Origin of the sequence: Phocaeicola abscessus CCUG 55929 (assembly GCF_000312445.1) — a bacterium.
Classification (GTDB): Bacteria; Bacteroidota; Bacteroidia; order Bacteroidales; family Bacteroidaceae; genus Phocaeicola; species Phocaeicola abscessus.
Genome location: NZ_HE997182.1, coordinates 486,031 through 532,711, shown reverse-complemented (window position 1 = coordinate 532,711; position 46,681 = coordinate 486,031). Strand labels below are relative to the sequence as shown.

At 47.7% G+C, this 46,681-nt stretch carries 31 protein-coding genes (1 of these 31 cut by a window edge); 4 read left to right on the top strand and 27 right to left on the bottom strand.

Annotated elements, in window-relative coordinates:
• Nucleotides 1–16: 16 nt before the first annotated feature.
• From BN102_RS10495 to dapB, 14 genes are all read right to left on the bottom strand, one after another.
• Nucleotides 17–2,464, bottom strand: a complete 2,448-nt coding sequence (locus BN102_RS10495; RefSeq protein ID WP_198006535.1) for a family 20 glycosylhydrolase — start codon at nt 2,462–2,464, stop codon at nt 17–19.
• 19 nt (nt 2,465–2,483) lie between these two features.
• Nucleotides 2,484–4,547 carry a glycoside hydrolase family 20 protein gene (locus tag BN102_RS02155; RefSeq protein ID WP_083867169.1) on the bottom strand — a complete coding sequence of 688 codons (2,064 nt, stop codon included), beginning with the start codon at nt 4,545–4,547 and terminating at the stop codon, nt 2,484–2,486.
• A gap of 284 nt (nt 4,548–4,831) precedes the next feature.
• A complete protein-coding gene (locus tag BN102_RS02150; RefSeq protein ID WP_019207421.1) occupies nt 4,832–6,619 on the bottom strand; it encodes a RagB/SusD family nutrient uptake outer membrane protein in 1,788 nt (595 codons plus the stop codon).
• A gap of 19 nt (nt 6,620–6,638) precedes the next feature.
• Complete coding sequence (locus BN102_RS02145; protein ID WP_019207420.1) at nt 6,639–10,127, bottom strand: TonB-dependent receptor; 3,489 nt, start codon at nt 10,125–10,127, stop codon at nt 6,639–6,641.
• Nucleotides 10,128–10,342: 215 nt separating this feature from the next.
• Nucleotides 10,343–11,320 carry a FecR family protein gene (locus tag BN102_RS02140; RefSeq protein ID WP_019207419.1) on the bottom strand — a complete coding sequence of 326 codons (978 nt, stop codon included), beginning with the start codon at nt 11,318–11,320 and terminating at the stop codon, nt 10,343–10,345.
• Nucleotides 11,321–11,387: 67 nt separating this feature from the next.
• Nucleotides 11,388–11,936: an RNA polymerase sigma-70 factor gene (locus tag BN102_RS02135; RefSeq protein WP_051007705.1), complete on the bottom strand. Its 549-nt coding sequence runs from the start codon at nt 11,934–11,936 to the stop codon at nt 11,388–11,390.
• A 303-nt stretch (nt 11,937–12,239) separates the two neighbouring features.
• The gene (locus tag BN102_RS02130) at nt 12,240–13,091 is read right to left on the bottom strand and encodes a sugar phosphate isomerase/epimerase family protein (protein WP_036786943.1); all 852 of its coding nucleotides are present in this window, start codon (nt 13,089–13,091) and stop codon (nt 12,240–12,242) included.
• A 107-nt stretch (nt 13,092–13,198) separates the two neighbouring features.
• Entirely contained in the window at nt 13,199–14,668 is a 1,470-nt protein-coding gene (locus tag BN102_RS02125) for a glycoside 3-dehydrogenase (protein WP_019207416.1), read from the bottom strand.
• Between the two features lie 141 nt (nt 14,669–14,809).
• Entirely contained in the window at nt 14,810–16,168 is a 1,359-nt protein-coding gene (murA, locus tag BN102_RS02120; protein WP_021311819.1) for a UDP-N-acetylglucosamine 1-carboxyvinyltransferase, read from the bottom strand.
• A gap of 12 nt (nt 16,169–16,180) precedes the next feature.
• Complete coding sequence (gene murB, locus BN102_RS02115) at nt 16,181–17,194, bottom strand: UDP-N-acetylmuramate dehydrogenase (protein WP_019207414.1); 1,014 nt, start codon at nt 17,192–17,194, stop codon at nt 16,181–16,183.
• A gap of 183 nt (nt 17,195–17,377) precedes the next feature.
• Complete coding sequence (locus BN102_RS02110; RefSeq protein ID WP_019207413.1) at nt 17,378–18,019, bottom strand: WbqC family protein; 642 nt, start codon at nt 18,017–18,019, stop codon at nt 17,378–17,380.
• Nucleotides 18,016–18,915 carry a signal peptidase I gene (gene lepB / locus BN102_RS02105; RefSeq protein ID WP_021311789.1) on the bottom strand — a complete coding sequence of 300 codons (900 nt, stop codon included), beginning with the start codon at nt 18,913–18,915 and terminating at the stop codon, nt 18,016–18,018. The genes BN102_RS02110 and lepB (BN102_RS02105) overlap by 4 nt, the downstream gene beginning before the upstream one ends.
• Nucleotide 18,916: 1 nt before the next feature.
• Nucleotides 18,917–20,344 (bottom strand): signal peptidase I, encoded by a 1,428-nt coding sequence (gene lepB / locus BN102_RS02100; protein WP_019207411.1) that lies wholly within the window; start codon nt 20,342–20,344, stop codon nt 18,917–18,919.
• A gap of 26 nt (nt 20,345–20,370) precedes the next feature.
• A complete protein-coding gene (gene dapB, locus BN102_RS02095; RefSeq protein ID WP_019207410.1) occupies nt 20,371–21,126 on the bottom strand; it encodes a 4-hydroxy-tetrahydrodipicolinate reductase in 756 nt (251 codons plus the stop codon).
• A gap of 89 nt (nt 21,127–21,215) precedes the next feature.
• Here dapB and BN102_RS02090 point away from each other — a divergent pair, with 89 nt between their 5' ends.
• From BN102_RS02090 to BN102_RS02075, 4 genes are all read left to right on the top strand, one after another.
• Nucleotides 21,216–22,505: a DUF2851 family protein gene (locus BN102_RS02090; RefSeq protein ID WP_019207409.1), complete on the top strand. Its 1,290-nt coding sequence runs from the start codon at nt 21,216–21,218 to the stop codon at nt 22,503–22,505.
• Nucleotides 22,506–22,516: 11 nt separating this feature from the next.
• Nucleotides 22,517–22,924 carry an acyl-CoA thioesterase gene (locus BN102_RS02085; RefSeq protein ID WP_019207408.1) on the top strand — a complete coding sequence of 136 codons (408 nt, stop codon included), beginning with the start codon at nt 22,517–22,519 and terminating at the stop codon, nt 22,922–22,924.
• The gene (gene dprA / locus BN102_RS02080) at nt 22,924–24,033 is read left to right on the top strand and encodes a DNA-processing protein DprA (protein WP_019207407.1); all 1,110 of its coding nucleotides are present in this window, start codon (nt 22,924–22,926) and stop codon (nt 24,031–24,033) included. Before BN102_RS02085 ends, dprA begins: the two co-directional genes overlap by 1 nt.
• 171 nt (nt 24,034–24,204) lie before the next feature.
• Entirely contained in the window at nt 24,205–25,407 is a 1,203-nt protein-coding gene (locus tag BN102_RS02075) for an ROK family transcriptional regulator (protein WP_019207406.1), read from the top strand.
• Nucleotides 25,408–25,493: 86 nt separating this feature from the next.
• Here BN102_RS02075 and BN102_RS02070 read toward each other — a convergent pair whose 3' ends face one another.
• The 13 genes from BN102_RS02070 to BN102_RS02015 form a co-directional block, all read right to left on the bottom strand.
• Nucleotides 25,494–28,598 carry a DUF5107 domain-containing protein gene (locus BN102_RS02070; protein ID WP_019207405.1) on the bottom strand — a complete coding sequence of 1,035 codons (3,105 nt, stop codon included), beginning with the start codon at nt 28,596–28,598 and terminating at the stop codon, nt 25,494–25,496.
• Between the two features lie 98 nt (nt 28,599–28,696).
• Nucleotides 28,697–31,927 carry a S41 family peptidase gene (locus BN102_RS02065; protein WP_019207404.1) on the bottom strand — a complete coding sequence of 1,077 codons (3,231 nt, stop codon included), beginning with the start codon at nt 31,925–31,927 and terminating at the stop codon, nt 28,697–28,699.
• 198 nt (nt 31,928–32,125) lie between these two features.
• Entirely contained in the window at nt 32,126–32,890 is a 765-nt protein-coding gene (locus BN102_RS10490) for a PIG-L deacetylase family protein (RefSeq protein ID WP_019207403.1), read from the bottom strand.
• Between the two features lie 7 nt (nt 32,891–32,897).
• Nucleotides 32,898–34,079, bottom strand: a complete 1,182-nt coding sequence (locus BN102_RS10665; protein WP_245545296.1) for an alpha/beta hydrolase family protein — start codon at nt 34,077–34,079, stop codon at nt 32,898–32,900.
• Nucleotides 34,080–34,099: 20 nt separating this feature from the next.
• Complete coding sequence (locus BN102_RS02050; protein ID WP_156810917.1) at nt 34,100–34,897, bottom strand: glycoside hydrolase family 16 protein; 798 nt, start codon at nt 34,895–34,897, stop codon at nt 34,100–34,102.
• Between the two features lie 11 nt (nt 34,898–34,908).
• Nucleotides 34,909–35,046 carry a hypothetical protein gene (locus BN102_RS10815; RefSeq protein ID WP_019207400.1) on the bottom strand — a complete coding sequence of 46 codons (138 nt, stop codon included), beginning with the start codon at nt 35,044–35,046 and terminating at the stop codon, nt 34,909–34,911.
• A gap of 8 nt (nt 35,047–35,054) precedes the next feature.
• Nucleotides 35,055–36,479 (bottom strand): Gfo/Idh/MocA family oxidoreductase, encoded by a 1,425-nt coding sequence (locus tag BN102_RS02045; RefSeq protein ID WP_019207399.1) that lies wholly within the window; start codon nt 36,477–36,479, stop codon nt 35,055–35,057.
• A 13-nt stretch (nt 36,480–36,492) separates the two neighbouring features.
• Nucleotides 36,493–39,585 carry a glycoside hydrolase domain-containing protein gene (locus BN102_RS02040; RefSeq protein ID WP_156810916.1) on the bottom strand — a complete coding sequence of 1,031 codons (3,093 nt, stop codon included), beginning with the start codon at nt 39,583–39,585 and terminating at the stop codon, nt 36,493–36,495.
• 11 nt (nt 39,586–39,596) lie between these two features.
• Nucleotides 39,597–41,297: an NPCBM/NEW2 domain-containing protein gene (locus BN102_RS10485; RefSeq protein WP_019207397.1), complete on the bottom strand. Its 1,701-nt coding sequence runs from the start codon at nt 41,295–41,297 to the stop codon at nt 39,597–39,599.
• Between the two features lie 232 nt (nt 41,298–41,529).
• A complete protein-coding gene (locus BN102_RS02030; protein WP_019207396.1) occupies nt 41,530–42,114 on the bottom strand; it encodes an RNA polymerase sigma-70 factor in 585 nt (194 codons plus the stop codon).
• Nucleotides 42,115–42,282: 168 nt separating this feature from the next.
• The gene (locus BN102_RS02025; RefSeq protein ID WP_019207395.1) at nt 42,283–43,194 is read right to left on the bottom strand and encodes an alkaline phosphatase family protein; all 912 of its coding nucleotides are present in this window, start codon (nt 43,192–43,194) and stop codon (nt 42,283–42,285) included.
• Nucleotides 43,195–43,323: 129 nt separating this feature from the next.
• Nucleotides 43,324–44,886: a SusD/RagB family nutrient-binding outer membrane lipoprotein gene (locus tag BN102_RS02020; RefSeq protein WP_218957797.1), complete on the bottom strand. Its 1,563-nt coding sequence runs from the start codon at nt 44,884–44,886 to the stop codon at nt 43,324–43,326.
• A gap of 132 nt (nt 44,887–45,018) precedes the next feature.
• Nucleotides 45,019–46,681, bottom strand: the 3' portion of a protein-coding gene (locus BN102_RS02015; RefSeq protein WP_198006533.1) for a SusC/RagA family TonB-linked outer membrane protein. Its footprint extends 1,541 nt past the window's final position; 1,663 of the gene's 3,204 nt are visible here — the last part of the coding sequence; the start codon falls outside the window, past its right edge; its stop codon occupies nt 45,019–45,021.

Genomic DNA, 46,681 nt, shown 5'->3' with positions numbered 1-46,681 from the left:
ACGAAGGAAGTGCGGATCACCGGAACAGTTGTTTCATCGGCCGCCCGATCCACGCTTGCGGTGTATCCAATCCGAAAATATAAGCGATGGTCGCCGCGATGTCGAATTGCATCATCGTTTCGTCGAATGCCCCCATCGGCCGGACATTCTTACCGAAAGCAATGAACGGAGACTCCATCTCCTCCAACGTGATGCCGCCGTGCCCCTTATCGATACCTCCATGATCGGACGAAAGGATGAAGACGGTATCCTCATAAATCCCCGCATCTTTCGTAGCCTGAACGATCCTGGCTATGCATTGATCCAACTTCGTTTCGAAAGCATAATATCGATCGGTATACCATCCGTGCAAGTGTCCGGTCTCGTCCAATCCTCCGAAATACGTAAAGAAGAACGTCGGTCTTTCTTTTTTAATATAATTCTCCGCGATCTTCACATAATCGAGGGGATCGCCGAATCCCTCTCCGTTTTCTTTTCCGTATCCGGCTTGATCTTTCCACATCACGTCGTCGATCGCCAAGGTATCTATCACGTATTTAATGCCGTCCCAATCGAAGAGGGCGGCTGTTTTGGCCGAGGGGAACTGTTCTCTCAACACGGAGAAAATCGTGGGAAATATATGATGCGTATTGACCACGAACGAGGGTATTTCCGGAATCCGGGTATTCCACTTCGTATAACCGGTCATTTCGGTGCCGGCTCCCATCATCATCGAAGCCCAATTGATCGCCGATGCCGAGGGCAATACGGAACGTTTCTTCAGGGTGTAGCTGCCGTTCCGCATCATGTTTTTGACGGTCGGCATGTCGGCTTTCGCCATGCTGGCGGCAGCCCAGCCGTCGATGCCTATCAGGATCACATGTTTCGCCTTCCATGTTTCGGTTTGCTTTTTTCGCAGGTCGTCATCTATATTATACGAATTATACCCTTTGTCTTTCATCGCTTGCTGAGCATGCAGCATACGTCGATAGAAATCGGAAAAGGATTTATGTTCCGGCTTCGTCCATCCCACTTCTGCAAGGGCCATCATCCTCGGATAAGTCATATATTCGGCATACGAGTCCGTCGCGATGTATTCCGTCCACAAATTGCCCTGCACGCCCCAGACCAACGCGGGGTTTTTCGTTCCGGCAGGAACCGGTTCGAATTCGTACGCTTCGCTCAGAGGCAGGTAGCCTTCGGCATACCTCGGTTGAGTGGAAGACTCCGTTTGCAAATAATCGATGTAGCAATGGCCCCGCGGCGTCATCACGACGTGATGTCCCTGCTCGGTCGCTTTCGTCATGCTGCCCGATTCCTCTCTCCAGGCCATGATCGTCGCGCTCTTCGACACGGGTCCGTCCAGGATTTCATCCCAGCCGATAATCTTTCGCCCGTGCCGGTTGACGAATTTCTCGATGCGACGGGTGAAATAGCTTTGCAATTCAGCCACATCGGCAATATGTTCGTCTGCCATCCGTTTCTTACAATCCGGGCAAGCGTTCCAGCGATCGCGGTTGGCCTCATCTCCGCCGATATGGATATACTCGGAAGGGAACAAATCCATGATTTCCTTCAACACGTTCTCGCAGAACCGAAAGGTTTCTTCTTTTCCTATACAAAGCTCAAAGCTGGTTCTATAGTCATGCCCCTCGCAGGCCAACTGCGGCAGTGCCAGCAAGACTTCGTTACTATGCCCGGGCAGGTCGATCTCGGGGATTACCGTAATATGCCGAACCGCCGCATAGCGAACGATATCTCTAATATCCTGCTGCGTGTAATAACCACCATAGGCATGGGGGGCGTTCTTCGAGCAGAACTCGCGTCCTCCGTTCCAAAACTCGCTCCAATTCTCGTTCGGGCGATAGGCCGTCATCTCCGTCAGTTGCGGATATTTCTTCATCTCGATGCGCCATCCTCCGCCGTCGACCAAGTGGAAATGAAAGGTATTGATCTTATAATGAGCCAGCAGATCCAGCTGCTTATAAACAAATTCCTTCGAAAAGAAATGCCGACTGACATCGAGCATAAATCCTCGATAATCGAAACGAGGCTCATCGACCACTTCCACACACGGCACATTCAGCGTAGAAGCGGAGCTCGACAGTTGCCACAAGGTTTGCATACCGTAAAACAAACCGGCGCCCGTATTGGCTTTGATCTCCACCGTTTCGGGGGTGACATTCAGCACGTAAGCCTCTTTGTGTTTCGACTGCAACGAAGCGACGACCAATCGCAACGCGTTCGATTTATCCGATGCCTTTCCCTCGACAAGCCGGAAAGGAAGCGTCGCCATGTACATCGTCATCAGCTTCTTTTCCTTACCGTTCAAATTGGTATACCATGTTGTCTGGGCATTCATCGTAAACGTTCCTTTATTCCGGCTCATGTTTTGCGGAGCCGGAATAACTTGCGCATCACAAACGGCGTTAAGCCCGAATAATACTATTACAAGCATTATCACTTTCTGATCAATGTTCTTCATAAGCATTTGTTTTTATCCGTTATTTTACAATAATTTCATCCGAAAGGATATTCCCCCAAGAGATGGCCCTCGTAGCATGGAATCGAATATACCTCGCCTTCGACTTTCCGACCCATCCGAAGAGATAGATCTCGTACAATCGCTTATTATCCGTTTCGTAAGTATGCTCATACAAGGATCGATAGTTCTTTCCGTCATCCGAGATGGAGATTTCAAGTTTTTCGGGGATATACTGTCCGCCCGTCAATATCTGTATAAAGGAAGCCTTTACGGCATGAAGTTCCGTGGGTTGTTCCAAATCTATCACGACGTCCATATCTCCTCCGAAACCTTGCCAGCGGGCGCCGTTCGAGTTCCAATTGCCAAGCCAGCCGTCGGTCAATGTCGTCTCTCCCGAAGCGGCAAATTCTCTGTTATACGGTTTCAGATAAGTGACCTTCTTTCCCTTGGCCAGACTGCAGACGGGTTTCTCCGCTTCAGGACGGGGGCCGATCTCCGTGCTCAGATTGAAAGGATGGATCTCTCTGGCCCGCAAATAATCGAGCGCTTTCAAGACGCGTTCGCGGAAATCGGGATAAGATTTCAATGCCGGATTCGTCCAGCCGACTTCCGCAACAGCCAACATGCGAGGAAACGTCATATACTCGGCACGGTCGGTATCCGACACATGTTCCGTCCACAAATTGCCTTGTACGCCCAAGACCAGCGATTTGTCGAAATCGCCTTCCGGAAGAGGTTCGAAACCGTAAGTTTGCTTTAAGGGTGTATACCCCAACAATCCTTGCGGCTCAAAGTAAGGATTGTCCTGAAAATAGTCGAGATAACAATGGCTCGTCGGCGATTGGATCACCCGATGCCCTCTGCGCAAAGCCTCTCCTCCGCCATCCACTTCTTCTCGCCAAGACATGACGACCGCTCTTGGGGATACGTCTCCGTCTAAGATTTCATCCCATCCGATCAGCGTCTTTCCGTGTGCAGCCAAAAACCGCTCTATGCTGTTGGTAAAGTAATTCTGCAAGCCGGGCACGCCGTCAATATGCTCTTCGGCCATCCGTTTCTTACACCGGTCGCATTCTTTCCAGATATTTCGGTTAGCCTCGTCGCCGCCGATATGGATGTATGCGGAAGGAAAGAGTTCCATCACTTCTTTCAGCACGTTTTTGCAGAACGTGAATGTCTCCTCCTGGCCTATGCACAATTCATTGCTGTTGCTCGCATTCTTCCCTTTGCAGGCATATTCCGGATAAGCCCACAGTACCTCTCGGCTATGGCCGGGCATATCTATTTCCGGGATGACAGTGATATGGCGGGCGGCAGCGTAAGCCACGATTTCACGGATATCGTCCTTCGTGTAATACCCGCCGTAAGCGCCTTCCACCTCCTTTGTACAAAAGACATTCTTCCGTCTCCGCCATTCGTCCAAATCGGCAGCAGGACGATAGGCCGTCATCTCCGTCAGCTTCGGATATCGGGATATTTCGATGCGCCAACCGCCGGTATCAACCAAATGGAAATGAAAGACATTGATCTTATAATAAGCCAGCACATCCAACATCTTCAGGATAAATTCTTTCGGGAAGAAATGACGAGATACATCCAACATATAACCGCGATGCACAAAACGCGGTTCATCGCTGATGGTCACGCACGGGATGTTCAACTCGGCAGAATCGATTCCTCCACCCAATTGAAACAAGGTTTGTAAACCGTAAAAGAGTCCGGCGCCGGTATTGGCCTTCACCTCTATCTCTTTGGGGGTTACCTGCAAGAGATATGCTTCCGGATTCGTCGTATTGGGCAACGATTCGAGTGTCAACCTCACGATGTTCGCATCGGCTTTTACTTTCCCCTTCGCCAAGCGATAGGGAAGCATTTGCAAATACCGGTCTAAAAGGATTTTTTCCTTTCCTTTCAGATTAGTATGCCATTCCGTCCGTGCATTCCACACAAACTCTCCGCCTCCCATCACTACATTTTGCGGCTTCGGAATGACACAGATCTTGCGATCGCCTTGCGCCCTTCCCATAGAAAAGGAAAGGAAGACGAACAATACCCACAGCCACGTTCTCATTATTCTATTCATATCTCGATTATCTGTCCAAGATTATTTCGTATGTTACCTCTTTCGATCCGAAAGATAGAAAATTTAAGGATAGGCTGAACTACCATTCCGGATATAATATAAAAAAAATAACGACACTATCTACCGGTAAAAAAACGAAAACACACCGTAAAAGACGATTCCTCCGCATCTTTCGCCGGCAGTAAAAGTTCTCCCGCATTATAAAAACGGAACGGCAATCCCTCATCATTTTACGGAGAGAAAGAATCCCGGCCCTTTTGAGATCGGGACTCTTAGTTCTGTCATCATTTCCAATTAGGATTCTGTTTCAAGTTAGGATTAACCGTTATATCCTGCGTGCTTACGGGCGTATAATAATAAGCGGTTTTGAAAGTATAGATACCCTTGGCGTCAGCCGGTTCTATAAACCCGTCTTCCGACACCTTGAAACCATCCGTACCGATCATATAAGCAGAAAGGCCTTTAGCCGTTTCAATCTCCTTATCAGCTTGATTGGAGACAACGGCCACGTCCGGTTCGCCGTCACCCGTCAGATCGATCTCCGCGGGGAATGTCGTTCCGACATAAATTCCCTTGCCCTGATTCTCCAAGATCGTTCCTACGGCCCATCTGAACAAATCATTCTTCCTGAAACCTTCTTGAGCCAATTCGATGCGACGTTCCCGACGAATCTCCAGAACAGCCCCTTTCTGCGCAGAATTCACATTCGGATATTTAGCTTCCAGAACAGGATCCACGTTTGTCGCCCAATCGGCAAGTTGTACGGCAGGCATCCCTACACGAGCCCGAAGCTTATTAACGGTATTGTCCAGATCCGTTTGAGTCAACAGTCCCAACTCGGCTTTCGCTTCCGCAAAGATTAACAGCGTTTCGGCAAAACGATACAGGGATATATCGCCAAAACAAGTACTCCCAGATCCATAACCGGATACATTTCCCAAATTGTACATCGGTTCCCATTTCAGGCAGTGATAACCTTGCGTAGTATTGATTGTCTGAACGAAAGGGGTAGTATCCGATGAGGGGCGTCTCCATCCGGGATAAATAAATGTCATTTTTAAACGAGGGTCGCGATGTTCAAAACCTTCCGAATACGATTTGGTCTTATAACCCGATACGGACGTATAAGGCATCGTCGTCCCGTTGTCCTTCAAATAAAGATAGGAGTCGAACAAATCTTTGGACAATCCATAATTACCTCCGGAAAAGCCTCCACTATACCACCACATGATACCCAAGCCGCGATCATAATCCCGATATAAAATCGTTTCCGAATTGGTTGCTAAAGAAACATTGCAGAAAATGCCAGCATAGTCAGGAGTTAACGAATAGCCCATGCTCATCAATTGTTCGCATACAGCGATCGCTTCCTGATAGAATTTATTTGCATCGCTTAAACCCAATTCCGGGTGATATTTACGCCATGCCGCTTCCTGCAAACAGATACGAGCTTTAATCGCCAAAGCTGCATCTTTAGAAACATGCACGTGATCGCCCAATTCTTTTGCCGTTTTCATGTTAGCTATAGCGTAGTCCAAATCGGCCATAATAGAATCCACTACCAATGCACGTGAATCCTGCGTTTTATACAGCAATTCCCTATCATCCGTTCGAAGATCCCGACTGTACCAAGGTATATCAGAATAAGCTATCGTCATACCATAATAAAGCAGAGCACGAGTCAAACGAGCGAATCCCCTGTAATGATTAGCTTTGATCCCAGTAGCACGGCCTTGACGAGCGATCATGAAGTTCACCTGACGAATGCTGCTCCAATCCCATTTGCCTACATTATTGGCATTGGTAGCTCCAGACATATAATTATATATCGCATCCGTCGTATTACCGCACACGACGTTATCCGACGGGCTATCACTCATCGCGGCATACGAATCCGTACCTGCATAATAAAAGGTGTAAAAATTATTAGAATATAATTCCAAATCCGCATCAGTTTTGAAAAAATTAGCCTCAGTAATTTGAGTTTCCGGTATCTGATCGAGGAAAGAATCATTGCAGCTTGTTAGCCACAAGCCTGTAAGCACAAATATTGTCAAATATATCTTTTTCATATTCCTGAATTTTATAAGGTTAGAAAGTGACGTTAACACCAAACGAATGATGCCTCTGCAAGGGATAGTTCTGCCAGCCTAAGTTCTCCGGATCGGCTTTATACCCATCGTACAAACCAGAAAGGCAGAACAGATTCTCGCCTGAATAATAGATTCTGATTCTTTGAAAAGACCGTTTTCCAAGAATCGATTGGGGCAATGTGTATCCAATCTGTAAATTCTTCAGACGGATGTAAGATGCATCCTGCAAATAACGAGTTTGCGGGCTACCTAATTCTTTCGTGTCAGAATGTGCGTTACCCTGACACAATTTGGGAAAGAATTTGCCGGTATCCCGATTCTCTTCTGTCCAACGGTCAGTATAGTTACTCATGGGTTCATTGTACCAGTTGATACTGTAAAGCCCCCAAAAGAAACGATCGTACCACTGCGGATAGTATTGATGTTTCAACACGCCCTGGAAGAATGCGCTCAAGTCGAAATTGTTCCAAGACGCTCCCAAGGTAATACCAAAACGATATCGGATAGACGTATTGCCAATCTTATAGAAATCGCCATGATCATCCAAGGTCCATTTGCCTCTTGAGATCTTGCCGTCTCCATCACGATCTTCCCATTTAATCGTACCGGCAGCTTGCGGATACTTACCCGGCTGATATAACAGCTCTGATTGGTCTGCCCAATTCTTAGCTTCCTCATCTGTGGCAAAGAGACCTAAAGTCTTCAATCCCCAGATTTCGCCGAGTTCCTGCCCTTTGTAATAAGAGTTTAAAGAACCGGTTGAATTAGCGACCTTCGTTATTTGAGCCCAACTATCCGACAGCGTCACATCCACATTATAATTGAACGGCTTACCGCTCAATTTAAATTGATCTCTCCATCCTACGGTAATATCCCAACCGATAGTCTTTAAATCGGCGGCATTCTCTTGAGGAACAGCGGTCCCTAAAACAGACGGAAGATCACGTCCCTGACTGGTCAACATATCCTTCGTATCCCGACGGTAGAGATCCCCTGTGAATGTCAAACGGTTATTCAACATGGTCAAATCGAGGCCAATATCGACCGTCGTAACTTTCTCCCATGTCAATCTACCGGAAACCAAGCCGGGAGTCGTTACATACATGGGATATGAACCGCCAAGATTGATATTCCTTTTTATATCCGCCCCCATGGAAGGAATATAAGGATAAACACTTTCTACGCGTTTCCCATATTCGTTCAAGTAACTGACGTCTTGATTGCCCAATCGGCCATAAGAAGCACGAATTTTAAAATGATCGAATACAGTCTTCAACGGTTTGAAGAATTTCTCTTGGGAAAGAACCCAAGCAATGGATCCCGAAGGGTTGAATACCGTACGGCTCGCATGCGGGAAACGGGAAGTCATATCACGGCGGAAATTGAACTCTGCAATGTATTTATCGTTATAAATATAACCTAAACGTCCATATAACCCGCGCAAAGCCCAGGTAATGGTCGACTCATCGACCGTCGAGGTCCCGTACGCCAGGTTGTAAGAAGGAACGGAATTCGTAATCAAGTGATCACGACCGCCAAACTGCGTATTATAACGATAAGACTCCTGATTGAATCCGACGATGGCAGTCAGATCATGCTTTTCAGCGAATCTCTTGTGGAAGGTTCCATAGACATCCCATGTAATATGTCTGACCCGAGCATTGGTCGAATTAGCCGACGAAACTTCTTGATTCACCCACGTTCCGGAATCCAAACCGCCCGAACCTACGAACGGGAGATAAGTTTTATCGGTGGTAACCTTCTGAAGAGAGAAGTTGTACTGACCATTTACAAAGAGTACATCCTTGATGAAGTCCACACGAGTAGTAAACTGCTGATTAATCGTAGTATCATGCTTTTTGGCATTACCGCCGCGGTCTAAATACCCTGCATCCGTTACCCAGTCGTAAACGTAACCGTTCTCATCCTCCAAAGGCGAGGGAACGAAAGGGACCAAAGAAAGTAACGATTCGATGATCGTTCCATATCCCCATTTGTTTTTACGGTTATCGTCGTGCTTATCCAAATAACGGCTGGTAGTCTTGTATTCGGCAGATATTAAACTGGTGTTGGATCCGATTTTCCAGGACGGAGTAATCTGAATATCCAATTTAGCACGGGTATTGTATTGGGCGTAGTCGTTTCTGCCGTACTTGATCATACCTTCTTGGTTCTGATAATTGCCGGAAAGGTAATAGTTCACTTTATCCGTTTTTCCGGAAAGGCTAATGTTATGATTCTGCGTAAAGGCATCGTTCTTAATATAAGACTTGACAGGATCCCAGAAGGTAAAATAGATATATTCGTCCCAGTCGGGATTATACCAATATCCCGGTTTGGTTTTATCCGCTTTCCAGGCTGCAAGCGCATCGAACATGGCTGGCGAATAACCGCCTTGATTAGGGCTACCGGTCTCGGCCTGATTCTTGTCATGGAAAAAAATCTCCGGGTCGCTCACCACTTCGGGCGTGACCGTCAATCCTCTGAAATCGATATTACCGTTATAATTGACCGTTACCTTTTCCGTCTTCCCGGTCTTTGTCGTAACCAAGATAACGCCATAAGCAGCGCGCGAGCCGTAAATAGCGGCCGAAGAAGCATCCTTCAAAACAGAGATATTTTCTATATCGGTCGGATTCAAGCGGTTCAATTCCAGCATATCCGAAATAACTCCGTCGATGACGACCATCGGAGAACCGCCATTGATGGAAGTGAAACCGCGAATATTGAACGAAGGCAAATCGTTAGGGTCGCCGGATATAGGGTCGATATTCAGGTTGGCAACGGCGCCCTGCAGTGCCGAACCGACGTTACTGATCGGTCTGTCGACCAATTTCTTGGTATCGGCGGTAGCCACAGAGCCGGAGAGATTGGCTTTCTTCTGTACGGCATAGCCGACCACGACGACCTCCTCCAGCGCTTCCGTATCTTCCTGCATTAGCACCTGTACAGAGTTTCGGTTGCCAACGGCAAGGGTTTGAGTCTTGTAACCGACGAAAGAGATTACCAACGTCGCATTGTCTTTCACTTCCAAGACGAAATTTCCCTCATAATCGGTAATCGTACCGTTGGATGTTCCCTTTTCGAGCACACTTGCTCCGATCACCGCATCGCCGTTATTATCGATCACTTTGCCAGTCACTCGCTTCCTCATTTGACGGACATCGGCAATACGGTCCTTTTCGGTTGATTTCGAAAACACGATGTAATTGTTGGTGAACTCATACTTCAAGTCCGTGCCCCTCAACAATTCATCGAGGAGTTCGCCGACTTTTCCTTTCTTGGACGAGAAGGTGACTTCCGCCTTTACATCGATTTCCGAGTTACTGTAAACCATCAGATAACCTGTCTGTTCTTCTATTTGCGAGAACAACGTTTCTACCGAGACCGATCGAGACGGCAGTTCTATGAGCGTATTTTGTGCCTTTCCCGTCGCGGCAAGGAGTTGAAAGACACAGACAAATGCCAACGATAACGTGACTTTCATAATTTTTAACGTCCTGTTTTTAGATTTTAGGCTAGACAAATAGCCTAATAAAGGTTTTAATTTCATAACTTCACACACGTTTAAGTAAATAATGTTGGATTTCTAAAAAGATTTAATGTTTACTTAACATTCCGATCGGTAGATGTGGGCAGCATCTGCCGATCTTCTTATCAAGCGGATCGTTCAATTATTTTTCATGGGCTTTTCACTGTCATTTAAGAGGAACGATACAATATGATTTTATTCGTATTTTCCACTTTTCGGATATTGAATTTATTGATCTTCTGGATAATCCTCAATACTTCTATCACGCCGTCGCTTTGACGGAACTTTCCGGTATATTGTTTTTTATAGATAGAAGGATCTTTCACCGTGATTTCCACATCGAAGTAGAGTTCCAATTTCCGGATGATATCCCTCATGCGCTCGTTATTGAACGCATAGATTCCGTCTTTCCACAAGACGGGGTTATTCTTCATCCGTTCTATCCGGTAATCGTTGGAGTCGGTCTGTACCAGCGTATAGTCGGGGTTCATCAATGTTCCTTGGGCTTCGTTGCCGGGTTTGTAGACCTTTACCTTGCCTTCCAAAAGAGCAATGGAGAGCTTCTCGTTTCGATAGTTGAAGACATTGAAGAGAGTTCCGACGGCCTTTATGTCTATCTTGCCCGTGTTTACGATAAAAGGAGCTTCGCCTTTTGCGACTTCGAAGAGCGCTTCGCCGTCTATCGACACGTTTCTTACTCCCTGAAAGACGGAAGGGTAAGTCAACGTCGACTTGGCATTGACCCATACGTTAGTACCGTCCGGCAATGTGATTCGAGCGCGCTGGCCTGCCGGCACGACAAGTGTTTGAACAGAGGCTTCGGCAACCACCGGCGCTTCATGCGTACGGGTATAGGTTAGCCACCACGTGAGGAGTGAACCGCATAAAGCGACGGCGGCATAGCGCAAGCCGATCGTCCCGACCTTCCGCAGTCGTTTTCGCCGACAGGTCACACGAAAACGGTTCCACTCTCTTTTACCTTCCGCCGTATCGCCTTCCCGCTTTAAGCAAGCCATCAACGAATGCACTTGTCGAACAGCTATCAGTTCGTCCTTCAGTTGCGGGTCAGCGTCGGCCTCTTTCAATAATGAATTCTTTTCCTCTTTGTCCAATTCGTCACTGCCATATTTCAATATCCGAAAATCCATAGATGCATTCACTTTCGAGAGATAAGACGAATGAAAGAGAAAAATCCGCCAAAAAAAACGATTTATTTCATAAAAGAAACAGAAACAGTAAGAAGAGCACCACATCTTTCAGTTCTTCACGCAACTTTTTGTAGGCGATTCCCATCTGCGTTTCTACGGTATTGACGGAAAGATTCAGTACTTGAGCGATCTCTTTTTGCTTTATTCCTTCTAATTTGTTCATCATAAAAATCTTTCGACATTGCTCCGGCAATTTATCCAAAGCTCTTTCCAAGCGGAGATGAAGAGACTTCTCCTCCGAGAAGTCGACCAGAAGCATTTCCAACGATTCGTACCGGATTCGAAGATCGGCTTCGTATTCGTTTGACAGCCTGTCGACGGCATGCTGGGCTGCTATCCTTAGCCGGAGAAAATCCAAACATTTGTTCTTCACCGATATGAACAGATAAGAGATCAGAGGGATGGAGGCATCGAAAAAGTCTCTTTGAAGATACAACTGAAGGAAGACATCCTGAACGATATCTTCCGCGTCTTCTTCCGTCATTACAAACGAACAAGCAAACCGCTTTACCCGTGAATACCATGTAATATAGAACGTTTCAAAATTTTTTTTCATCTCACGCATATTTCATGGTTGTGATTCGACGGACAAAATTAATCAATTTATTCCGTAACTAAATATCTTTTCGCCGTTTTTGTTTATCCGCAGAGATGTACAAAGTCACCCCCGACCTGCGATCAACTCTCCCGACGAAATATGACGAACTATATTAATCTGCAATAAAAATGCTCACAAAACCTCCTCCCTATTTTTTATATTAATGAGGCTATTTTCCGGAAGATGGCATCTTCTTCCCGAAATCAGGCTAAGACGTAAACCGGACAATCCTGTTTTCGGCTCGTAGAACGCGCAGCAGTTTTACAAAACCTCGTCGGTCACCCGCTTAAAGTACTCGATGCACTGCTTGATGTCGGGAACGGAATGATCCCAGTTGTACTCGTATTCGATCGCGAGATAACCTTTGAAACGCTGCTCTTTCAGGATTTCGAGCATACCTTTCACGTCGAGGACGCCCGTGCCCCAGATCACATCGTGTTGAGCCTTATCGACCTGCTTGGAGGCGATATCTTTAAAGTGCAAAGAGACGATACGGCCGTCAAGCTTTTTCAGACATTCTTTCTGATCGAGGCCGCACCGGTTCCAGTGTCCGACGTCAGCACAAGCTCCGATGCCTTTGTTCAGTTTCGAAATGGCGAAGAGCAGGTTCTGCGGATCCCAATATACCGATGGTTTGGGGTGATTGTGAACGGCTACTCTCATTTCGTACTTCTTGGAAAGCTTGTCCACCAATTCCCAATCGCGCAATTCCGGTTCACAGGTAATGTATTCCATCCCCATCGCTTTGGCGAACTGGAATTCTTTTTCCCATTCTTCGGAGTTTTCCGTAGTGAACACGCCGGAGCCGACGATCTTAATCCCTCTTGCTGCAGCGCTGTCCGTCAACTCCTTACGGGTCTGTTCGTCCATTTGGTAGCCGAAGACGGCATCGCCGTATTTCCCTCCGAGCTTGTGCCCAGGGAAGGCTTCGATATACTTTACTCCCAGTTCCTTCGTCTTATCGAGCGCTTCGATAAAAGAAAACTTATGGAAGGTATACGATTGCACGGCAAGTTTCCAACCTTGCTTCTCTGCCTTCGTCTCATGGCTACTGCATCCGGCAGCCAAGAGATATGGAAGGCTGATAACCAGTAATGAAAAAAATTTTCTCATATCAGTCTGTTTTTTTATGTTTTTCGGTATGATGGGCAATCGGTGCGGACATGTTCGATGCCCGCACCTCGCTCTTTTAAAAAAATATATTCTCTACTTCATCTATTTCATCTGGGCATATCGGGTAACTTCCAGCCTTGACGATAGTTGTGTTTAACCAGCTCGTTGGCAAATTCAAGTGCATTGAACGGTTCCGTGTAAGTTTTATTGAATGTCGGGTGTCCGTTACGCACCGAGAACCCATCGACTTTCATGATCTTCATGGTTTCGTTCGGGCTGATGTTCAAGAATTTCATGTCTTGCCCATTCCATTCCAATATCTTGTTCAAGGATTGCAGACGAACGGCCAATACGCCTATATCGACCATCTCTGTCAAATCGCACGCTTCCGAAAAGTCGGAATAAGTGGGAACGCGGTTCGCCGGAGATTCCTTGCAAGCGCGGACGAAGTCCATCTGATGTTCCGAATCTTTGATTTCATGATTATTCGGCGTATACTTCGGCTCTCTGCCTGACAACAAATAAGGCTTATGCCCATAACAACCGTAAACCAATGTGTCTTTCGAACCGTAAAGAATGGTGCAACCGCCATCTATGTTCATCTCCTTGCCGTTAGGCAGCATCGGCGGGCGTTCCGGCTTAATACCACCGTCGTACCAGTAGACTTCGCACTCGGGGAGCGCCACTTTGGACAAATTGTCACGTGAGGGGAAGGTATACTTAATGGATTGAGCGCTCGGCGCGCAATCGGTCAGTAACGCTGTCGAGCTGCCCTGCAGCTTGGAGGGATAGCCTAACTTCAACGCTACGAATGCCGCATGGAGGATATGACACGCCATATCGCCCAAGGCCCCGGTGCCGAAGTCCCACCATCCACGCCAGTTCCATGGATGATAAATCGCGTTATAGGGGCGGAAAGGAGCCGGCCCGATAAAGAGATCCCAGTCCAGAGTATTCGGTACTCTATCGACTTTCTCAGGTCTCTGCAAACCTTGCGGCCAGATAGGACGGTCGGTAAACGATTCCACCCGCCGCACTTCGCCGATTTCACCGTTTTGCACCCATTGAATAATTTTACGGGTGTCTTCGCCCGAAGCGCCCCAGTTTCCCATCTGGGTAACCACTCCGTACTGTTTAGCCAGGTGCTTCAGCAAGCGGGCTTCATAGATAGAATGAGTCAAGGGCTTCTCTACATAGACGTGTTTTCCCAAAGTGATGGCGTCGGCTGTAATAATGGCGTGCGTATGGTCGGCCGTAGCCACCACTACGGCGTCGGCCTCCTGTCCTAACTCATCGTACATCTTGCGATAGTCCTTGTACCGCTTGGCGTGGGGATACTTGTTGAAAACGGGTTTTGCATAACTCCAGTCGACATCCGCCAAACCAATCAGATTCTGACTATCCATTTTAGCAAGATCGCTCGCCCCCATTCCGCCAATACCCACACCCAAGATGTTGAGTTTGTCACTCGGAGACAGATGCCCGAAACTTTTACCCAAGATGTTACTCGGAGCAATGGTAAGCCCTGCCACAGCAGCAGCTCCCGTCTTTAAAAATGTTCTTCTCGATACAGACATAAAAGATTTGTTTAAAAAGTATGATAAAATTGACTTCTGCACATTCTGTGATGTGCATCAAAATAAATTTCTTTCAGCAACCAAATATACAAACTTTCTATTTTCGACAAAATAAAAAGGTTAAAAAATGTCATCAAACGGTTATAAATTTATCCTTTCACTCCCGACTGGCGCAATTTCGACAGGAGGTGAATCTATTCGGGTGATATGAGCTCCGATCGTGCGAAGCCGTTCTTCTATCTTCGTATATCCTCTGTCTATCTGTTCGATATGATCGATCCGGCTTATCCCCTCAGCGCTCATGGCGGCGATTAACATCGCTACTCCGGCGCGAATGTCGGGCGATACCATATGATTGGCCTTCAGACGGATACGGCGATCATGTCCGTTGACAACTGCCCGGTGCGGATCACAAAGGATGATTTGCGCCCCCATATCAATCAATTTATCGACAAAGAACAGTCGGCTCTCGAACATCTTCTGGTGAATGAGGACACTCCCTTTCGCCTGAGTAGAGACCACTAAAAGAACGCTCAACAGATCCGGCGTGAGCCCCGGCCAGACGGCATCGGAAAGCGTAAGAATCGACCCGTCGAGAAAACATTCTATTTCATAATGATCTTGACGGGGAATGTGCATATCGTCCCCCCGTCGTTCCAAGATTAAGCCTAACCGGCGAAAACTGTCCGGAATAATCCCTAAATTCTCCCACGATACGTTCTTTACAGTCAGTTCACTGCAAGTCATCGCTGCCATACCGATAAAGCTCCCTACTTCGATCATGTCGGGAAGAATGGTATGCGACGTCCCGTGTAACGACTCCACTCCTTCGATGGTGAGTAAATTCGAGGCAATGCCGGAAATGCGAGCTCCCATGTCGTTCAACATCCTACACAATTGCTGGATATACGGTTCGCAGGCGGCATTGTAAATAACGGTCGTCCCCCTTGCCAAGACGGCAGCCATGATGATATTGGCCGTACCGGTGACGGAAGCTTCGTCCAATAACATAGATGCTCCCTGCAGCCGTGCTTTCGCTTCAAATTTATAGGCGTGCTTCTCCACATCGTAGGAAAACGCTGCACCTAAATGACTGATTCCTCTGAAGTGCGTATCCAAACGGCGCCGACCGATCTTGTCTCCTCCTGCATTGGCATAACAGACCTTGCCCAATCTATTCAGCAGGGGACCGATCATCATCACCGAACCGCGAAGCCTCGCACACTGCTCAAGGAAAGTAGGGCTCTCGACGAAAGCCGTATCGATACGGTCTGCTTTAAAACGATACAAACAACTGCCCACGCGTTTCACCGTTACGCCCATATCGCGCAGCAATCGAATCAGATTGTTCACGTCTAAAATGTCCGGGACATTATCGACGATCACCTCGTCGCTCGTCAACAAGGTAGCGCAAATAACTTCCAAGGCTTCGTTCTTAGCTCCCTGCGGAACGATCTCGCCGGCTAAATGATGATTTCCCTCCACTAAAAATGACGACATATGTTTCTCGGATTAGATATAATTGACTTCAGGATACAGATGTATTTGGAACTTATCATACACGGTTCGCCCAATAGCAGCAGCCAATCGAATGATATCTTCCGGCTCGGCTCGATGTTGATTCACGATAATCAAGGGTTGCTGTCCATATACGGCCGCCCCGCCCCGCTTCTTTCCTTTCCAGCCGCACTGTTCTATTAACCAGGCAGCAGGAATCTTCACTTGCTCCTCATTGATCATATAATGCGGTACGGGCGCATAATGCGCCGCCAACTCGTTATATTTCCCCACCGGAACGATGGGGTTTTTAAAGAAACTACCAGCATTGCCCAACGTTGCCGGATCCGGCAGCTTGTTTTGCCGAATGCGGATGACCGCCTGCCGGATTGCTCCGGCCGACGGAACCGTATCCGAAGAACGCAAATCCCGAAGCTGTCCGTAATCCAAGTGCACCGCCGGCTTGGTAGATAAACGGAAAAGTACGGCTGTAACGATATACTTTCCTCGCAATTCATTTTTAAAGATGCTATCCCGATAACCGTACCGACACTCATCCTTGACAAAGATCCGTTCCCGTCCCGTCGCCCTCTCGACAGTCGCCACCTCTTTTATCGTCTCGCACGCTTCTACTCCGTAAGCCCCTATATTCTGCACGGCGGCAGCGCCTACTTCGCCGGGGATATACGAGAGGTTCTCAACGCCGTAATAATTATTTTTCGCCATTTCATCACAAAAATCATCCCAGATGACACCACTCCCCACCCGAACGAAAACCGTTTCGTCCTCTTCGGCTTCGATCTCCGTAAAGCGAATTTCCGAATGGAGGATTGTCCCTTCAAAATCTTTCGTAAACAAGAGATTGCTCCCTCGGCCGATGTGCAACATTGATCGCTCCTTGCAAAGCATATTCAAGACTTCTTTCAACTCGTTTACGGAACCATAGGAAATGAACCGGGCGGCTCGCACGTTCATTCCGAAAGTGTTATGCCCGAGAAGCGAGTAATTATATCGAATCGTCACCGCCATTTCAACCAAGAACTATTTGTCCTGCTAAATTACAAATAATTCTATAGTCATCGACCGATAAGACAAGATTTTTAATAAAGCACGTCGCATGTGCCCTACCATACAAGATCTGTTTTTAAAGCGGAATCTCTAAAAAGACAAAACATTCTCCTCTTTCAGAAGAAAACGGCCGATTAACCGTCGTTAGAGGCGTAGGGAATCCCGCAGAACCAAAAGGCTCTCCGCTCCCATGTTGAAGAGCAGATCCACAATGCTTAGGTTCGGGACAAATGCATATTTATCCCTGAAAACCTGATAATAGGGAAGTGGACGGAAGCGTTCGTCCGTTGCCCTATAATCCGTCTTCGGATGAATCGCATTGCGAAAATCGACCTCTCCCGGAGAAAATTTCGTCCGGTAATTCGTAGTTCCCGTTTTATCCGGATGAATGTCGAGGAGAGTGCAAACCATATCGCACAAGGCCTCGTTGTAGTCCCAAAGGAAGTCATATCTCTTTTCATAGAAAGGCCTGAAATCGTCGGCATAATATGCGAAGAAAGGGCTGTTTCCGTAGGCCGTTTCGAAGGCATTCCAATGCACACGACGCCAATTCCCATGTTCCGAGATACGAACATCTTTCATCAGGATCTTGTCCGATACGCCTTTTTCCGTCGGAACGCTCAACGAAAGAGGACCTTCAGGCGAGGCAATGATGCACCGGTTGCGATAAGTTTGTTTCACATAATGGTCATATCGTTCCACCCAAACCTTATCGGCATCGTACAGCTTCGTATAATATTCCACCGGTGCCAGATAGGCAGAGCTCAAATAAACCGTTTTCATCATCGAACGTTGCTAAACAGGCGGCCTTTACGGGTAGAGAACCACACGCTGCCCACCCTGCCGATCCAATGTGTATCGGGAACCAACCCGAACAAACGGGAATCGCACAGGTTGACGGGGTTATCCGATACTACCCAGCAATAATTTTTCGAAAAGATATAAGAAGTCACAGGAAAACCGTTTACATACAGGATGTCGTTCCTGACGGCCGCGAGTTTTCCCTCGTGTCGGGAGATAGTATTGCAAAGCAGTTTGACATTCCAGGGATGTATCTTTACCGTCAATCCTTTAGCGGGGATCATGAAAGGACGGCTCTCTCGCATATTATCTTCATATACAGGCGCAAGATTCCATTTTCCTTTCAATTCTTGCTGCAAGAGATCATATTCGCGACGGCTCAGACTCCGGATATAGTTGCCTTTCTGATAACCGACCAATGAACGTTCGTCAATGCCGAATTTTCTCAGAGCAGGCAACAGCGAGGATTCCGCCTCATGAGGATAAGAGAAAAGCAATTTGCTGTCAGGGCTCATTCCTCGATCGTTATCGATCGACAATTCGTCGTTCAACATCAGTGTATCGCCGGGCGCGCCCACGCAACGCCCCACAAAGATTTCGCGATTATAAATCTTGGTATTTATCTCCGTTGGATTGGGGTTATTAAACACGATGACATCGCCCTTTTTCATCGGACGTTCCATCCATCGTACTGTAGAAAAGGGCAATCGCAGACCATAGCTCCATTTGTTCACCAAGACTCTTTCACCTTGGTACAAACTATTCTCCATACCGGTGGAAGGGATAGTGCACGAAGTAACGACAAAAGCTTTGCTGAAGAGTACGACAACTATCACCGCAGTAACAGTCCGAAGCGCTATGACAAACCGACAAACTTTCACATTATTTAATATTACCGACGATGGAGAATAAACGGTTCCAACGGATCTTTCCTTCCAACCAACCACGGTCCTTATCCAAAGACAACCAAATAAAGATAGGCTTCCCAATGATATGATCCTCCGGAACGAAACCCCAGTAACGGGAATCCTGGGAATTATGCCGATTATCGCCCATCATCCAGTAATAATCCATCTTAAACGTATAAGTAGAGGCTTCTTTTCCGTTAATCAATATCTTGTCGTCCTTGACAATCAAGGCATTCCCTTCATAAACCCGAATAGGACGCTCGTAGAAAGGCAAGTTGTCTAAAGACAGCTGAACGGTCTCCCCTTTCTTCGGAATCCATAAAGGTCCGTAGTTGTCGCGCGTCCAACCCGTTTCCTTATTCATCGGATACAGCCAGTCGGAGCCAGTGTTCTCTTCGGGGTTATCGATACCGACAACGATGTCTTTTCGGACTAACAAGCCTTCTTTCGCACGCTTCGTCAAAGGCATATCGTAAACGGATTCTCTAGAGTAATAATAGGATAGATCCTCTTGCGAAATGCCTAATTCCCAAGCCAAATCTTCCGGTATTTGTTTCTTGGTCTTCACCAGATATTGATATTGCACATTGTCGGGTTCTTTATTGGGTTCCCCGTCCAAATAAACGATACGATCTTTTATCTCCAACGTCTGTCCCGGAAGTCCGACACACCGTTTTACGTAATTCTCGCGTATATCAACAGGGCGTGAAATAATGTCGCCGTACTTGTCCGGATTTTCTTCAATATATTTTTTACCGGTCTGGTAATAGTAATCGTACACGGTACGTTGTTGTTCCACACTCAAAGCAGACATATCAATGGGTTGAGACAATTTCTTTCCTATCGGATAGCAGAGCAAATACAATCCCTCCGCCGGGACTTTGGTTGCCAAGGAATCGCCTGCGGGAAAATTAAACACGACGATATCGTTTAATTTCACTTTTCCAAGCCCTTTCGAACGTTTATACTTCCATCGAGGCCAATCCAAATAAGATTTGCAATTCAGGACGGGAATCGTATGTGACGTCAACGGCATGTGTAACGGCGTTTGAGGAGTACGAGGTCCATAACTCATCTTGTTTACGAAAAGGTAATCGCCCACGAGAAGCGACTTTTCCAAGGACGAAGAGGGGATCACATAATTCTGAAAAAAATACAGGTTGACAAAATAAACGGCGACCAGCGCGAACACGATGGCATCCACCCAACTCATTATCGAGACGACCGTCGGGTTTTTCGATTTCCTCCACCATGCCCAAGGAATAAACTTCGTTATATACGCATCCACAATCAACGGAACGACGACCAAACCTAACCAACTGCGTATCCAACCAATAAATACAAACCAAATCAACAATGCGATGCCACATTTTACGATCTGTTTTCGTGCGGGTCTATTCATAAGCTCAAAGTAGTTTTATCTGCATCTTAAAATTGAAACAAGTCCTCCATCTTCAGAAAACCTTCGTGATCGGCCGTAAACTCGGCAGCAAGCACCGCTCCTAACGCCAGACCTTTCCGATTCTTCGCCTCGTGGGTAAAGGTAATGCGGTCGGCCTCTGAATCGTAACGGACGGAATGAATGCCAGGTACCTCGCCCGTACGGATAGAGTCGATCGACAATTCTTCAGGACCGCCACACGTGGCGGCCGATACGGTTCCGTCAGGTGCTTGCCGCGTTCCTTCCACCCATTTGGTTTTACGGGAGATACACTTCAGAATTTCTTCGGCTAACGTAATAGCCGTACCGCTTGGAGCATCCAGTTTATGGATATGGTGTGTCTCACTCATTGAAACATCATAGTTCGGAAAGTTATCCATGATATGAGCCAAGTATTTATTCACCGTAAAGAAAACATAGACACCCAAGCTGAAATTGGAAGACCAGAACAAGGTTCGATGTTCCTCCTTGCAACGTCTTTTCATTTCATCCCCATGCCGATCCATCCAACCAGTGCTTCCAGATACGACTTTCTTCCCTCTTTCAAAAGCTTTCATGCAATTGGCATAGGCCGTATCGGGCGAGGTGAATTCAATAACCACCTCCGCACGTCCAAATGCCTCTGAGTCGATGTCTTCCACATTATCCTTGTCGATGACGGAAACGATCTCATGACCGCGAGCTCTTGCGATTTTCTCGATTTCATGCCCCATTTTTCCGTACCCTATCAATGCCAATCTCATCGTTCTACTTTTTCTAAATATACTTGTCGCAAAGTTAGTGATTTCAAATGTAAATCGTTACATTTGTCCATTATTTACAACTCATTAACATGGAACGACTCCTACACTATTGCTGGAAACACAAGATCTTCCCTCTTACAACACTGTGGACTACCGACGGTCAGGCACTCGAAATCATCGATGTGGGATTGCAAAATACCGATGCGGGGCCCGACTTTTTCAACGCGAAGGTAAAAATCGACGACGTGCTTTGGATCGGCAACGTAGAAATACACGACCGAACTTCAGACTGGTTTCTCCACGGGCATGACAAAGATTTGTGCTACGATTCGGTCATCCTTCACATAGCGGAAACTGTAGACGTCAAGATAAGACGAAGCAACGGCGAACTTATACCGCAGCTCCAAATGACTTGTCCGGATTACGTTCGGAACAATTATCGCGAACTATTTGACTCCGACGCCTATCCTCCGTGTTATCGCATTATCCCGTCCCTATCCGATTTATTCATTCATTCTTGGATGGCGGCGTTGCAACTAGAACGTTTCGAAAAAAAGACCGAACAATTGAAAGAACGGATCGACCGCTGCAACGGAAATTGGGAAGATGCATTCTTCATCACCCTATCTCGAAATTTCGGCTTCGGAATCAACGGCGAAGCGTTCGAAACATGGGCGAACATCCTCCCTCTACGCGCATTGGATAAACATCGGGACAACCTCTTTCAAGTGGAAGCTTTATTCTTCGGTCAGGCAGGTATTTTGGAAGAGACAAAAGGAGACGCCTACTATTTACACCTGAAAAAGGAGTACGACTTTCTGGCCTACAAGTTTCAACTCACCCCCATGAACGGGAATCTATGGAAATTCCTCCGGTTGCGCCCAGCCAACTTCCCCCATGTTCGGATCGCTCAATTAGCTTGCCTGTACCACCGTTCTTATGGGTTGATCTCGCAAGTGACGGAAGCGGATACCTTGAAAAAACTGCGTGATCTCTTCAGAGGAGGAACTTCCGAATATTGGGTGACGCATTATACTTTCGGAGGCAGCTCGCCAAACTGTCCGAAAACCTTGAGCGACAATTCACTGAATCTCATCATCATCAATACAATCGTTACTTTTCTCTATGCGTACGGCCATCATAAATCGGATGAAAACCTTTGTCTGCGCGCCGGGAAACTCTTAGAAGAATTGCCTCCCGAATACAATCACATCACCCGGATGTGGGAAGCATGTGGAATAACCGCGACGCATGCAGGAGATTCGCAAGCCTTAATCCAATTGAAGAAAGCATACTGCGATAAGAAAAAATGTTTATTTTGCCGCATCGGATACGAATATTTGAAACGTAATTCCACGACTATTCCGAAAAAAGATTAGCTTTGCAAACAATGAAGGATTATATTTACGAATTAAAGATGAAGGTTCGCGATTACGAGTGCGATCTTCAAGGTATTGTCAACAATGCCAATTACCAACATTACATCGAACATACCCGTCATGAATTTCTCGCCGCTGTAGGCCTGAGTTTCGCCCGATTGCACGAAGAAGGAGTCGATCCCGTGGTGGCACGGTTAACCATCTCGTTCAAAACCCCCTTGCGTAGCGGTGAAGAATTCGTCTCCAAGTTGAATCTCTGCAAAGATGGTATCAAATATGTATTCTACCAAGATATTTATCGGCTGTCCGATATGAAAACAATCATTAAATCGGTAGTGGAATGCGTATGCATTATCGACGGCAAACTTCGTACAAGTGAGCTTTTCGACCGAACTTTCACTCCTTATTTCCAAACCTGATGGATGAGCGTTTCTACAGTATCGTCTTGAGCTGTATTCCCGGAATAGGCCCGGCCCACGCACGACATTTGATCACCGCCATGGGAAGCGCCCAAGCCGTTTTTGAGCAAAAGGCCGAATTGAAGGACAGGTTTCCGACGATGAATAAAAAGATGGCGGATTCGCTATCCTGTCCTAATGCTTTTCTGCGCGCAGAAGAAGAGATGAAGTTCATCGAAAAGAATCAAATACGTTGCCTAACGATGCAAGACGAAGATTATCCCTCGCGCCTGCGCGAATGCGACGATGCGCCGATCGTTTTATTCTATCGCGGTAAAGCCGACATGAATGCACCGAAGGTGATTACTATGGTAGGAACCCGTAGAGCGACCTCGTACGGGCAGGATATCTGTTCGCATTTCCTGTCAGATCTGTCAACCTTCCTTCCCGACCTGCTCGTGGTAAGCGGATTGGCCTACGGCATCGACGTTTGCTCCCATCGAGCAGCCTTGGAAAACGGATACGATACCATCGGAGTCTTAGCACACGGGCTCGATCGGCTGTACCCCTCACTACATCGCGGTACGGCCATAAAGATGATCGAGCAGGGAGGCCTCCTCACCGAATTCCTGACGAGGACCAATCCCGACAGACAGAATTTCGTCATGCGAAACCGCATTGTCGCAGGCATGAGCGATGCGACCATCATTGTGGAATCGGCGATAAAAGGAGGGGCTTTGATTACGGCAGAGCTCGCAGGGAGTTATCAGCGGGATTGTTTCGCTTTTCCCGGCAGAATCAACGACGAGTTTTCTGCGGGATGCAACAACTTGATAAAGAATAACAAAGCGGGATTGATCACCTCTGCAAAGGATTTTATCGAAACGATGGGATGGAACACGGGCAATGCCAAACCCCAAGTGATACAGCGGCAACTCTTTCCCAATTTAAACGAGGAAGAACAAGCCGTCGTGGATCGATTACAACGGGCAACCGAGGGATTGCAAATCAATACCCTGGTCGTCGAGACCAACATCCCCGTCCATCGAATAAGTGTTCTGCTCTTCGGGTTGGAAATGAAAGGTATCATTCGCGCACAAGCCGGAGGAATGTACAGGATGGTAAATTAACATAGAAACATTTCACACGAAAAGAACAGAAAGCCGACGGAAAATTACTGTTGCACGCCCTTCATATCGATATTAAGTGCTATTCCGCCAATATTTTTCGATCCCCAAAAGGATTATCAAAATTTTTAATTATTTTTGAACCTCAATTTAAAGAATTAAATTAACTGATTAATGAATGCATCTTTAGTCAAAGAAATCAGCGGAAACAGCAAAAGAAGTCTTCAGAAGAAAAGAATACTCCGCCACCTTATCTACAACGGAAGCGCCACGATCACGGAGATGGCCAAAGAATTCCGCGTGAGCATACCTACCGTTACGAAACTTGTCAATGACCTTACGGCGAAAGGAATCATCGTCGAATCGGGAAAGAAGGAGAACAACAGCGGCCGACAGCCCGCCCTTCATTCGCTCAATCCGGATTCGGGGTATTTCATCGGAGTTGACCCCGGCGATTCTTTCGTAAACATAGGGTTAATCGACTTTAAAGGCGACATGATCAAAGAGAGAACGAACATCCCCTACGAATTCGAAAATACGCCCGAAGCCTTGGATATCCTTTGCGAAATTGTAAAAAGTTTTATCGAAGAAACCAACATCGATAAGAGCCTCATACTGAACATTTGCATCAATATTCCCGGGCGCGTCAACCATATCAAAGGGTACAGTTACAGCATCTTCAACTTCTCCAACAGGCCGTTGGCCGATATATTCAGCGAAAAGATCGGACTGATGGTCTGCATCGACAATGACACCCGTTCCATGACCTACGGAGAATATGTGGCAGGAGTTTCCAGACGTCAGAAGAATGTCATTTTTATCAATGTCAGTTGGGGACTTGGCATGGGCATTATCATCGATGGGAAGATCTATGCCGGCAAATCCGGCTTCTCGGGGGAATTAGGGCACATGAAAGCATTCGACAATGAAATACTCTGCCACTGCGGAAAGAAAGGATGCTTGGAAACGGAGGTTTCCGGAAGAGCCCTCCATCGGATCCTTCTGAAAAGAATTTCGAACGGCGAGAAATCGATTTTATCCGACCGGGTTGCCAAAAGAGAGCAGATGACGCTAAACGATATGATCGAAGCTATCAATAAAGAAGATTTGGTTTGTATCGACACCATCGAAGAGATTGCTGACAAGTTGGGGAAAAACCTTGCCGGCATCATCAATCTCTTCAATCCGGACATGTTGGTCATCGGCGGTTCGCTTGCCAAAACAGGCGACTATCTGACGCAACCGATAAAGATGGCGATCAAAAAATACTCGCTGAACATCGTCAACGAAGATTCGCAGATCGTTTGTTCCACGTTGGTCGATAAAGCTGGCATCGTCGGCGCCTGTACAATTGCAAGAGCTCGTATTTTCGATTGAGCCTTTCGACAATCTTTCAGAGAAAGCGAAACGGCTGTGCCAAAACTTTCATTTTGCCCCAACCGTTTCGCTTACAAAGAGACGACTCACTTTTTCGTAAACAAATCCATCACGAGCTCAAAGTCGGAATCCCGATGTGAAGATTCCCAAGGAGCAACTTCCGAAGGAGATTTGTAGGCGTCCAACCATATCTTTGCCTTTGCCGCGTCGCCTTGATAAATAGCCGTACAGCATCGAGCCATGATATCGTCACCGTATTTTGCCCACGTCTTCACCAAGGCGTCAGCTTCCTGTTGTTTTCCTAAAGCCTTCAGAGAAAGCGCATTCAACAAATCGGCCGATTTGAAATAAGTGGCGTCGCTCTTATAGTCGGTCACTTTTCGATAAAATGCTATCGCCTTTTCTTTATCGCCCAATTTTTCTTGAGCCTCGGCAGCCAAATAATTCTCCAAACGAGTATCGTTATAACGATCGAAAGGTTTACCTACACCTAAGTTCTCCGGCCAGATCTCGGACGCTTCGATCTCTTTCTGAGCTGCTCGCCCCTTCCCTTTATTCAAACAGTCGACAGCTTTGTTCAGATGCGCCCTGCGATAAACGACGCGCCCTTCCCAAGCACCTTCATTAGGCAATACGGTCAACCCGCTCAACAGAGAAATACATTTGTCGTTTTGTCCTAACTGACATAACACGTTTGCATATTTCAAACCGATGATATAATTCCCCGGATAAAGTTTCATATATTTCCTACCGATTTTTTCAGCGTTCTTCCAATCCTTCTGTTCCATGTAGTAATGCTGCAAAGCGAAACCGACCCGCCACGATTTCTCCATCTGTTCCGCTTTTTTCAGGTCGGCCAACTTCGCTTCTCCGCTACGCAACGAGGCGCGGGTCAGATAAAACGGAGCAAAATCGACGTTCTCGCAGCCCTCCAAGAGCACTTTCGCTTTATCGGTTTGTCGATTCGCCCAGTAAATCAATGCGCGGTAATAATCGATCTTCCAATTCTTCGATCGGTCGGCCGCCCAATTCAGGGAGATTAAGGTAGAAGGGCGATGCGGGAATACCAGCAAGGGAGATTCGCTATCGCTCTCTTTCAACAGCGAAGAAGCTTCTTCCGTCTTCCCCGTCAGGGCAAGCAAATAAGCCCGTTTATACGTTGCAATCGGATAAGAGTCGATCATCGAAAGCAGTTCGATGGCATCCTCATAGCTCTCGATCTCTTCATATTCGTTGGCCAACTCCATATATACTTCCTGAACCAATTCGTTCCGGATAGCAGCAGTGAAATCAGTCTTGCTGATCACACCCGACTTGTAAGCTTCGTAACGTACCGGATGATACAGCGGTTCATCCTTCAACACCTTTTCGATCAAGTCTCTCGCTTTGGCACTCTGATTCGACTTCCGATAAATCGTCATAAGCAACCGTTCGGCGCTTAAGTTCTTTGCATTCGATTCCAAGGACAACGAGGCGAAATGCGCCGCTTTCACATAATCCTCGTCAGCCACAAACATTTCCGCCAGCTTTTCATAAGCCGCACTCCGAACCTCTGTCGAACGCGAGGCCACAGAGAAGCCGTCCTTCGCATCGATGACATTCCCTAAAATCCGATTACAAAGTCCGTACAAATAATTCGTCTTCCCGTCATAAGCATTGACGGACAAGGCTTTCCTACAAAGCTCCAACGCTTCTTTGTACTTTCCTTCACGATAATACAGGGAAGCCAAGCAATACTGAGCAGGCATATAGTGGGGATCTTTCTCCAGACAATTTTTTAAATTCATCTCCGCCTTCGAGAAATTTTTCTGATTCAACAACTGTTCTCCTTTCAAATACAAACCGTAAACCGAAGTCCAATCGAAATCCGTCGGTGTCTCTTTCGGCCGATGCAGGATATTATCAGAAGGTTTTTCCGAATATGTTAACAAATGGTTTCCTATCCGAATTTTCAGTGTTCCCTCATGCTGCAAAGAGCCCGTCAAAGGGATCTCATTTTCCCACACTTTCAACACCTCCGTCCGGAAAGGGAACGTTTTCACCAGTCGATCGTCGTCATATACTTTCATCTCCGTATTCAGTTCCTGCAAAGGAGAGAAAAGGATCTTCAGCCGACCGTCCTCACGCATCACATTCAAGGCGCCGTAGTTGTTTGCTTTCAAGACATTCCCGATATGCTCGACGGGAAACCAATACTCCGTCCAATCATCCGTACCTTGAGGAGCAAAAGCAGTGTGCTTATAAGGAGTATATCCGCTCTCTTCTGCCGGCTGATTGAACATTCTTCCCGATTGCAGCTCGATGTACTGACCGTGACCATCGGTCAACAAATCTTCCCAAATAGCGCCTCGACGAGCTATTCCCCACAAGAAGATCTTCATGCCTAACTTATCCACATAATCCGCATAATGAACGGAACCGAAACCGTTATCATGCCAATAGACGCCATAGAAATCATTATACTTGCCCAAGACATGAAAAGAGGAAGAAGAGCCGGAATTGTTTCCCTTATAAGTTCCGATATGACGCCCTTCCGGATCGTAAGGAAACGAATGCAAATCGCCCCCATGCCCGATATAATTCGTTCCCGGATAACAGAATTCGGCATCCCCGTCGGCCTGATAACCGGCATTCATCCATTGATAGTAGGGTTGATCGATATCCGAGCCGTTATGCCAAACGGTACGGGTGGTAAAATAAGCCTTATCGGCTGGGACATTCACCTCAACCGTCCACCAAGTATGAGTGACCCATTCATACGAAGAGATATAACAACTCGCACTGCCGTCACCCTTCTTTTCGGTCAGATAATCGACGGGAGTAGCCGTAGAAGGGACATGACCGATAATACCGAAATTGAATTCGATGCCGCCGGAAGTCCAAGGTCCGCGCATGGCAATATTTCGGAATTTCATTACATTGTTTTGATAAACGAATTCCCGATTTGTCGTCTTATCGACGGCTCCCCATATTTTCCCCCCTACTTCCGGTAAAAGGGTGACCTTTATATACGGATTCTCCAACTTCACTACTTTCCAATTTCGATCTGTCCCCTGAACGGTATATCCGTCGAAGCGAAAGTAAGGATAGATAGAACGGGACGGCTCTGCTACAGGATTCGGATCGGAAAAGGGATACGTCTTCACAGACTGACTGATTTCCTTCACCGTCGCCTGCGCCAACCCTTGCATAACACTTATTACTAAACACACTGTTAAAAAAACATGCTTCATGATCATACTATTTAGTTGTATTTATAATAATGAATAAACCTTTATTTTTTCGATACTTACTCTACACCCAAGTCCTTAAAAGTTCGCGGAGCCGGTACCTTAGGCAGCGGCTGACGGGTTTTCAATTCTTCCAACGCCACTTCGATAGCTTTGTTCAACTGCTGATCTTCACCCATCTGCTCCTTTATCGGGTCGTTGTCAATCAGAATATCCGGATCGACACCGTGGTTCTCTACGATCCACTCTCCCGTCTTCGCATCGTAATTGGTGAAGAAAGGAACACGTACATCCGTTCCGTCCATATAAGGCAAAGAACCGCTGATACCGATGATACCTCCCCACGTACGAGTGCCGATAACCTTTCCGATTTTATTCGCCTTGAAGCTCCACGGGAACAGATCCCCGTCGGAAGCGGAATACTTATTGATCAACAACACTTTAGGACCTACCTGCGTCGCGTCCGGTATCGTACCGGTCTTCGTCGAACCTCGCCTCATAGTCATTCGGTACGGTTGGCGAAGCAAGCGCTCGATGATCATTGGCGATACGTTGCCTCCTCCATTGGCGCGGTCGTCGATGATCAACGCTTCCTTATCCAATTGAGGGTAAAAATAACGGGCGAACTCGTTCAAACCTTCCACGCCCATATCCGGGATATAGATATAACCGACCCGACCGTGGGTCGCCTTTTCTACTTTCCTGATATTATCCTGCACCCAATTATAATGGTACAAAGGATATTCGTTTTCTATCGGATTCACCACCACCTTCCTCGTCTCTTTCTCGGAAGGCGAGCCGCTAACGCTCAATTCCGTCAAAACATCAGCTTTGCCCACGAGCAATTTATAGATATTATCGACAGATTTCGTCGATATGCCATCCACAGCCACGATGTAATCGCCTTCTTTCACATCCAGTCCTTGCTCTGTCAGCGGCGAACGAAGCTCTTTGCTGTAAACGGCTCCCGGAAGGATTTTATCGATGCGGTAATAGCCACTCTTGTCGCGGCTCAATTCCGCTCCGAGCAAGCCCATCGAGATTTTCTCCGGACGCGGCGTCTGTCCGGGATTGATATAAGCATGGCCGCAAGCCAATTCGGCAATCATTCCTGCAATGATATAATTCAAATCGATACGTGTCTTGGCATAAGGCACCAGCTGCCCATATTTTTCCTTCAATGCTTTCCAGTCTACCTCGTGCATGTTCTCCAAATAAAAGCCGTCACGGTAAGCCCGCCAAGTCTCATCGAAGATTTGCGGCCATTCTTTCGAATAATCCACCGGAGCGACCATATGCTTCAGGTTAACGGCTTTTTCCAACGAAGCCTTATTGCATGGAAAATCATTCACATAGATTTCTCCCTGCTTGTAGAACAATGCCTTTTTTCCGTCCGCCGATACATCCATCGAAGCGCCTTCGGCCACCGTTTCCTCTTTTTGTTCATTCAAATCATATACCTTCGTGTCCCGTCCGGCCGCATACCAGATCTTTTTTCCGTCGGAATAGAAATTACCGTAATAATTGGCTGACAACGGCAATTTAATCAATCGTCCGGGCAGCCCGTCGGTATCGATCTTCATCGGCTTGTCTGCTTTCGATTCGGATTTCTCATCCTTATCCGCCGGCGTACCTTCTTTTTTCACGTTCACCTTGTCGTCTTTCTCCAAGAACGGTGAAGGCGTATCCTTGGCCAATAACGCCATATACACGCCGCCCATCCGATTGTAGGCGTAGTTCCATTCCACGCTGCTGTAGGTCGGATTCAAGTCGCGTTCCGAAGAGAAAATCAAATACTTTCCATCCCGACTGAATGCGGGGGAAGAGGAATCATACCATTTTTCCGTCACCGGATATTCCTTACCGGAAGCGATATCATACACGTACACGACACTCATATTGTTAGTCCCCGATTTGGTATACGTGATCCATTTGCCGTCGGGCGAATATTCCACCTCGTAGAATTCTCCTTCCGGGTTCTGCAGCAAGGTTCGTTTCGATTTCGATGCAACATCCACTTCTACGATTCGGTTCCGTCGGTCGGTATACAACATTTTCTTGCTGTCCGGACTCCACTTCAACCGACGGATATAGGTATCGTTGTGCTCGGTTAGCTGTATCGGTTCGTTTTCATCGACCGCCTGCAGCCAGATTTCCGTCTCCCCCGTCTTATCACTGATATAAGCGATGTATTTCCCATCCGGACTCCAGTCCGCTCCACGTTCGTTGGCTCCGGGGGTACGGGTAATATCTCGGGTGACGCCTTCCTTAACCGGAACGTCGAACACTTCTCCACGGGCTGTAACAACCAACCGGTTTCCGTCAGGGGCAATACTTGCCGTCGTAAGGTTTTTGCTCACCTGTTTCAGTTCGCTGCGGGCGTAAAGATGATCGGCATTCAACGTGATTCTGATTTTCGTCGATTGCCGTGTCTTCGGGTCAAGTTTATACAGATAACCGCCGTTTTCAAAAACAATCAGCTGTCCGTTAGTACTCGGAAATTTCACGTCGTAGTCGCTGAAGTCCGTCACTTTCTCGGTTTGCTTGGTCTTCGTATGATAGACAAAGATATTCATCCGCCTGTCCCTGTCCGAAAGGAAGAAGATTTCGTCGCCAATCCACATGGGGATGATATCCTGTGCTGGATTTTCGGTGATGTTATCCACTTTCTCTGCCGAAGGATCATAAATCCAGATATCGTCCGCCATCCCTCCCCGATAGTATTTCCAATTACGGAATTCGCGCATGACTCGATTATAAGCCATTTTCTTTCCGTCCGGCGAATAGCTGCAAAAGCCCCCTTCGGGCAAGGGGATCTGTTCCGACATGCCGCCGTCTTTGGAGATTGTCCAGAGCTTTCCTTCAAAACCGTCACCAATGCGATTGCGGTAAACAATCCGCTTCCCATCGGCAGTCCACGTCATCACGATGTTATTCGGCCCCATCCGGTCGCCTAAATCATCGCGGCGATTGGTCGACGTATACGTCAACCGGATCGGTTCCCCTCCATTGGCCGAAATCAAATAGACTTCCGTATTCCCGTCGTACTGACCTGTAAAGGCGATCGCTTTTCCGTCCGGCGAAAAACGGGCGAACATTTCGTATCCCACATGCGAGGTAAGCCGCGTAGCGTCGCCGCCATTCAACGGGGCTTTATACAAATCGCCTCCGTAAGAAAATACCACATCTGTTCCGTTTGTCGTAGGAAAGCGGAGCAATCGCGCTTCTTGGGCGGAAGCAAACCCTATCCATCCCATCCACATCAAAGAGAAAAGAATTTTCTTTTTCATAATCGACCATTTTATTTTTATTGGGTCAAATTTACTGCTTTTTCTCGAGAACGGCTTTTTTTCGTCCGGTTTTCTGTTGAAAGTGGAGGATCCCCCTCTCTCCTTTTCATTCCGTTTACACTTGTTCGAAATAAAAAAGCATACGTCCGTTCGGAACGATACCCAACTGAAGTTTTGCCGACTTCGGCAACGGCCTTTTCACAAAAAAGAAGGAGGAACCTGATGGTGTTTTACAAAAGCCTCCGCATATTTACAACGGTTCTGCAACCCGCGGAATTGTTCCATCCGATCGTGGTACATGCCAAAGACCTCGTCCATGTGTTGACTGACATGACAACGGCAGGCGCGGTGTTTTTCCTCCACCACCGAATCGATATTCACAAAATCCGTAGGGGCGAACAGCTGAGTTTGCTGCCCCGACTCCACTTCGAAATAATACAATTCGAACGGGCGATTCATTTTCAACCAGGCATCGTAAACCAAGATCGAACAGATCCGATGATCCCGATGTCCGTCGATCGGCCAATGGGTCAGCACAACATCGGGACTCTCCTTGCGGATAAAATCGTACATTTCGACATAACGCGCAGAAGTAATCTCACAATTGCCGTCGGTCTGACTCAGAAATTCCGCCCTTGCCCCCATTATTTCGCACGCTTTCAAGGCCTCCGCCATGCGGATGCGCGCCGCTTCTTCCTGTGTTTTTCCCTCTATACCGGCTTCGCCATGTGTCAAATAACAAGAAACAATCTCGTAACCGGCACGCGAAAGCAAGACGACAGTGCCTCCGCATCCCGTTTCGGCATCGTCGGGATGTGCTCCGACAACTATTATTTTCGCTGTTTTTCTGATTTGCGTTCTATACTGTTCTCCCGCACTGAAAACAGGTAAACCAAAAATACTCATTCCAGCAGTCGCACCTGCTAATTGAAGCATTTTTCTTCTTGAAATCGATTTCATCATCGGTAAATTAATTGCAAAATCCGTGTCTTTTTAAAAAATCGTACGCTCCGTCCCGATAAACCCGATGCCCTCCTTCGCCGAAATAGAGTTCGCAGTTAGCGGGAACACCGGCGGCAGCATATATTTCCTGTAAATGAACGAAAGCTTTTTTCGTTTCGACAGCCGGAAAAATCTCGTCGTATCGACCGTTGGTTGCACCAAACAGGCGCGGAGCGGTCAGTCCGGCAATGTCAGACATCTCTCCGTAATCCAGTATTCCCGAAATATAATTACAATCGCAATGATGTATCGAGCCGATACTTCCGGTAAAAGTACAGAAATAGGAAGAAGGCATCGACGCGGCAATACGGGTATCGCAGGCACCGGCAAACAAACTGACCGTACCACCCCCGGAATTGCCGTACACCACGATTTTCGACGCATCCACCGGCAACTTTTCCAATGCCCAATCGATCAGTTTCATCACATCCCATACCCGGTCGCCGATAGGAGTGCGCCCGACCAACAGGTCGTGCATCAGCAACGTCCGACAGGAAGAGAGGGCGCCGTTTTCGATATCCTGCGCAGTACGCGTTTTCCCGAACCCTCGTGTGGTCGGCGCAATGGCGATGAACCCCCGTTTGACCGCCTGCACGGAGATATCGTACTCGCCTTCCAGTTCTTCTCGTCTTTCTTCTTCGGAATGATATATCCCGGCATATGCTTCGGTATTCTTCCCGTGTCCGTGAGGAGAGATCATCAACGGATACTTGTCCTTTCTCTCTTTGGGAAACAGGATGATGAAGGGTAACGGCACGGTCGGCTCCGTCCAGATCACCCAGCGTTCTCTGAGGGCAAAACCGATGTCTTCGGAATCGATTTTCTTCGCTTTGGGTTCAAAATCTTTCAGTTGAGAAGCAATCTTTGCAATTCCCAATTTTTCCATCAACCGGGGTCGAAATGTTTTCTGCCAGGCAATGAAATCCGCCTTGTCCTTTCCATGGAAAGCATATTTCATCTCCGCATTTTCGTACAATTCGCAGAAATAATCGAGGGCATTGAAACCCGGCACGCATTCCATACTCCTATCTTTTCGTTCCGGTGCGATACCGCTCTCTTGAAGCGCCCGTCCTTTACACTGCCCCAATAAAACGATCAGCAGAAAGGACGCTATTCCCTTTACTCGATTCATCGCGGTTAATCCTCTCATCTTGTTTAACAGCGTTATAATCATTCTTGCGAATCCAGCTCATAAAAACGCACCCAGTCGATATACATCTCCACAGGCAAATCGTCCGGCTCTACGGTACCGACCCATTTCCCCCCGAGTTGCATGTCCAAGAGCAGATAATGCCGGTAATTGGCGAAGGGGAACTGTCCTTTCTTGTCGGTCCGAATCCTCGGGTAGGTAAACGTATGCATATCATTCACAAAAAAGCAGAGGCTGTCGGCATGTTTTTCCAGCACGTAAATATTGTAACCGTTCCTATCGATAGGACCGGTGCTTCCCTGCGGCGGATCTTTCATTCCAAGGTCGAGCGTATAATGGCTGTGCACGGTCTGATACGCGATATCGTCGTCATTCAAGCGTTCCATTACATCGATTTCGCCGCCATGAGGATAGGGCGCTTCGTCCGTCAGCATCCAGAAAGCAGGCCATGCTCCTTTCGCACCGTTGAGTTTGGCCCGGATTTCCAACCTCCCCAATCCGAACGTTTTTCTGCCTTTACTGAATACGCCGCCGGTAATGAAAGGCGCCGTGTCGTTCGGGAGGACAGTATTTTTCATCCCGCGCAAAATAAGATTCCCCGCTTCCACCGCAAACAGGGAGTCATAACTGCTCATATAGTTGTTCCAATCGCTGCCTCCGCGCGGTATTTTCGTCCACGTGTCTTCATCGATGGCATTGCCGTCGAAATTCTCTTCCCATACCAATTTCCATTTTTTTTCGGATGTCTGTTGCTGCGTACAGGCCATCAAGGCCAATATCGCCATAAGAGTAAACATAATTCGATGCTTCATTTTCATTTTATTAAACATTATTGAGCGGATAAAACATATTTCTTAAAGTCATTCAGATGATCTCGGTATCCCGCGATGAGTTCGATCTCTTCTCTTTCCCGTACTTTCTCATTATCGGCGACGATCGCCGACCACTCTTTCCAAGCTTTCACCATCGATAGCGCTACAACACCCGCTTATACTGTTTTTCTTTCTGCGGGCGGATTGATGTCAAGCTTCCGATATACTCCGGCTTGCCGGAAGCAATGCTGTTACGGGCGGCGATCCCGACCAAGCAGGACAAGGCTCCGTCCCTACTTCCGGCACATTGTCTATACGGATCGGGAACGTCGGGCAAGAAGATCTGATCCTGCATCAGCACATCGCCTCCTCCGTGTCCGGTCTGAATCAAAGGTATCTGCACATAATGCCGCTTCTCAAAATTCCTGAACACGACAATCTCATCGTAATCGGCATCGGAGGTACGGCGCTTTTCCTGAATCCAAGCGTCGATACGTCCCTTTGTGCCATTGAATGCGATGCGATAGCCCTCATAAGGAGAATAAGTGGTCAAGGAATAGGCTACCTGTACGCCGTTGCAATATTTAATCGTCGCCACCATCTTATCGAAAATATCGATGTCGTTTTTGAAAACGCAACCGTCTCTCAGGTAACCGTCGTATTTTTCGTTATCCACATAGATGAGTTTCAGAAACTCGTCTCGCATGATGTCGAAATAATAGGGACACTCCTTCGTATGGAAGCAGCTTCTGCAATTTTCGGCGCGGAAAGAGCCGTTTTTTCCGTAGTGGTCGAGCCTTCCCAAGGCATACACGCTTTCCGGATCGCTGTCGAGCCACCAATTCAACAGATCGAAGTGGTGGCAGGCCTTGTGCACTAGCAACGAACCGCTGTTTTCCACTTTTCGGTGCCAGCGACGAAAATAATCGGCGCCGTGCTCGATGTCCAGATACCAGTGAAAATCTGCCGAGGTCACTTCCCCTATCTCTCCCGAGCGCAACAATTCCCATATTTTCACGCGATGGGGAGAATAGCGGTAGTTAAACGTAACGCGGCAGACTTTTCCGGTTCTCTTTTCGGCATCGAGGATGGCCTGTATCTTTTTCTCGTCAGTGGTCATCGGTTTTTCGGTGATGACGTCGGCGCCCAGTTCCATTCCCCGTACGATAAAATAATCGTGCGTCGCATCCACCGTACAGACGATCAGCATGTCGGGCTTGGTTTCCTGCATCATCTTTTCGAAATCGGAATACGTGGGACAGGTCAGGCCCACATAGTCCTGCCAGGTTTGCATCCTGCCGGCATTGATATCGCAGATGCCCACGAACTCCACATAATCCAAATACTTGTTCGCCACGTCGCGTCCCCAAGTACCTGCGCCGCGGTTTCCCAGCCCGACCATGGCGAGGCGTTTCTTCTTTACGGGGTCCACCGGTTTGGCTGGCGGTATTCCCCGAGAATCGGGGAGAAGGACGGTGCCGACATCGGCGCGCGCGATTTGTCCCCACAGGGCAGTACCTGTCAATGCTGCAGAAGAAGTCAAAAAACTTCTGCGCGACATTTTGTTGTATTCATTTTTCATCGTCATAGATATATCCGTATTATTTTACGATCAACAACCATCCTTTTTTCGCCTCGATAGGAATCGATTCACGAAGCCTAAAGGTGGCAGCGGGCTGAAAACCCTCTATTTCGGGTGCTATCAATACCGCCGTCTCGGGAGAAATGCCGAGTGTATCCCAATCGAACGTCAATTTCACCGATTGCTTCCGGCTATCGAAATTGCCTACGGAGATCAATCCCTCTCCCGGTTTGAGATAAGCCGTCGCCTTCACAAGGGGATGCGATGTTTTCACAGGACAATCCTTCACCCAATATCCTTTCATTTCGGCCTCTTCTATTCCGAAAGATTGCCACAGCGCCCATACCGGCGCAGGAGAATATTTCTCTTCATACCCGTAACGTCCGGTAGCTCCGTACACCATCCCCAGCCACGGATTCACGCGTTCGATCATTTCACTCATCAAGCCGAAAGGTATTCCAGAGAAAGTGATCAGCCACTCGTCCGGCCTTTTCTTTTCATAATCGAATCCCTCGCCGAACCAGAGGCGGTCGATATAGGGGAAAAAGCCCATATACTGATTGGCCGGCCCCATGGAATACTGTTCGTGCGAATGCAGATCGATCAGCGAACCGGGGCGGTATTGTTCCATGATTTTCCGCATCCGTTTCAATACGGGACGGTCGTAAGCTACATCGTCCAGATAAACGCCGTCGATTTCGTAGTTCTGAAACATCCACCGCAATCCTTCCAAATAATAGTTGATCCACCTCGAAAAGCCGTTTACCACGAGAGAAGCATCGTACTGATCGCCGTCGATCTCGGTGAACCAGGCCAACTTGTAATCGTCCGTCAAATGCTCGCAAAGCCAGGGAAGTCCGTGTCCCCATCCGGAAGGGAAAATCTCGTGATTCAAACTTTTCAGGGCGAATATTTCGGCGGCAAAGTTCGACAATTCACGAACGGTATAGTAGAGTTTCACTTTCCGGTCGTGTCGGTGTTGTTCGCGAATATAATCGATCAGCGGCTGCTGAACGATAAAGGGATAATTAATGACCGGATTCAGTCGAGTGGCATGATGCAGGTTCTGAACATTCGCTCCCTGTATGGCCGCTTCTTCCATCCCCGTGCTGCCGTGCGAATATCTTTTCGAAAAATGTTTCCACGTATTGACCGGTTTCACGGGCGTGATCATCAGGGCAAATTCGAACGTTTCGGGCTCGGGCGATAAAGTTGTACTTCCCGTTGCAGCAACCGCTTGCGCCGGTTTACCCCTTGCTCCGAAGATAGCTACCGATCCTTTGCCTCCGTTCGACCATGCTCTCGGAGGCGCCGGCTTATAGTCTTCCAACAAGGGGCCGTGATAACTCCCCCCGAGAAATTCGAGGTGCAAGCCCGCATCGGTTCCGCCTGTCCAGAAACTGTCCCAAGGCCCGTTCCAATTCCACTTGTAGCAGGCGGGACGGAAACCGCCCTTATATTTTTCATATCCGATCCCGATGAAATATTCCGAAGCCTGTGGGGTATAATCGCAAAGGAGCCGAATATCTTTAACGGCAATTGGTTCAAAAGAGGAAACATTCATCTTGTAGCGGATATAACCGTCGAACTCCATGCGCCCTTCGCACTCGAAACGGATTCTTTGCTGCCTGGAGGAAGTATGCCATATCGCCAATCCGTCGGCAATCTTTTCAGGCGCTGCTCCGCAAGCGTCGAAGGTCACGTCGCCCCCTTGCGTCTCTACCACAAAGCGGACCGGTTTCTCGAGAATTTCCTTGCCGTTGACGGCGATCGCCTGAGGAAGGCCGTTGCCTTGAAGAAGCAGCGTTTTCCCGGTCGCCCGTATCCTCTCCGAGTCCACCTCCATGGCTTGATAAGGAGCAACCGGTTCGTCATCGATGCCGATCGTGGAGTTCAGCCACGCCAACCGCGCATGGCGCCACAATTCTCCTTCTCCCCTGTCTTTCAGTCTTTCCTTCTGCACCCGAATCGTCACATCGAGAATTCGTTCCCGAATACCGTCCGCCGTAAGCGTAACCCGTCCCTTATATTTCCCGGGGTGCGCCATGTCAGGAATTTGCACGCCGCACCAGAGCGCCTGAACCTTGCCTTTCTGCACATCTATCCGAAACTCGAGCGGATTGCCGTCCCAATTGATACCTTCCTGGTTGAAACAGGTGATCTCACTTGCGGCAATTCTTCCGTTTTTGCCGATCAGGTCGGAGAATGTCAATCTCACATTTGTCGTTTTTTCCCGGGGAGACCACAGTCCTATTTGCCAGACATAATATTCATTCCGCATCGCCGAGCCTTCGAAAGTATCGGAGGGACCGTTTTCAATCCAACGGACGGGAATCCGATCCGTCAGACGGATGGGATAGGCACGGTCTTCGGTAAAAAGAATCGGATTTTCGGGGTGTTGCGCGAGAAGATCTTTCGTCTCCTCCCGGGTGGCAATCAATCCCATCGGCGTAGGAAAATCGAAGCGGAGCCGACTTTCAAAACGCAAAACCGACGCCTTCTCAAGTGCTTCGGGATCCGCCGGTAGGGAAGCCAGCCACTTAGTATCGGCCGTTTGCGCAGGAATATTCGCCCTGTCACTGGTAAGAGGCACTGGTGTATCACTATTTTTTTCGAAATAGTTGTTATTTCCCGAGGCAGGTACGTAATCTTCCCAAGGCCTGGAATCCCATCGTCCTGAACCGTATCCTCTCCTGAAAACGTACGGAAGATAATAGATATGATAGATTCCACCCTTTTCGGCCGGTTGGAAAACAACCACGCCCTTTTCGGCCGAAACCCGGTAAGTCTTGACATTCCGCACAGACAAACCCGTAGCCGCATCGTACACCACAATTCGCTTCCGCGCCGGGTTCAAATCCGAGCGCCGCCACGGAAGCACCGCAACCACCGCATTTCCATTATGAGACGAAACGGACACTACCGCCCGGTGATTCCCCAACTTATCTACCGCCCAGGCGCTGTCGGCAACAACAAACGGAATGCCGTCGGGAGCGCAGGAAAGATAAGCACTCTCTCCATTGGGAAAAACAGTGGAAGAACAGCAGGCGGAACAGCTAAGAAACGCGACTACGACAATCAGAGAGAGTTGTTTGATTGGGGACCTATTCATTGTGATCGAGATTAAAAACAGACATATTCCCACGTAATACGGTCATCGCGATCGACATACACCATCAGGTAACCGCTGAAAGTATCGCCAAAACCGCCCTCCAACCACCAATTGTCGCAGATAGCCCCACCGGTGACGAATTGCGTCTTTCGGGTATATATTTCCTCATACACATGCTGATGCCCCTGCAGGACGAGCTCTACCCGGTAGTCGCGAAGCATATCCCACACCTCCTTATAATTCGAAAACATGCCGTCGCTCGTCACATAACGTCCTTCGATGGCCGGATAATAGAGCGAAAGCATCGGGACATGCATGGCGAGGACGATGGGCACGTCGGTTCCGACAGCCTTCAGGTCTTTTCTCAGCCATGCGATCTGCCCTTCGCCCAAGCGATACTCTCCTTTCCCGTCCTGTTCATTGCTGTTGAGCACGATAAAATGCACACCTTTATGGGTAAACGAGTAATAGGCGGGACCGAAAACTTTCTCATACGTACGGAGGCTTTGCACATCCAGCGAGCCGTCCGTAAACACCAGATCGTGATTGCCAGCCATATAATAAGCTTTTTGCCCGTTTCCGTCGACCATGTCCTTGAACGTTTTCATCAACGCTTCCGCCCGTTCGTCGCCCGGCCGGTAATGATCTACGGGCGCATTATCGCCGCCGAACAGGAGGAAATCCACGTCCCTCAGCTTCACCTGTTCCAGCGCTCGTCTGAAACCGTCGGCGCTGCCCCGGGCATTATTCTCATACAAGTGCACATCGGTCAGGAAAGCAAACGAAAATTTCGACTCCCGCGTCCGTTGCATCAGATAGGCTTCGTGCAGCTGCTCGAACAAGGTAAGATAAACCACCAGTCGGTTTTTCAAACCGGTTTCGGCTTCCGCACTTTCTAATTGTGTCCGGTATTCCGCTATCTCTCCTTTCAGTTTTCCCAGCAACATCTTCACCAGGGCGCGCTCTATCGATGCATCCGGCATCAGCAACAATGTCTCCATATTTTTCCCCACAGCCATCGAAGCGGCATATAAAGCGCCGGCTTGTTCCGGATACTGTCGGTAAAACGCTTTTGCGAGAAGAGCGGCATCGACATTCGAGGCACTGAAAAAGACAGCGCCCTTTTTCTGAGCATGATCCTCCACGCCGATCTCCGCCTCGAAACGTTCATATTTCCCGCGTATCGGATACGCCAGCATCGAGTCGGCAAAACAGAAAACGCCGCGCTCATAAACCTTCCCGGCAATACGGATGGGTTCGCCGCTATCGTTTACTCGCATCCGAGGAACGCTGTCATGTCCCGTCCGTTCGTATTCAAACGGAACCTCGTCCAACCAGACGCTCTTCCCCCCGGGGGCGATCAGCCGGGCATTTCCCCAGACGGCATAATCCCATTGCCCACTCTGGTCGCCGCGCACAGCCGACAGGAAGAGCGTTTCCACACCGTGCAGGTCGATCGAAAAAGCAGATGCCTGCTCCCCGACTTTCTTCCGAACTGGTTGAATCGACATTCCTGCCGCTTGTCTGCGTTTTTCCATTACTTGCGTTTTAAGTTCCGCAAAGCGGGTGATCCATTCGGGCGTTTGCAAGCGGTCGCTGCCGCGCTTACCCCCCGGAACGAGCCGGACAGGTCGGGCCCATGCCGACAGTGAGGATGCCAATGCCGTTCCGGCAATCCATCCTGAAGATTTGATAAAATTTCTTCGTTGCATCGTATTAAAAATTCAATCGTGAAATTAATTCATCTCCTTTTTATTTCCGTCTTTCTCCGGTTTTTCCCACGTAGAATCCCTTTTTTAAAAAGATCTTTTGTCTTAAGACAACTTAAGATCGAGATACCCTAAAAAAGAAGATATTGCGAAGAAACGGACGAGAAAGAAGCTCTTGAGCGGCTTAGCAAACTCCAAAAAGTTATTTTGGACCCTTTGACTGGCTTAGCAAGCTTCAAAAAAATATTTTGAGATTTTCGACGGCTTCTGCAAGGGCAAAAACGAAGCCGAGCAGATAATCTTTCAAACTCATCCGCAGCAGTTTCAACACTTTTGTGATATGATATTCTACGCTTTTTATGGTCAGATTCATCATGGAGGCTATTTCCTGGTTCGTTTTTCCGTGGAATCGACTTTGCGTAAAAATCTCCTTGCTTTGCGAGGAGACCTGATCCAATGTCTGTCGCACTATTCTCTGGATTTCGCCGGTCAAGACCTGCTGCGGGAAACACGATTCAAGCGTATTGATCCTCAGTGACAGTTCTTCGACCTGCTCATCCTTTATTTTGCTAAAAAGCGTATATTTGATGCGTTCGTGTTTCAAATAATTCAACACTCTATTTTTCAGGAGCGTATGCAAGTAAGCGTCCAAATTGACGATGGTTATTTTCTGAGCATGCTGCCAAGTCGAGATAATGCAATCGGAGACAATATCTTCCGCTATCATATCGTCAAAGACGTACGATTTGATAAAAAGAAAAGATCTCTTAAAATAATGCGTATAGATCTCTTTAAAATCTCTTTTTCCTAAAGGCGGCATCTGTTTTCACGTATTAGCATTTCAAAGATATAGGAAAAACAAGGAACTTTCTTTAATCCGGTTTAGAAATAAGGTGAAAAAAGACTACTTGAACGTTATTATTCTTCCCGACCCGAATCTTTCTCCAGGTGCATTTCATTCATCCAGGCAGTCGAAAAAGAGATTGATCTACCATGAGAAAGCATCTTTCAGCGGTTTTCCGACCACCCACTCGTTCGGTTCTACTCCGAACAGCCATTCAATGGTCGGTGCCAGATCATAATTGAACACCGGATGCTCTATTTGGTATCCTTTCTTTACGCCCGGTCCGTAGATGAAGAAAGGCACTTCCATTTCTTCCCGACGGGCATTGCCGTGACCGGTTTTAAAACCTCCGTGATCGGCCACGATAAAAATAAAAGTCCGATCGAGAAGATCCGCTTTTCTCAACGACTCCATCAAAGCCCCGACCAGACTATCCGTCTTCAGCGTAGCTCGAACGTAGGTATTCGATTGATATCCTTCGCTATGCCCCGCATGATCTTGATGGTCTACATGCACCAATGTCAGATTCGGCTTTTTCTCTGCGATAAAATCACCTGTTTTCCGTATCGCCTCCTCTTCCGAACCAGCAGGGATACTCAGATCGCACACTCCCTTTTCAATCAATTCGCCAATCGTTCCCCAATGATAGATCGCTCCTAAAACCGCTTCCGGATATCGAGCCCGTATTTCCCCGAACATGGTAGGAAACATGTCGAATTCATTTTTGTAAATCGGTTCCATCGGGCGATTATGCACTCTCCAATCGTTGTCTCCCGCACTGTGACGTTCGGGCGTAGTTCCCGTAAAAAGCGTCGTCCACGCCGGAGCGCTGACGCTCGGCATAATGGTTCGAGCCGCTAACGAATAAGCTCCGTTCTGCATCAGAAAGTCGAAGTGGGGAAGGTTTTGCCCCATCGAGAAAGCATGTGCCCCCATTCCGTCGACACCTATTACCAATACATGCGGTAGCCCTTTCTGCCGCCCGTTTTCTCCCGAAGGAGAAACACAACTAACACACATACCCATAAACAATCCTGCATAAATAAGCTGTTTCATTTTCTCTTTTTATTTTTTATTATAAAAGACAATCATCCACGCGGTTTCCCTAAAAGATTTTGACGAAGAAGCCCTTTATAAAGATACCTCGAAGTCCGGCGAAACGGCATCGGGTCGTTTCGCCCACGTCTATTTCCCATTCGGATGTATATCCCACCATAAAGGGGTCGTTTCCAAATCAGGCCCTCCTAATAATTGAATTGCCTTTGCGATTTCTTCCCGATTGGAAGCGACCTCATCTTCAATAAAAGGTAAACGGGTCAAGACTTGCCCTTTAGCCGGATCCACATTCGGATTCACGGACGATTTCTTCGGATATAACTTCGGCAATCTGGTTCTCCTGTATTCAGCCCAGGCTTCCGTACTGTTCGGATACATGGCCAACCATTTTTGCGTGATAATCTGCTCGTACTGTTCCTGCTTATCGGAAGAGAATTTCACGCAAATCGTACTCAATGGCTGTTCGATCGTCGTGACAAATTTTGTTTGCTCTCCTTCTATTTCCGCACGGCAATATTCTGTGGCAGAAGGTTTGGATTCTCCGTCGAGATACGAATCGATTTCGGTTTGATCGGTAATCCCCCACTGTTTCATCGATTCCCGAATACCTGTTTCGTAATTCGTTTTCATGTCTCCGGCTCCGCTCCATTCTCTCCAGGCCGCTTCCGCCAACAGGAACCATGTTTCGGCCGCATTGAAAACAGGAGTCGGAGTTATATACATCCTGTCCGGATGAAAGCGCGGCCCCATCTTCGAATGAGAGAGATAGACCGGATCCTTTTTGGCATGCGGCGTACCGCTCGCCATGCCGCAATATTTCCCGATACGATAAGCAAATTCGGGGAAGTCGGCTACCGCCCATCCTTCTTCTGTGGTGGGAGAGAAAAATTCTTTCACCCGAGGGTCTTTAAAACCGATCAAGAAACTTTCCATGTTATTGCTCATAATAACCTCTCCATAGCCATTCATCCGGTTATATCCGTTATCGTTCTTCATATTGAATTTGGGATCGGTGGGCAGGCTCATATCATCCGTGCCGGCATATTTCAGCAACAGATTGGTGGCTATAGCCGCCTCTCCTTCCAGCTTTGCCTTTTCCGGTTCTACGTTCGAAATGCGCAATGCCATGCGCAACCGGATGACGTTGGCGAATTTCACCCATTGCGATACGCTTCCGCCGAAAATCACATCGCCCGCTCCAAAGACATTCAGCGCGGGATTTTTATTCAGTTCTTCCGTCAGGGCGGCGACCGCTGCGGTCAAATCTTCGAACAGCTGATAATAGACATCTCTTTGGCTCTCGTAGCGAACCGTCAACTTTCCGTTTCCCAATTCCTTATAGGGGATAGGCCCCCACACATCGGTCAGTAAAAGGAAGCTGAAACTCCGATATATCTTTATCATGTTATAGACATTCATATCTCCGCTTTCTTGAGCTTTATCCATGATCGCATTCGCATAAAAGATGGCATTGGATTGATCCAAGAAAGCCGATTGCGTCCAACCGGCGCGAAGCGCGAACCTGTCCAACAGCGGAAAACCAGTCACGGTATAACCCGAAGAATGCAGGGTGACCGCATTGGAAATATCATGCATCTCACAGTCATACCAATCCAGAGAGGTCTTCAATATTCGGCTGAAAGCTCCGGCATATTGAGATTGACCAAGTTCCATGATTTCGTTTTTATCCATATTATATTTCGTAAAATCGTCCGTACACGAAAACCATACGACCGAAAAAATCGTCATTCCCGCTACGAGAATCAAAAAGCATCTATTTTTTTCTACGTTCTTCATAATCGTGATTCCTTTCTTCTTACACCGTTATAATTTAAGTTTAATATTCAGCCCTACACTGCGACTCATCGGCAGGAAAGCGCTTTCAAAACCCTGTCCGTTCACTCTCGTATTGTAAGTGACATCGGGATCGAACCATTTGCATCCGTTATAAATAAAAAAGAGATTACGACCGACAAGCGACACTTCCATCCCTTTTATCAGCGCTCCCTTTAAGGGGATGGCATAACCGACAGACAATTCCCGTAAACGCGAGTTCGTGGCTTTATGTGAAAAGATCTTCCCGACAGAATTGTACGAACGTCCTCCGACCAATTGACCGAAATCCTGCGCCGTAATCGGGATGTCATTCTGTTGTCCATTCTCCTTCATTCCGTCAAAAATAAACCCTTCTTCGCGACCATGCAACGAATTTTTGCCCGTACCGTAAAACATCAGATAGGATTCGGAACCGGAAACACGATACCCCCCATTATTCCAATCAATCAAGAAATAAAGATTCCAGTTTTTATATTTAAATGTGTTTGTCATAGAACTCGTCCAATCATAATTGAAATTCCCCAGATAGGTGACAGGATCGGTTTCGACAAGCGGCATGCCCTTTTCGCTGACCAGATACCGACCGGCAGCGTTCTTTTGGAAATCTCTCACATAGATTTCTCCGAAAGGACGCCCTTTTTCAACCCACGACTGCCCCATAGCTTGATCGGGAGTGGCGAGCTTATAGCGATCCAGTGTCGGAGACAGTTCTACTACCGTATTGATATTCTTGGCATAATTGATTTGGACATCCCAACTCCAGTCGATTGTTTGAACAGGAGTTCCCCAGAGAATGATTTCAATTCCTTTATTCTGGATATTTCCGGTATTGAACCAAGTAGATCCGTATCCTGAAGTGGGTGGAGTGGTCACCCGCATCAATTGATTGTAAGTATTCGATTTGTAATAAGTAAAGTCAAGGCCCAGGCGATCCTGTAAAAAGCGGATTTCCGCCCCTGCTTCCCATGATTTCGTTTTTTCAGGAATCAAGCCGACCGGCATTCTGGTCGATTTCGGGCTGACCCATCCCAAGGGTCCCCCGTCCTGCACCTCGAAAGTTTGATAAATCATGCTTCTGGGAGCATCGTTGCCTACTTCGGCGTAAATCCCTCTTAATTTAACGAAAGAGAACCATTTCGACAGAGGAACCATCTCCGAAATGACCGCGGTCAAACCGACGGAAGGATAAGCATATCGATAGGGCGAAGGCAGTGTTGAGCTCCAATCGTTGCGCCACGTCACATCCAGGAAGAGATAATCGTGAAAAGCAAGCTGTCCCATTCCATAAATAGATTGTTTTTGCGTGTGCCAATCGTTCTCCGTAGCGGCCACTCCATTGGCCGCATACGCCAAACCGAACTTATTTTCCATGCTCAATCCGCCCTCTTTCACCCTCGTATCGATCCACGAGCCTTTCGAATCTCTCCATTCGCCTCCGATACTCGCATTTACAGCCCAAGTCGGGGCGACCTTTTTTGTAAAAGTTACCAAAAAGTCGGCATTGAAATCCTGCGATTCGGAACTCCCTTTCCTGTAATCCCCTTTTCCCGTATTGATATAATAAGTATCCCAGTACACTTTTGATTCGTAAGAAGAGTTCGATCGCCTCAGGCCGCTACGCAGCTGCAAGGTCAACCAATCGGTAAAACGA

Bases quoted from the DNA above. Each gene is read 5' to 3' on its own strand.
- BN102_RS10495 (WP_198006535.1), bottom strand. From the start codon at position 2,464: ATGAAGAACATTGATCAGAAAGTGATAATGCTTGTAATAGTATTATTC.
- BN102_RS02155 (WP_083867169.1), bottom strand. From the start codon at position 4,547: ATGAATAGAATAATGAGAACGTGGCTGTGGGTATTGTTCGTCTTCCTT.
- BN102_RS02150 (WP_019207421.1), bottom strand. From the start codon at position 6,619: ATGAAAAAGATATATTTGACAATATTTGTGCTTACAGGCTTGTGGCTA.
- BN102_RS02145 (WP_019207420.1), bottom strand. From the start codon at position 10,127: ATGAAAGTCACGTTATCGTTGGCATTTGTCTGTGTCTTTCAACTCCTT.
- BN102_RS02140 (WP_019207419.1), bottom strand. From the start codon at position 11,320: ATGGATTTTCGGATATTGAAATATGGCAGTGACGAATTGGACAAAGAG.
- BN102_RS02135 (WP_051007705.1), bottom strand. From the start codon at position 11,936: ATGAAAAAAAATTTTGAAACGTTCTATATTACATGGTATTCACGGGTA.
- BN102_RS02130 (WP_036786943.1), bottom strand. From the start codon at position 13,091: ATGAGAAAATTTTTTTCATTACTGGTTATCAGCCTTCCATATCTCTTG.
- BN102_RS02125 (WP_019207416.1), bottom strand. From the start codon at position 14,668: ATGTCTGTATCGAGAAGAACATTTTTAAAGACGGGAGCTGCTGCTGTG.
- murA (WP_021311819.1), bottom strand. From the start codon at position 16,168: ATGTCGTCATTTTTAGTGGAGGGAAATCATCATTTAGCCGGCGAGATC.
- murB (WP_019207414.1), bottom strand. From the start codon at position 17,194: ATGGCGGTGACGATTCGATATAATTACTCGCTTCTCGGGCATAACACT.
- BN102_RS02110 (WP_019207413.1), bottom strand. From the start codon at position 18,019: ATGATGAAAACGGTTTATTTGAGCTCTGCCTATCTGGCACCGGTGGAA.
- lepB (WP_019207411.1), bottom strand. From the start codon at position 20,344: ATGAATAGACCCGCACGAAAACAGATCGTAAAATGTGGCATCGCATTG.
- dapB (WP_019207410.1), bottom strand. From the start codon at position 21,126: ATGAGATTGGCATTGATAGGGTACGGAAAAATGGGGCATGAAATCGAG.
- BN102_RS02090 (WP_019207409.1), top strand. From the start codon at position 21,216: ATGGAACGACTCCTACACTATTGCTGGAAACACAAGATCTTCCCTCTT.
- BN102_RS02085 (WP_019207408.1), top strand. From the start codon at position 22,517: ATGAAGGATTATATTTACGAATTAAAGATGAAGGTTCGCGATTACGAG.
- dprA (WP_019207407.1), top strand. From the start codon at position 22,924: ATGGATGAGCGTTTCTACAGTATCGTCTTGAGCTGTATTCCCGGAATA.
- BN102_RS02075 (WP_019207406.1), top strand. From the start codon at position 24,205: ATGAATGCATCTTTAGTCAAAGAAATCAGCGGAAACAGCAAAAGAAGT.
- BN102_RS02070 (WP_019207405.1), bottom strand. From the start codon at position 28,598: ATGCAAGGGTTGGCGCAGGCGACGGTGAAGGAAATCAGTCAGTCTGTG.
- BN102_RS02065 (WP_019207404.1), bottom strand. From the start codon at position 31,927: ATGAAAAAGAAAATTCTTTTCTCTTTGATGTGGATGGGATGGATAGGG.
- BN102_RS10490 (WP_019207403.1), bottom strand. From the start codon at position 32,890: ATGATGAAATCGATTTCAAGAAGAAAAATGCTTCAATTAGCAGGTGCG.
- BN102_RS10665 (WP_245545296.1), bottom strand. From the start codon at position 34,079: ATGAGAGGATTAACCGCGATGAATCGAGTAAAGGGAATAGCGTCCTTT.
- BN102_RS02050 (WP_156810917.1), bottom strand. From the start codon at position 34,897: ATGAAAATGAAGCATCGAATTATGTTTACTCTTATGGCGATATTGGCC.
- BN102_RS10815 (WP_019207400.1), bottom strand. From the start codon at position 35,046: ATGGTGAAAGCTTGGAAAGAGTGGTCGGCGATCGTCGCCGATAATGAG.
- BN102_RS02045 (WP_019207399.1), bottom strand. From the start codon at position 36,479: ATGACGATGAAAAATGAATACAACAAAATGTCGCGCAGAAGTTTTTTG.
- BN102_RS02040 (WP_156810916.1), bottom strand. From the start codon at position 39,585: ATGAATAGGTCCCCAATCAAACAACTCTCTCTGATTGTCGTAGTCGCG.
- BN102_RS10485 (WP_019207397.1), bottom strand. From the start codon at position 41,297: ATGCAACGAAGAAATTTTATCAAATCTTCAGGATGGATTGCCGGAACG.
- BN102_RS02030 (WP_019207396.1), bottom strand. From the start codon at position 42,114: ATGCCGCCTTTAGGAAAAAGAGATTTTAAAGAGATCTATACGCATTAT.
- BN102_RS02025 (WP_019207395.1), bottom strand. From the start codon at position 43,194: ATGAAACAGCTTATTTATGCAGGATTGTTTATGGGTATGTGTGTTAGT.
- BN102_RS02020 (WP_218957797.1), bottom strand. From the start codon at position 44,886: ATGGATAAAAACGAAATCATGGAACTTGGTCAATCTCAATATGCCGGA.